This window comes from Paenarthrobacter sp. DKR-5, assembly GCF_018531425.1.
Taxonomy (GTDB): domain Bacteria; phylum Actinomycetota; class Actinomycetes; order Actinomycetales; family Micrococcaceae; genus DKR-5.
In genome coordinates this window covers 1-57,024 of record NZ_JAHBOI010000010.1, presented here as the reverse complement: position 1 = coordinate 57,024, position 57,024 = coordinate 1, and the positions used below count along the sequence as shown (strand labels likewise).

The following is a 57,024-nucleotide window of genomic DNA, read 5'->3' as shown; positions in this document are numbered from 1 at the left end:
GCCCGGGCTCTGCCCGTGCCATCAGTAAGGAAAGCATTGGGGACAGGCGGACAACCGGGATGCGGGCCGAAACCGAAGCATGGTTACATTGCTGAATGTGTGAGGACGAGCCCAGGGTACCCAACGTCCCGGTAGTCCTGCCCGGCGGCAAAGCCGAGGTCCGGACACGCCCGGACGGGATCACACACGTGGTCTGGGCCACTCCAGCAGACGTGGAGGCGGAGGACGCGCGCGAGGTTCTCGATGCCGTCCAGCGGATCACCGGCGGCACCGAGCGTCCGCTGCTGGTCGACATGCGTGAACGCCAGGGGCACAGTGCGGGTTCCCTGCGGGTGTTTTCGGGCCCGTATCCGGCATCCCGTGTCGCGCTGCTCGGGAACTCTCCCGTGGACGCGACCATAGCGAGCTTTTTCATCGGCGTGCGGAAGCCGCCCCGCCCGACCCGCTACTTCACCTCGGAAGCCGCTGCAGTTGCCTGGCTGCTGGGCGCGCCCGGGCCGAACCCCGGTTAGGCGGGTTCGAGTGCCCGGTCCGGGCCTTCGCCCTTGCGGTGCTCCCGGGGCAGTCCAGCGGCATCACCCGGGGCGGCCAGGCCCCGCAGCTGCATTCCGGTGCGGCTGATGACCTCGCCGGCGGTCATGCCGGCCGCGGATGCGACCCTGTCGAGGGCTATGCCTTCAAGCAGCGCTCGTCGCATTGCTTCCTCGAGCAGCTGGACGGCTTGGTCCATTTCCCATTGGACGGTCTCCAAGTCCGCGGCTGCCACCAGCACGGGGCGAAGGTTGTCGTTGAGCATTGGCCGGCCTTTCGGAAGAAGGACCACGCTGGCCGGACCCCGGACAAGGTGGGCGCGGGTGACGGGACCCACGCGCTCGTTATACACCCGCTGCGCTCGCGGCGGTAGTCAAACGAGAGAAGGGTCCCGGACCGTTGACCGGTCCGGGACCCTTCCCCTGATGTCGAAGCCGGCGCCGGGCCGGCCGCGGCTTAGTGGCGGTGGTTCAGCAGCGCCAGGTTCGCCTTCGCTGCGGTGATAGCGGCCTGCGCGGCGGCGTTGGCCTTCGCGGCTGCTGCCTGGGCTGCGGCGATGGAAGCCTTGGCCGAGTTGATGGCGGCGGTCAGCGCGTTCTGTGCGTCGGTCAGGGCGGCCTGGTCGGTAGCCAGCTGGGCCTTGGCGGCGTCCACAGCGGACTGGGCCTGAGCCTGGGTGGCGGTGTCAGCGGTCAGCTTGTCCTGCGCTGCGGTGAGGGTGGCCTGGTCAGTGGACAGGGTCGCCTGATCGGTGGCCAGCGTGGCCTGATCGGTGGCCAGCTTAGCGTTGGCGGCGTCCAGGTTCGCCTGGGCGGCGGACTGCTCGTCCGGGGTGGTGGCGGCGGCGAGCTGGGCCTGGGCGTCGGAGACTGCCTGGTTGTCGGCAGCCACGGCGGCCTGGTCGTTGGTGACCGCGGTCTGCGCGTTGGTCACAGCAGTCTGCGCATCGTTGACGGCGGTCTGGTCGGCCGCGACGGCAGCGGTAGCGGTGTCGAGCGCGGTCTGGGCAACGGCCACGACCGCGGTGTCAGTGTCCACCAGGGCCTGGGCGGCGTCGACCTTCTGCTGAGCAGCGGCGACGAGCTTCGCACCGGCTGCACGGGCAGCGGCGACCTGCTGGTTGCCGGCGGCCCGGACGCGGGCGGCGTTCACCTCGGCGGCGGACACGGCCTTTGCTGCTGCCTGCTTCGCGGCGGCGAGCTGCTTGGCGGTCACCGCGTGGGTGTTGGCGGTGTGGGAGTGGGAAGGGGCGGTGTGCCTGTGCACGGGGGCAGCTGCTTGGGCAGCGCCGGCACCGACGGTGGCCGCGGACGCGGCGATCGCGACGGCAGCGAGGATCTGGGAGGTTTTGCGCATGATGAAATTGACTCTCGGATAAGAGCGCCCGGCACCTGAGGGGTGTCCGGCGCCACCTGAATGCCCGGTGAGACCGGATGCCTTTTTGGCGGGGCAGTGCGGTGGCTCCGTCGCGGAAACCTTCGGACAGGGGAGAAACTGCCGCCGGTTACCGCTTGTTGAGACCAAGCCGAAGATTAGCTAACCAACACAGATTAGTCAAAACCGTGGAGGAAAGCCCCATCACGCTTTCTTCTCGCTCTCGTGTAAGGCTGCGTACGCGGCGCGCATGGCTGCCCGATAACCAGGGCTAGATCACGGCCCCGCGGTGGAAAGCAACGCCCCGGGGCGCGCGATGCGCCTCTCCTCGACGTTCACCGGCGGGTGCTACGGTGCTGGGAGTTTGCGCGGTGCATGCTTTTGCTCCGGCGCAAAGGTCTCATTTGTGTTAGGAAGCCATGTCTGCATCATTTTCCACCTGGGTCTCTCCGTTCCCGCTGACCGCTACTCGTCACGGCGGGACGCGGGGATGACAGGGGCTGAGGGTGAGCCCGGCGAGGGCAGCTTCCAGCGACTCGAAGGGTTCGCCGCAGGCACCGCGGGCGCTTTGATTGCGGAAGGCCGCCCGTACGATGTGCACCCGACCGCTCCTCCGGGAGTGTCCTCCCGTCACGGATTCCTCGGTCTTCGTCGGACCCGGACAAGGCAATTAAGGGATGCCTGGCGCCTGGACTCACTCCTCCTCTCGGAAACGAGCGTCAGTGCCAGCAAGGCTGGAGCGGAGGTGCTTGTCCATTATGAGCGTGCCGTTGACGAAGTGTGGCTCGGGGCCGACGGTGCGATGTTCATCGTCAGCTTCAGGTTTGAACGCAGCGACCCACCCGGCGAGCTTGCCTATTCCTGCCAAGCCCTGTCGAGGCTCACGGCCGCCCGGTACGACAGCCGTCCGGAATGGCGGCAGCGCCAGTTCGTGCGCGGCGGGGAGGTGGTGCGTGAGGGGTGGCTGGAAATGCTTGGTCGGCCCTGGTTCGCTGAACCGCTTGGCTCTGTGAGGACGATGTTGGAGGGCGTCATCCAGCGGCCGGTCGAATCCGGGCTGTTCGCCGGCTGTACGGCCTAGCGGGGGGCTCAGGCAGGCAATGCAGAGGCAAGGGATTGAGGGAATCCGTGCCTCGTCTTGGCGTGAAGTAAGTCCCAGTCCCTTTAACGGCGGGAACCCCGCGGCCTTGGGGGCGGCGCGGGGTTCCCGACGTGGACCTGGTCTCGATCCTAAGCGGCACCATGACATCTGTCAGGAGTCAGTCGTCGCGCCTTTGGCCGGCAGCGGGCCGAAGCCCGGTCTCAAGGGGCACCCCGCCCCGGCGACACACAGTCTCGCAGCCGATGCTTGAAGCTCGCTTTGAAAAGCAGCAAGAAAGCGTCAAGCTTCCGTGCGAGCCACCCTCTAAGGGGCGCGGGGCGACCGGGACAGTCTCGGGGGTTCCGGCCGCACCCGATTGGAGCGCGCAAACAGCCCTGTCTGAGGCCTCCCGTCGCAGCTGCCAGGGCCCCTGCTCTTTCGGAACAGGGGCCCTGGCAGCTTGAACGAAGTTCCTGCGGCTTAGCCGTCGGCGTCCGTGCCCGCGCGGGTCTTGGCGGGTGCCTTGGTGTTGCCGCCTGCGACTTCGGTGGGCGTGAGGATTTTGTCCTCACCGGGGTAGGGCCGGGAGTAGTTGTGGGCGGCGTACCAGTCAGCGTGGTTCAACTGGGCAGGGTTGGCGCGGTCCGGACCCTGCCAGTCCTGCTTGCTGGACCAGTCCTGCCACGCCTGCGCGGCGGGCTGCGCGGCGGCCGGGACTGCGGCCGCCGCCGTTCCGTTGAGCGTGTCGAGCGGAATCTGGTTGCGCACCGCCGTGTAAGGGGCCGCGTCGGCCTTATCAGTGAAAGCGTCGAACATCGGCTCGGCAGCCAGATCCATCTGGGTCATCGGGGGCAGTGCGAGGATCTGCTCGATAGTGCGCACGATGTTCAGCTGGGTGTAGTAGTCCTTTACGACGGCGCCCTTCTTCGCGTAGGGGCTCCACACCAAGGCCGGCTGACGGTGCCCGTCGACATGATCGACACCAGCCTGGCTGTCATCTTCCATCACGAACACAGCCGAGTCCTTGCCGTACTTCGAGTGCGAGATGCCGTCGATGATCCTGCCCACGGCAAGGTCATTGTCCGCGACCATCGCCGAAGGGGTCGGCTTGGACGGGTCCGTGCCTGCGGTGTGGTCAGTCGGAAGGGTGAGCAGGTTCAGCTCGGGGAGGTTGTTGTCCTTCTCCGCCTGCGTCAGGTCCTTCAGGAACGCGTCGGCACGGTACTGGTCCGGGACCTGAAGCTGGAAACCGGGGAACTGCGGGCGCAGGATCTTCGACAAGGAGGGTACGTCGGTGGAGGCGTGGTACTGGTCAGCCGGGATGGTGGCTGCCTGGCCCGCCTCCTGCGCCTTGGTGTTCTGGTACCACTGGGCCCACGAATGCGTGTCGTTGTTGCCGGCTGCGTCGGTCCACTTGTCGGTGTACTCACCCCAGTCTTTGGCGCTCACCCCGTGACGCGCGGCGTTATCCCAGAGGAAGCCGGTGGAGCCGTAGGCAAGGGCGTCGCCCCCGTTGTAGGGGTAGCTGCGGTCGTAGTTGCCGATCGAGCGGGTGAGATATTCGTCGACGGCGGCCTGGGTGAGCCATTGGTGACCGTCGGCGGACATGGTGCCGGAGGAGTAGATGTTATCCAGCAGAGGTCCGGCCGCGGAAGCCAGGGCGTGGGTGTTCGGAGTGGTCTTGCCGCCAAACTCGGCCAGAGCCGTATCCCCGTTGCCGCGGTTGTCGTCGCCGAGGATCTGGTCGTACGTGCGGTTTTCCTTCACGATCATGAACACATGCTTGATCGCCGAGGGATCACCGTCCCGTCGCGGGATCGCAACCGGTGCCTTGCCGCGGGACGGGTTCTTCTTCAGGTCCGCCAGCGCCTCGTCCCACTGGTTGTTCTGCCACACCCGCTTGGTGAGCTCAGGCAGCTGCTCCGGCTTCGGGGCAGGCACGGTGCTCACCAGGCCGAGGTCGGAGTAGACGGTGCGGCCACCGTTAGCGGCCGGGGCGCCGAGGGACCCGACGCCCTTCTGGGCGGCGACCACGAGCTGGCCGAGCGGCTTGTCGAACTGAACGGTTCCGGGGTACCAGCCGGTGGGTACCAGGCCCTGGAAGGTGGCCGGCGTCTGCTGGTTCTTGAACTCGTAGATGGCCACCGCGTTCGCTTGGCCGAGGCTGACGGCCAGATGCGTGTCATCGATCATGGTCAGTGAGTTCGGCGAGCTGCCGACCGGCGCACCGGGCAGCGGGTTCACGTTGATGGTTTGCCCGATCTTGCCGGCCCTGGCGTCGATGACCGAGACCGTGTCCGAGTTGGAGTTGGCGACGAACACATTGTCGCCGTGGACCAGCAGCGCCGAGGGAGCCAGGCCGGTCTCGTAACTGCGAACGAGGGCGCCTGTGGCGGGATCGACCTCGGAGACGGTGCCGGTAGACGGTGAACCGTTGGCATCGTTGGTGACGATGTGCGTCCCGTAGGAGTCGTTGGTCCTGTCTCCCGGCTGGGCAGGGCGTCCGCCCTGGTTGGCGATGAAGGCGTGGCCGTCGTTGACCACCACGTCGCGGGGCGCGTTGCCGACCGGGATCTGCCGGATGACGGCGCCCGTGTCCGCGCTCAGCACGGCGAGCATATTCGTGCCGTTGAGGGTGGCAAGGATCTGCTTCCCGCCCGGGGCGAAGACCAGGGCCGCCGGGATGGGGTCCTTTCCGTTCGCGCCGGGGAGTGGTACGGCTACCGGGTTGGACAGGCTGCCGTCGGAGCCGACGTCGAACTTCACCAGGCCTTTAGTGTGCGCGGCCCAGAGCGTCTTACCGTCGGGGGAGTAGAGCACTCCGCCGTAGGAGGTGGAGCCGCTGTCCGCGGCCGCCGGCGGTGAGAGCTGCTGCAGGACCTTGTGGTTGACCAGGTCCGTCACGGTGAACTGGCCTTTGCCGTCCCACGTCTGGCTGACTGCCGTCCTGCCGTCCGGGGAGACGCTCATCGCCAGGGGCCGGCCGGTCTGTTCGATGCTCGTTCCTGCTGGCGTGATTTTCTGGTTTGTTGCGGTCAGCACCGAGCCGTCCGTCTGGCGCCCGATCAGTGCGTCACCCCAGCCGTTCTCCACGGCGGCGTAGGCGGTGCCTCCGACGAGCACGACAGCAAGGGTGGCTGCGGGCACGGCGACCCTTTTGCCGAATCGCTTCTTGTCAAGCTTCTTGCCCATAACTGGATGTCTCCTTGAGTGGCCGCCACGCCTTCATCCACCTCTGGATAGGGCGCGGCAGCGTAGGTGAAGTGCCCGGATCACAGCCAGCCCGGCTCCCCCGGCAGAACCTTTTGTCAGGCGATTACACTCTCTGCTTCCGCCCCCAACGAGGGGTAAGCGGAACGTGAACAGACCTCGACAGATGCGGGGCCATCCCCTGAACCCGCACCGGTCACGGGGCGCCACGCGCTGCTCGGGCCGCCGGTTCAAGGAGGTCCGGGTTCCGGAGCGCGGCAATAGTAAGTAGACTGATCAAAAGTCAGTCCAGATGTGAAGGGGGTTGAGCGGCCGTGACGTCGAATCCGGATCCACTGAACGAAAAGATCACCGGTCTGGAGCCGGGTGGCGGCGTGCCGCCGGGTGAAACGCCGCCGGCCGAGGATCAGATGAGCGGGTCCATCGGGCATGAGGCGGAAAGGCGCGGCCCGCGGATTTCGCCTTGGGTATGGATTGCCGTGATCCTGGTCGTAGTGGCTCTCGTCGTGGTCCTGTTCCTCGTCTACGCCGGCCAGCTGGCGACAGGCAAGGCAGGCGCTGCTCCTGCAGACCCTGCCATCAGTCTTCGCGCTGCAGGTCAATTGCTGAGGATGCCAGCCTGAGCAGCTGAACTGCCGGCTGCATAGACTGGGGTCTTTCGGCTAATGCGCTACTGTCGGTCCATGCAACGCGAACGCAGGAGGCCGTCGATTCGTCCGGGAACATTCCTCGTCGCCGCCGGCGGGATACTCATACTGCTCACACTCCTTGCCACTCTCGGCGCCGGGGCTACGGGCCTTCCGCAGGACAGTACCCTCACTGCCGCAGGCCTCGTGCTCGGGGTCCTGCTGGTCATCTGGGGCTACGTGAAGATGCGTCGCGGCCGCCGCTAGGATTGCGGGGCGGCAAAAGAGGATGACCCTCCTCGAACCTAAGCATGCTTAGTTTTTCTGATTTTTCCATTACACTGGCGGCAGGGATTATGCCCGCTGTTCCGGAAAACCGGGACGGAAGCAAGCAGAAAGAGCAGAAAAAACATGAACTCCCTCCTCTGGATCATCCTGGCCATCGCCATTGTGTTCTTCATCATCGGTGGACTGGTCAAGGCTGTTGGATTTCTCCTGTGGATCGCACCCATCCTGCTTGTTGTCGCCATCGTGATGTTCTTCCTTAACCGCAGCCGCCGGGCCTAAGCCTGCCGCGACTTGAAGGGAGGGCACGGAGAATTCTCCGTGCCCTCCCTTTCATATCGGTCCTTAGGTGCCCGGCTCAGCTCTTGAACTGGTAAAGATCGCTTCCCGAGGTCGTGGCCCCCTGGAGTCCGTATTGGGCGGGCGGGACCAGCACGAAGTGCTTCGCGATCCAGGCCCGGATGGCCGCTGCATCCGGATACGCGGCGCCACGCGTGAAGCCGCTTCGTTGCGGCATGCCTCCGCCGTCCGCGGAAGATGCGCCCTGTAGGGGAGACGAGAGCAGGACGTATTTCAGCTGGCCGGAGGACGCCATCGATACGAACTTCTCGAGACTCAGCGAAGGTGCGGTTCCACTGAAGCCGCCAAAGGGCAGGACGTTCGCGCCGGACCCCATAATGAACCTCGACGCCGTGTTCCAGCTGTCAGTAGCGAAAGCGGGCTCTCCGGCCCCGACACGCGCCTGCGTGAAGCGCAGCAGGGCCTGGTCGGCAGCGGACAGACTCGCTGACGCGGTCTGGAAGCCGCCGGGCATTCCGCCGGCGCGGCGTCCCGGCAGTGCCTGTGAGGCAGAGAGCCCAGCCGGTGCACGGCCAATCCGGCCGAAGGCCGCATCCCGTTCTCCGGAGCCGGAGCGGCCGCCCGCGAAGGCCATGCCGAAACCGGCCCCGCCACTTGCCCGGGGCCCTGCATAGGCGTCCATGGCGCTCCCTGCGTACCCGGGCACGAGGACCGAGGCGGACCAGAACGCTGGTCCGAGCAGGAGAGCGGTCGCCGCGAGAGCGGCCACGGCAGGCATGGGCAGCGCCGCCGGGCGCCGTCCGACGGCGGCCAGGCTGAGACCCGCGGCGGAGAGGAGGCCTGCGGCCGCGATTGAAATCGGCAGCAACGGCTCCAGTAAGCCGGTTGCCGCGGCAACGAAGACGGCCCAGCCGGCCTCGACGGCGATCAGGGCCGGCAATAGGAACTTGGAGTGGCGCGAAGCGCCGGAGCGGTACTCGTTGACGGCGAGGTGGAGGCCAATGGCGCTCAGCGCCGCCAAGGGAAACGCGAGGATCGCGAGATAGGCGGTGTGGGGGATGCGCATGGCGCTCATCACCAACGCCGAAACCCCGAGCCACAGGGTGCTCACCCAAACCCCCGCGTGGAGGTTGCGGTCCAACGGGTTCCGCTTCGACCTTCGGAAGCCGAGCACCACGCCAGCCACGGCCAGGGGGTACAGCCAGCCGATCTGGCTCAGGTAGGTGGCGGACACGAGTTTGAACGGCGACGCAGCGGCACCGCCCGCCCCGAAGGCCGCCCCCTGGGCTCCGGCCCTGGCTGCTCCTTCGGTGCGGCCGCCGAACCCGGCATTGGCCCCCACCGGCTCCGCGCCCGGCGCCCCGGCACGGACCTGCGCGGCCATGTCCTTCACCGCGCCGGGCACGACGTCGGGAATGAACCGGTTGAAGCCGTTGTAGCCGAACACCATGGAATACATATTGTTGTTGGTGCTGCCGTCGACGTAGGGCCGGCTCTCCGCGGGAACGAGCTGTATTGCTGTCATCCAGGAAAGGGACACCGCCAGCGTGACCGCGCCGAATACCAGGACATGCCGCACGCGCTTGGCGACCGGGTGCGGAGCTGCCAGCAGGTACGCGACCCCGAGGGCCGGCACGACGAGCCACGCCTCCATCATCTTCGCCTGAAAACCGAGCCCGACCCACACAGCCGCCAACAGCAGCCACCGCAACCTGCCGGACCGGATGCTGTCCTGCCACGACATGACCGCCAGCACGCAGAACATGATCAGCATGCCGTCTTCCATCGAATGCCCGAACATTGACACCAGAAGCGGCGTAACCGAGAGAGCAGCGGCGGCGACCAGGCCCCCGACTGCACCGGTCCATTGCCGCACCGCCCGGTAACCGGCCAGCACGGTGATCATGCCTTCAATGACCTGGGGGAGTGTCACGGACACCTGGCTGAAACCGAAAAGGCGCGCCGACAGGGCCTGCGGAATGACGAAACCGGCGAGCTTGTCCAGCGTGATCGAAGCGCCCGGGTCGAAGGCACCGAAAAAGAACGCTCTCCAGCTCTCGGACATGCTCTTGGCTGCGGTCGCATAGAAGCTTGAAAGGCCACTGTCCCCGAGGTTCCACGCGTAAAGAGCACCCGCGAGGACCACCAGGCCAGCCAGCACCGGCCGGTGCCAAACGGGCAGACGCCTTGTCGCCGTGCCCTTGGTCAGCCCGTCATCGAGCACCGCTGTGTCCGTCATCCTCTACCTCCGACAACGAAACATAGGGCGCCAAGCTCAACGTTGACTGAAAAAGCCCGGGGAGGAGGCAGTGCGGCGTGCGAGGTCGCGCGCCATGCGGCAGACGGGGGCTGCCCTAGTCCCACATAGCGACAAGCCACAGCAGGCCGAGCGCCGTGAGGGCCGTTCCCCAGGTCCCGGGAAGCATATCGCCCGATGGCTGGGTGAGCAGGAGGCAGGCGACCCCGATGACGGCAATCAGGATTGCGGCGAGCCGGCGGACGGCGCGGATCACTGTGGTCCCCGCGGGGCAGGGCCGCCGCCGGCAACCGAGGTCAAGACGATGCTGGGCATGGCGGAAATTATCGCATCTCCAACACTGAGCCGCCTCGATGAAGCCCGCGCTGTGTCATTTTTTCGTCCCGCCAGTGCTTTTGGTGTGGGCACAGCCGTTCCATGGTCGTAGGATGGGCGCCAACCCTGCTTCCCGGTCCGGAAGCAGCGGGCCTCACGGGACAGCGCGAGGCAGGTGAGTCATCACCGGGCGCTGTGCGCCTGGTCGGTCTGTGGGGGGACAAATGAGCAGTACGCCGTCTGACGTGCCGGAAACCGGCGACCAGAACCAGTCTGATGGGCAGAAGGAGCAGGCGCGGGAAGCTCCGAAGCCGGCTGTCCCCCCCCGTGTTCAACCGGAAGCACTGGCCCTACTTATAGCGGCTTCTGTCCGGATCCCGTCCCGAGCAGAGCGCGGGCGTCCCGCTGGGCCTGCGCTTCGCGCTCGCCGAGGACCGTGCCCGGGGTATAACCGTGGGCGGCGATGATTGCCCGCAGCTCGGCCGGGGACCTTGCAGCGCCCGTGCCAATATGCGCCATGGCATGGCAGTTGGGACACAGCGGGACCAGGTCGGTGAGGGGGTCCAGCTGGTAGTTCCCGCCGAGCTCCGCCACGGGCACGATGTGGTGGACCTGCATGAAGTCGCGGCCGATGTCCCCGTACACCGTTTCGAAGCTGATCCCGCACCCTTGGCAGGCGGTGCCGAAGTGCGCGAGGCAGGCGCGCCGGGCCTCGGCGTCGCGTTCGTAGCGGTTGACCTCGACCCGGCGGAGCGCGCTGGCCGGGCAGCTCCCCGGAACCGGGACGGTTGGATCCTCCGCGGCCGCCACGGTGTGGCTTGCCCAGAGCCGCCGCAACTGCCTCTCCTCCGCCGGATTCAGCGAGTGGGCAGGGGCGCGGAGGCCTTCGAAGTCGAAGCCCGGCATCTGGGCTGCGAGCACTTCGAGGGAGACCGGCTCGTCAAGCGGCAGCAAAACGTCGACGTCGACCGCGCCGCAGCCTCCGTCGCCGCGTCCGTTCTGCGCCGGCTCAGGCTCAGCCACCACGGCGTGCCCGACGAGGCCCTGGTTTCCCGGACCCCGGAGAAGAAGCCAAGCTTCGGTGCCGGCGGCATCCCGGTGCGGCCCGAGATCCCACGGCTGCCGGTGCCTTCCCGAGGCGGAAATCGACGCCGCTGCGTCGTCGTAGGTCCGCCCGCTGCGCCGGTCGAGGTCCCACAGGAGGATGATTGCGGCCATGCCCCATGATGGCACTCATGGTGCCGGCCCGAAAGCAAGCCCCCAGGGGCCCTGTTCCGGCGAGAAAGCGCCTTGTTACGCTCCCGTCACGACGACTAGGGGAGGACCTGATGCTGGAGAGACTGTGGGGCCGACGGCGGGGCACGCCGCCAGCAACTCCCGGCGCCGCCCGGCCGGACATCAGCGATCCGGCGTACAAGGAGATGGCGCTGCAACTGACCTCGACCGCCGAGAACTCCACCCCCGACTGGACCGCTGCGTACGGCTACATCGAGGACATCGACGACGGCCGCGGCTATACCGGCGGACTGGTGGGCTGGTGCAGCGGGACCGGCGACATGCTGGAGCTGGTGCAGGCCTACACCGCGGCCGCCCCGGAGAACCCCCTGGCGCCGTACCTGCAGCCGCTCCGGCAGATCATGGAGGCGCCGTACAGGCGCCGACCGGCGGAAAGCCACCGCCTGCTGGACCCCTCGTTCGTACCCGCCTGGAAGACAGCGGCAGGCGACCCGGCGTTCCAGCGGGCCCAGCAGGAGGAGCGGGACCGCGTCTACTGGGGGCCTGCCTTGGCCGAGGCCCGCCGCGATGGTGTGGGCCCCTTGGGCCTGGCAATCTACTATGACGTCTCGGTGAACCACGGCCCTGGCGACGACGACGAATCGTTCGGCGGCATTCTTTCCGCGGCACGCCGGTCGCACCGCACGCCGGCCCAGGGTGGGGAGGAGGCAGCTTACCTCGTCGCCGTCATCAACGCCCGGGTGGCGGTGCTGAAATCCTGGGGCGACTATCAGCGGAAGGGCCGGCAGGGCATCCATCAAGAGCTGCTGGAGGCGGGCAACCTGGGCCTCGTGCCCCCTTACACCTGGTCGGTCTACGGAGATGAATTCACGATGGCGTCCTTTCCGGCCCCACGCTAGGAGCCGACAGGCTTCGCGGCGCGTCCGATGACGCCTTCCGCGCCGCGGCGGTCAGGTCAGGTACAACGGACCTTGAACGTGACACGACAGGGAAGGCGAGACCATGACAGCACCTGTGGAGCAGGAAGACCGAGGCGTGGAACCCGCCGGAGTGCCGTTTGCGCTCGCGGCCGGTTTCCTGGCATTGGTGCATGCCGCCACGGGCGCCGTCCTGCTGACCTTCGCCGTCGCATTGTTCAGCCCGCACGGCGTCCTCGAATACATCGTCGCGGCGTGCCTGGGCGCCGTGGCAGCGGCTTTCTTCTCGATCCGGGATTCGCGTCGCCGGGCGTTGACTTGAGCGAAAATTGAGCCAGCTCCCGGCTGTCTCCCAGAAAGTTCGTGCACGATTAATCGACCTGCCGCCCGTCCCACGGATTGCGGCGGACCCGTGATTGAACCCGCTGCCGGTGCTGCCCGTGCGCGTCGAGCTGCAGGAAGGCGATGTGGAGCAACTCCTCGCGCTGAACATTGTTCACAAGTCGATCTTGTACGCGTTCTACGCCGGCAGCCTCTTTGCCATTGCCTTTCTGGTGCTTCGCACGAAGCTGATCCCCCAACCGGTGCTGGCTGCAATGCCGTGGAGCGCGCGCATTGCTCCCGAGCGCTTCTCCCGCAGGGCGTGGATCATCATGGCTGGCTCGGCTCTTGCGACGGGAGCGGTGATCGGTGGGGTCACACTCTTTGTCTGCGAAGTCGTCCTCGATGTCTTCGGGGAACGGCTCGACGTTGACACACGGGCGTGGGCAATCGCCGCCTTCTCCGGCGTCTGCCTGGCGATCGTCAACCTCTGGCGCGCGTCGTGGCTCCGACGGATCGCCGCCGTCCTGTCGGCAGTGCTGTTCCTTGCCACCGCAGCGCTGGGTATCAATGCCGGCTACGGGCTCAATACGACGCTTGGTGAACTGCTCGACATCAGCAATTACCGCCATCTGACACTACCGAAGCTGATACCGAAAGGAGTGCGTCGGGACAGCGAAGCCTTGTGGAAGACCTGGCGCGCGCCCGCCGGCATGAGGTCGCAGGGTGACAGCGGCCTGGTGACCATCCCGGCGTCCGCCTCAGGGTTCAAGGCCCGGGACGCGTTTCTGTACCTGCCGCCGGCGGCGCTCGTGGCTGAGCCGCCCAACCTGCCGGTCCTCATTATGATGATGGGGCAGCCAGGGGGTCCCCAGCAGGCGAAGCTTGCCGTTCCACAGCTGGACGCCTACGCCCAGGCGCACCATGGCCTGGCACCAATCGTCCTCACCGTGGACCAGCTGGGGGACCCCTACAAGAATCCGCTCTGCATCGATTCGGCCCGCGGCCGGGTTTACACCTATGTGACAAGCGACGTCGTGAACTTCGTCCGCAGCCGCCTCAACGTCTCGTCCGACCGCAAGCAGTGGGCGGTCGGCGGATACTCGAACGGGGGCGAATGCTCGCTGGCGTTCGGTGCGAAACGCCCGGACCTGTTTGGGTCGATCCTGGATATGTCCGGCGAAATCGAACCGCGCGACGGCAGTGTGGTTAACACGCTCCGGGCCGGGTTCGGCGGGAACCAACGGAAGTTTGACGCTGAGAAGCCCGCGAACATCCTCCGCAAGCATCACTATCGTGACGAAGTCGCGGTGTTTACCAGCGGCGGCCTCGACAAGTACTACACCAAGGACGCCAACACGGCTGCCGCTGACGCTCGCGCGGTCGGGATGACCGTGTACCGCATGATCGGTGCGGGCGTGGACCACCGAAGCTCCGCCATCGTCTTCGGGGCCCAGGTCGGGCTGCCTCTCTTGGGTGACCGGTTCGGTCTTTCGCCCGTCGGGGGTCCGGGCTCACCGGGCCCCTTGATCCGAAAGCCCGTCTGACGGCGTTGTCCGGGGTCAAAGGTCGAATTTATGTCTGCCCGATACCCCTGGGGGTATAATCGTTGGTAGCTGAGCGAGAGGGGAGGCATCTGGTTGCCTCGCCGTTCCTTCAGTGGTTTAGGAAAGGCATAACAGGTGCTTGGTGGCAAAGGCCGGCCGCTTCGTGCGGAGGCAGGGCAGGGCGCCCGGTTGTCCGGTGCGCCGCAGGGGCCGAGCCGCCGGGCAGTCATCGGGGCGGCGCTGTCCGCACTGGCCCTCGCGGGCTGCTCCGCACCGGCGTCGTCGCCCCGCCCGGTGACCGCCCTTCCCCCGGACCTTCCCGGCCCTGCCATCGCGGTCAGGGCCAGCTCCGTTCCGTTCAGCTACCAGGCTGAGAACGCGTTGCCCGGCACCTCGCGCGCCCAAATGCCCGGGGGCTGGACCTCCAGCGCCCGCCTCGAGGGGTTCCTCGGCCAGCACGCATCAACGGCTGCCCGGCGCTCTGTCCAGCTTTACATCAACTCGACGTACGAGACGGTGAGAATCTACGCCTACCGAATCGGCGACTACGCCGGCATCGGGCAGCGGCTGGTGTGGAAATCGCCACTCGTGCGGGTGCAGCGCCAGCCCGGGGCCGTCGTCGACGAGGCAACCCGGATGGTCTCCTGCCCGTGGCGTCCGACCACCACGATAGACACCTCCGGATGGCCTGAGGGCTTTTACTACCTTGTCCTGACGGCTGGCCAACGGCATGCCCATATGATCCCGTTGGTGGTTGAATCAGCGTCCTTGGCGGGCAGGACCGTGCTCGTCTTCAACGACCTCACCATGCAGGCATACAACAGGTGGGGCGGGGCGTCGCTCTACCGCGGGCCGGACAATACTGCAGGGAGTCGTTCCTACAAAGTCTCGTTCGACCGCCCATACGCCTTGAGCGCGGAATTCGAGCAGCACAGCGTGCCGATGGTCCGGGCAGCGGAAAGCATCCCCGGCCGCGGTGTTGCCCTCGGGTATACGACAGAGGCTCGTCTGGCCAGCCGTCCGGAGATGCTCCGCAATGCCCGGACGGTAGCCTTCGGGAGCCATTCGGAATACTGGTCCCTGCAACTTCGCCGGGGAGTGGAAAGGGCACGTGACCGCGGCACCAACGTCGTCTTTTTCGGAGCCAACAATGTTTACTGGCGGGCCCGCACCGAGCGCAGTGCGCTAGGCGACGACCGGGTGCTGGTGTGCTACCGGGACGAAGCGCTCGACCCCCTGCGCTTCACGCACCCCGAGGAGGTGACCACACGGTGGCGGGACGGTCCGCGACCGGACCCGGAAAGCCTGCTCACGGGCGCTGCATACGGCGACCTCCGGGCACAGGGGCTGTTCACCGTCTCGGACCCGTCCTTCCTGGGCTTCACCGGGACCGGAGTCCGCCGCGGCGACACCTTCCCGGGGCTGACGGGCGGCGAGACAGACACGGTGTACCGCGCAGGAGCGCGCCCCGGGATGAGCTACCCGCCTGGCCTGCGCATCGTGGCGCGTTCACCGGAGGAGGGTGGCAACACCCGGCACGGGATAGCCACGACGACGGTCTACACGGCTCCGTCGGGAGCGCAGGTCGTGAACATGGCCTCGCTTGACTGGCTGCCCGCACAAATTGACCCGTCGGTGCCCCTCCGCTCACGCGAGTTCGCCCGCAGGGTGACCCAGAACGTGCTGCGGGAACTGGCCGCGCGCCCGGCCGCGGTGCGCGTGGCCTGAGTGTGAGCCTGCGCGGGTTCAGAAGTTGAATCCGGCCACCGGCCCGGCGTCCTCGGCGGGCGAGTCCTCGCGCTTGACCGGAACCGTGCGCCGTCCCTCGCGGGCCTCCTCCGGTACCGGGATGCGCACCTCAAGCACGCCGTCACGGTAGGTGGCCTGGATACTGTCGGCACTGACGCCTTCCGGCAACGCGAAGCTGCGGTTGAAGGAGCCGTACCGGAACTCGGACCGGTAGCTGCGCCAGCGCCGGCGCTCGGCCCGTTCGGTCCGCCGGCCCGCAACGGTGAGCACGCCGTCGTCCACGGTGATGTCGATGTCGTTGTCGGGGTCGACGCCGGGGAGTTCGGCCCGCACGACGAGGTCACTCCCGTCCTGGTACTGCTCGACCCGCAGCCAGCTGCCTCCCTCCATGAGGCGGCGGACCGCCACGGGGAAATCTGCGGCACCGGGAATGATGTTGCTCATGGTGGCTCCTCGTCCGGGGATGATGCGGGCAAACTACGCCCCTCGCAGCACCCGGCACAGGGCCATTGGTCAGCGGTCCGGCAAAAGCCCCGAGAGAAGTCGGTGCGCCGCCTCGTCGGGCCGCTCCCGCCAGGTCGTGAAGCGCGCTTGGAACTGGTCAGGGGTCATCAGGAGCCCCGGACCCGGCGCGGGAATGCCGTTCTCAACCTGCTGCACCCGGTACAGCCCGCGCAATGGCACCGTGAGGATGCCGCCGTCGTCTGCGCGCATCCGGATATTGCCGTCCTCGTCGGGGGTCACACCGTCGTCCAAGTGGTACCAAAGAAGGTCTTCGCCGTTATCCAGCACCGTCACCCGGTACTCGACTGGGCGGCAGGCCATGAATGTGCCGGGGAGAGTTGTCATGAGATTCAGGTGCGGCGGCGTGGCCGCTGTCCTTCCCGTCGTCGTGCGCCCCGAGAGGCCGGTGCAACTGGGTAATCGCCGGGGAGGGCCGGAAAGTTACGCTCACGCGCGGACTGTTTCGGGCCGGATGCGGAAATGACGCGGTCTCCCGTTCATGACGCGCCGGAAAGCGTGTCACAGACGGGAGACCGCGTCATTTCCGCCGCAGGTTCAGGAGTCCGAGCGGCGGCTGCTCGGATCCCAGCTGGCCGGATCGAGCCTGCCTCCGTACATGGGCAGCTCCAGCGGTCTGTCATCCTCGCGGAACTGCGACCACATCCGGTTCAGGGCCGCCGTCCCGAAACGGCGCACCCGCTCGACGTGCCCGAGGTCGAGCACGTCCGTTAGGACCGCAGCGTTCTCGCTCGTCGCCTCGACCCTGACTGTGCCCTCCGGATCGACGAGCAGGCTTTTGCCCTGACCGACCGGCCCGGCACAGTTGACGCTGAGCACGAACGTCTGGTTCACGATGGCGTTGGCCCTGGCCAGCACGAGCTCCTGCCGTCGGTCGACGGTGGTCGTCTTGACGAGGTTGAGGATGACGTCGGCGCCCATCCAGGCCAGCTGCCGGCTGTGCTCCGGGAACCAGGCGTCGTAGCAGATCGAAAGGCCGAAGCGTCCGGCGCCCTCGATGTCGAAGGTGACGAAGCGGTCCCCGGGCACGTACGGCTCGAACGGGCGCCACGGGAAAATCTTCCGGTAGCTCGCCACCAGCTCCCCTGCGGGGGAGAGGGCGAGCGCGGTGTTGAACAGCTCGCCGGACTCCGAGCGCTCGCAAATGCTCCCGGGAACCAGCCAGACACCAAGATCCCCGGCAAGCTGCTTCAGTTCCTGCACGAGCGGCCCGTCGATGGGCTGTGCCGCATCGTGCAGCGCCGCCGTCCGTTCCCTGGCGGGCAGCTCGTCCCCGAACAGGTGCAGCTCGGGGTAGACGACCAGCCGGGTCTCGGGGTGGTCGTCGAGCAGCTCCGCCACCTCGGTGGCAAACCCGTCCAGGGGTTCGCCCATGAGCCTGGGTGCGGACTGCATGGCCGCTACCGGAAGGGCGCCCTTCACAGCGCGCCCTTCCGCGGAGCCAGCCGGCCCTTAGGCGTGCGCTTCATCGAGGTGCATCTCCGGCGGAGCCTTGCGGAAGCCGCGGGTCAGGAAGGCCAGGTAGAGGACGCCAAGCACCAGCCAGGCCACGCCGAGCATGACAGCGTTGCTGTCGAGGCTGACCAGCAGGTACCCGCAGACGAGGGCGCCGAGGGCCGGCAGCACGACGTAGCCCAGCAGGGGAAGGCGTTCGCCTGCCCTGCGCTGGCGCAGGAAGTGAGCAATGGTTGAGACGTTCACCATGGTGAAGGCGATGAAGGCGCCGAAGTTGATGAACGATGTCGACGTGCTCACGTCCAGGAACAAGGCGATCAGGCCGACGGCGGCGGTGAGCAGGATGTTCAGCGCGGGAGTGCGGTACTTTTCGTGGACGAAGCCGAAGAACCGCCGCGGCAGCACGCCGTCGCGGCCCATGGCGTAGAGGAGGCGTGCGGCGCTGGACTGCGCGGCGATGCCGGAGGCGAACTGGGTCACGACCAGCCCCGCCAGGAAGACGGCGCTGAAGAGGCTGCCGCCGATCTGGCCCGCGATTTCAAAGGCGGCCGAGTCCGGATCGTTGAAGGTGCTGCCCGGGTGCACCAGCTGCGTGACGTAGCTGATGACCACGAAGACCGCGCCGCCGATGAGGGCGACCAGCATGATCGCCTTCGGCAGGGTGCGGCTGGGGTTCTTCGTCTCCTCCGCCAGAGTGGTGACGGCATCGAAGCCCAGGAAGGAGTAGGCGGCGATGGCCGCTCCGGCGGAAATGAGGCTGAGGTTGGTGGCCGGGTTGGCAAACGGGGTGACGGAGAAGAGCCCGCCTCCGCCCTGCCGGGAGAGGATGGAGCCGATGGACAGCGCCACGAAGATGACGATGACGAGGACCTGGAAGGCCATCAGCAGCAAGGTGGCGCGCTCGGCGACGACGATGCCCAGCACGTTCAGGACGGTGGTTGCGACGATGAATCCGAGGATCCACACCCAGATGGGAACGGAGGGGAACTGCGCCTGCAGGAAGGAGGCGCCGATCAGCCAGATGACCATGGGCAGGAAGAAGTAGTCGAGCATCGATGCCCAGCCGACCAGGAAACCGGCACGCGAGTCGATGGTGCGGCGCACGTAGGTGTAGGCGGAGCCGGAGACCGGGAAGGCCTTGGCCATTCGGCCGTAGCTCTGCGCCGTGAACAGCATGGCCACCAAGGCCAGCAGGTAGGCCGCGGGGACGGCGCCCCCGCTGGCCACGGCGATAATGCCGAAGGTGCCGAGCACGATGAGGGGAGCCATGTAGGCGACACCGAAGAGCACGACCGAGCCGAGGCCCAGCGTGCGGTTCAGGGTGGCGTCGTCAGCCTGCGAGCGGGTGGCAGACGCGACGGAGGGTTGTCCGATCATTGAAGAGTCCTTCTATTGCGTGGATTCGGATGCCTGCTCACCGTCGAGCGGGTCCTTCCGAAAGGTGACATTCCCGGGACCCGGAAACATGCTGTGAGCCACGTTACGAAGAGTCCACACCGGGCGGCATGGGCCTTTGCACAATTCGAACAGAAAAGTGATGGGCATTCATTTTATTTGGTGACTGGCATGCACCTTATGTAGCCCCACCTGCATCTTCTGTTCCGCCGTCGGACCCTGCTGCGGGCTCGCGACGGTTCTCCAGCATCGCCGTTAAGCGTGCGACCTGCGCGGTCAGTCGTGCAACTTCACGCTGCAGCGGGGCCTCGGCCTCGTCGACCTCGGCGGCGGTTTCCTCGGCGACCGTCTCGACCAGCCAGGAAGCGACCGCGGCCGTGACGACGCCGAGGACGGCGATGCCGCCGACCATCAGCCCGACAGCGACAAAGCGGCCCAGGACGGTGATGGGATAGTGGTCCCTGTACCCAACGGTGGTGATCGTCGTCATCGCCCACCACAACGCGTCGCCGAAAGATGTGAGGTTCGAACCGGGCGTGTTTTCCTCGGCGTCCAGGACAGCGAGGGCTCCCGCGTAAGTGAGCAACGCCGCCGCTCCCAGCACGTACGCCAGCAGGCGGCCGCGCAGGGCGTTGCCGCCGACCCGGTGGAGGACCTGCAGCAGCGTGATCAGGCGCAGCAAACGCAACGGGCGCAGCGCGGGCAGCATCACGATGGCGAGTTCGTGCAGGTTGCGAATGAACCACCGGCCCCGTCGCGGGGCGAGGGCGAGGTTGACCGCGTAGTCCACGACAAAGGCCGCCCACGTCACCCAGATGAGGATCTCGACCATGACGGATTCGGAGTTGGAGATCACCTGGACGGAATAGGCGGCCAGGAAGACGAGGGCAGCGGCCGTGAGCGGAATCTCCGAGCGCTTGCGCCATGATTCTTGCGTCATGGCAGCCATGCTAGGCGCGCCGCACGCCCCGCGGCACCGTAGGAGCCCTGGCGGCATGCAAGGGGCCCCGGACCGATCGCCGGTCCGGGGCCCTCGAAGCAGTAAGTCTTTACCTGCCGTGCTTGCCGGCGGCTGCCTGCCGGGCCGGAACCGCCGGAACGGCCTTCGCGGTGCCGTAGCCGGGCTGAGCCGGCGTCGCGGCGTGGGCGTTACGGTGCTCAGCCGCGATGGCCAGCCCTGCAGCCCGGTGTGCCGCAGCATTCTCATGCGCGGACGCCGCATCGGAGGGAACCGTGATGGGCTTGGTCGATTCCGTCGGTTCCGGCGATGCAGTTTCCGTCGGTTCGGAGCTTTCGGTCGGTTCGGGCGAAGCCGTCTCAGTCGGTTCGGAAGTTTCCGTAGGTTCGGAGGTCCCCGAGGGGTCCGGCGAAGAGGTTTCGGTCGGCTCGTCCGTCGCGGTGGCGGTCGGGGTTGCCGAGTCAGTGGGATCCGCGGTGGCGGTGTCGGTCGGGGATGACGTGACGGTCGTGTCCGACGGGGTGGCGTTGGTGGCTGCCACTGCGGCGCCGGCGCCGGCCGTCGCTACAACAGCCGCTACAACAGTTGCTTTTCCAGCGGTGCCCAGCGCACCGATCCAGGAGAAGATGCCTGCCATGATTGTTTCCTTTCAGGGGGTGTGAGACCGCTGCCCGCAAAGCGGGCAGCCGAGCGTCATGATAGCCGATCAAGACAAACGCCGTCCGGCGTCCGGCTGCGGCATGAGGCGGAGCCTCAGGCGTTGTCGGCGACGACGACGGTGCTCCGTCCCGCCTCCTTCGCGCGGTACAGGGCCCGGTCCGCGGCAACGAGCAGTTCGCGGAGGGGCGGCGCGTCGGCGCCGGTGGTGGCCACGCCGAAACTGGCGGTAGGGGCCGGCATGCCGGAAACGGGCAGGGCCTGGCGGGCCAGGCAGGCATTGACCAGCTCGGCAACGTACGACGCGCCTTCCGCATCGGCGCCGGGGAGGAAGATCACGAACTCCTCCCCGCCGTAGCGGCAGATCAAATCCGTGTGCCGGACACATTCCCGGCACGCCTTGGCGAAAGCGCGGATGACTGCATCACCGGCATCGTGGCCGTACTCGTCATTGATTGCCTTGAACCGGTCGAGGTCGGCCATGATCAGAGTCCCTGATCCCCCGTCGGTGCCATAACGGTGCAGGAGGGCCTGCACCCGGCGACTGAATTCCGTGCGGGTGAGCAGCCCGGTGAGGTCGTCGTGCGCCGCCAGATGCCTCAGGACATCGGCCACCTGCTGCCTGCTCAATGAACTCATGGTGAAGGACACTCCCACCAGCAGTGCCATCATGAGCAGCGTGGTGCAAACCGTGCCGCCCACCGTTGAGAAGAGGAAGCTCCGTTCGCCGGCGAGAACCAGTGCGGCCGCCCGGAACACGTAGAAGGCCGCGCAAACGACGGCCGCGACGATCATCCAGCGCGGCACCCGCGCCCCCGTGGAGCGGTACCGTCCCAGTTCGATCGCCGAGACTCCGAGCAGCAGGCCCATCAGCAGCAGGTATACCGTTCCGCCGGCCCACACGTCGGTTTCCGGATGCGCGCCGAATGATGCAGCGACCGCCAGGACCGCCGGCCCGATCAGCACGAACGGGCGTCCCGGCTTGCCGGACAAGGTCCGCGTGGCCGTCCAGACCGCCGTCGTGCCGAACACAAGGCAGCCGTTGCCGGTCGGGTTCGCCCACCACTGGCTGGTCCCGGAGCCGATGAAATAGGCGACCGACCCAGCAAGGAACGATCCGAGCGCCAAGCACCACCAGGCGCTGTACGAGGCCCTGGTCGGTCGGTATACCTCCACATAGAACAGGACCAGTAAGGTGAAAACCACGAAAGAGAACGCGACTGAGATCGTGGTCGAGTCCAAGGTCCTTCTTCCGGTTGCGCCCGTCGTCGTCGGCGGTGAAACGGGGGCCTGACCTGGCCGCCGCCTTTCAATACCGCGCCCAGCATATAAGGGCACCGGATGTGACACGACCATCCGTCCCGCAAGGAGAACCACTGATGCCCCGGAATGCCGACCCGTCCCCATCCGCCCCCGCGGTCCCGCCGTCCTCCGCCGTGGCTGCCCTCTGGGCCGACGGGCTCGGCCGTGCCGGCATTCGTTCGCTTCAGCTGCTGGCGGTGGCCGCCGTGGTGTGGCTGGCGCTCTGGATGCTCACCAGGGTCCCCCTCGTGCTTATTCCGCTGGTTGTCGCCCTCATCCTGGCCTCGGCGATCTCCCCGCTGGTTCGCTGGTTGACCACGGGCGGCTGGCCGCGGGCGCTCGCCGTCCTCGCCTCATTCTTACTGATTCTGGCGGTGTTCGGCGGGGTGGTGACCGGGGTGGTACTGCTGATCCGGCACCAGTGGAAGGAACTGTCGGATCGGGCGCTCGCGGGGGTCGATGACCTGCACGGCTTCCTGAATAACGGCCCCGTACCGGTGAGCGATGCCCAGATTGAAAGCACCCGGCAGTCCATCCAGAACTTCTTCACCAGCTCCGCCTTCGGCAGCGAGGCCTTGACGGGCGTCCGGACGGCGGGGGAGATCCTGGCCGGCATCGTGCTGATGGTGGTCATCCTGTTCTTCTTCCTCAAGGACGGCGAGAAGATCCGGGCCTTCCTGATCGGGTTCCTGCCCGCCGCGCACCGGACCAAGGCCTCGATCGCGGCCGAGCGCAGCACCGTCGTCCTCGGTGGCTACGTTCGCGGCACCGCCCTGGTGGCCGCGGTCGACGGGCTGGTCGTCGGCATAGCCCTGGCCATCATGCAGGTGCCGCTCGCGCTGCCGCTGGGGGTCTTCATCTTCATCGGCGGTTTCATCCCGATCGTGGGCGCCACCGCCGCTGGCACGCTGGCCGTGGCTGTGGCCCTGGTCTCCAACGGGCCGGTCCCGGCGCTGATCGTGCTCGCCGTCGTTATCGGGGCGAACCAGCTCGAGCACCATTTCCTGCAGCCGGTGCTGATGGGGAAGGTGCTGAGCATTCACGGCCTGGCCATCCTGCTGTCGCTGGCGGCCGGGACGATGCTCGCCGGTATTGCGGGGGCACTGCTGGCGGTTCCGGTCACCGCCGTCGGCTGGACGGTGTTCAAGACCCTCACCGGGCCAGACAGCCCCGGTCCGGCGCCCCTTGACGGCGAGTCAGGCGCCGGGGAAACCGGCGCCTGACCGGAGGCGCCGTTGTCCGGCGTCTCCGGAAGCGGCGTCAGTGCCCCTCATGCTCCTGCACGTACTCGTCGGGATCCTCGTTCTCCAGCGGAATGCCCCCGGCGTGCGCCGCTTCGAACACCGCGAAGTCCAGGCCCATGGCGTGGCGCAGCTCAAGGCTCGCGTGCCGCCGGAAATCCGCCAGGCCTTCCCGTTCCTCCTCGGCCATGTGGTCCCCGTTGGCCTCGTTGGCTTTGGCGACGGCGTCCCACCAGGCGTCGCTGCCGACCGGGTGCGCATCGACGTCCCGGATCGCATCGCGGATCTCGTTGTGGTCATGGATGGCGTCGGTGGTCTCCTCCTCCGGGGAATCCTTGCCGCCCTCGCCCTTTCCGAGTTCGAGCAGCTGCGGGTAGAACAGCAGTTCCTCGGCCTTGGCATGGACCTCCAGCAGCACCCGGAGCCGCTCCCACACCGGGGCCAGCCGGGCCGTGTCGTTGCGGTCAATTTGCTCGAGGATTGAGAACATGCGCCGCTGCTCATGATGGTCGGTGAGGATTACTTCGGTGATATCCACTGGATCCGCTCCTTAGGGTGTGCTTCCGGAAACTTCAGCCGCGCTAATGCACGAGTCCTGCCACAAGATTGATCGTAGTGGCCACCACGATCGCGCCCAGCAGGTAGGAGAGCAACGCCTGCCGCAGCACCGTCGTCCGGATGGCATCAGTCTTCAGATCCGTGTCCGAGACCTGGAAGGTCATGCCGACGGTGAAGGCGAGATAGGCGAAATCCATGTAACGCGGAAGTCCCTCCTCGTTGAAATCGATGCCCTCCTTGTCACGGTAGTAGATGGACGCGTAGCGCAGGGTGAACAAGGAATGCACCAGGAACCAGGACAGGGCGACGCTGCCGAGGGCGATGGCAATGATGGCAGCTTTGCCGGCTCCTTGGGCGCCGGAGGCGTCGAGCAGGATCAAGGCGACACCGGCGAAACTGGCCACCGTGGCCGCCAGGACCAGCACATCCGCTGACCGGCGTCCCGGGTCCTCCCGGCGGGCGTGTGCCGCCGTGGTCTGGGCGTTCATCCGGCCGATCACTGCCCACACCCACACAAGGTAGGTCAACGACGCGGCCGCCCAGCCCATGGCCGGGGCGTAGGCCCAGTTCTTCAGGGCCCCCACCAGCAGCCCGGTCGCCGCACCAACCAGGATCATGAGCAACAGGCGAACCCGGGACCGGTGTGCGGGCCCGTTGAAGGAGCCTCCGTGGCGCGTCGAAGTGTTCATGGGCGAACCGTGGCAGATTTCGCTGGAAATTGTCTGGGAAGCACCACGGCGGGGACCGCACCGTCCCGCACGGCGCTGTACGAAGGCGAGGTGTGAAGGCGCGGTGTGAAAGCGGGGCAGGAGGCCGGCTCGGTTGACACCGGGCAGGCCTCCCGCCGCGCCGTCGCCGTGCCGCCCCCCAAAGGTGCGGCGCGGAGTGCGCGGCAGCCGCGCCGGGAAGCTCGATGCGGGGGCCATGGTCCGTTCCGCGGGACGCAGGCAAGGTGGCATCGGATTCAGCATCCGCCCGCAGGGCCGCGCGTCGGAGAAATGCAGGGCGTGCGCGGGTACGTGAAGATCCCGGCGCCAACTGCTTGACTGATCCGCAATCCTATAGGCCTGTCCGGCACGCCGCAAGCACGCCTTATAAGGCCTAGAAGATGGCGTCGATTGCGTTCCAGCCATTCCCGATCTGCCTGCGGGGCAGCCAGCCGCCGGCGCCGTTTCCCGGATACAGCCACAGAAAGCCGTTTCCGTCGCGCGCGACGACGTCGGGGCTCCGGTCGCCGGTGAGGTCGCCGGGGCTCATGAGGGCCGGAAAAATGTTCCAGCCGTTGCCGACGCGGACGCGGGGGAGCCAGCCGCCGTTGCCGTTGCCGGGGTAGAGCCAGAGGTAGCCTGTGGCGGTCTCGCGGGCGAGGACATCGGGGTGTCCATCCCCGTTGAAGTCTCCGGGGCCGACGATGCTGTTGAAGATGTTCCAGCCGTTGCCGACGCGCACGCGGGGGAGCCAGCCGCCGTTGCCGTTGCCGGGGTAGAGCCAGAGGTAGCCCGTGGTGGTCTCGCCGGCCAGGGCTGCGCAGGCCGGGGCTCGACGTCTACCCACACCACCGGGGGCGCGAACCCGGCCCGGGCCAGGCTGGCTGCGGCGAAGCGGGCTTCGGCGTAGCCCACATTCGAGAGCTGTCCGGCCCGGGTGCCGGCCGACCAAGGGCCCTGGTTGCGGTAAGCGGCGAGTTGCGCGGAAGTCGGGAACGCGGCCATGGTGTAAGCCTGCGCCGGCTTGGCGTTTGCCTTCACCCAGGCCACCTGGCTGGCCAGGCACGGATTCTCGGTGAACGGCAGGCCCTTGGTCAGCCCTACGACAACGAACCCCGTGGACGCGGGAGGCAACGGTAGCCCGTAGCCGCCCGACGACGTCGGGCACTGGGGCCAGGAAATATCGTGGCCATAGAGCGTTGCCGCGTGGGCGCCGGAAGCGCCCAGCGGGACCAAGCCAGCGACCAGGACTGCGGCGGCCACCGCCGCCAGGATGATCCGCCGCAGCGAGTGCCCTCTCATCTGCACCGCCCCTTTTCGTGCCCACTTTCCTGACCCGAGTCCACACCCTCCGGGACCTCGGCGGTAGGGCCCAAGGGCCGGGTGGCGGGAGGCCGGCACGGCTGGCACACATCCGGCTCCCAAGCTTTTCCCAGCAAGAATCCCTACTGTGGCGCTCATGACGGGACTGAATATGCTCCCGATCGCAACCGGACCTGTGCCGTGGGTGGTCGGGCTGCTGGGGCTGACAGCCCTGGTCTGGTTGGCTTTCGGCAACCGCCGCCACCTCACGCACTGGGTGCCGGCCGCGGTAGGAATTGCGCTTCTCTTGGCCGGTGTCGTCTGGTTCCTGTCGGAGCGGGTGTGGAACCTTTGGGGATCGCCACTGCCCAAGCGCATCTACCTGTTCGCGGCCCTCGGCTTCCTCGCGGTGCTGCTGATCGTTCCCAAGATGCTGCAGCTGCGGCGCCTGACCGCGAAAATCGCCACCATCCCTGTCGCAGCCGTGCTGGTGCTCGCCTCGGCGTCGCTCATCAACCAGGAATTCGAGTATTACCCGACGTTCGGTTCCATCTTCGGCGACACCGGTGTGAAGATCGAGTCACTTCAGCAGTTCAGGGCACACGATCGAAATACCGCGATGCAGCCCACTGCCACCACCATGGCGGACTGGAAGCCGCCGGCAAACATGCCTGCCGAAGGGCAGGTGCTGCAGGTTGCGATCCCTGCGCCGATTTCTCACCAGATCTCATCCTCGGCCTACGTATACCTGCCACCGGCCTACCTTGGCTCACCCCGCGCGAACCTGCCGGTCCTGGTGCTGATCCACGGCGTCCCCGGCGGGACGCTGGATTGGCTGCGCGGCGGAATGATTGCCCAATTCATGAACGGGTACGCGCAGGCCCACAACGGCCTGGCGCCGGTCGTGGTCATGCCGGACGCGAGCGGACGCTGGGCGAAGTACCCGCCGGTGTGCGTCAACAGCAAGCAGGGCCAGTCTGCCACCTACCTGACCAAGGACGTGCCGAACTGGGTCAAGGAGACCTTCGGGGCGGGCACGCTGTCAGCGCGGCAGTGGGCCATCGGAGGCTTCTCCTACGGCGGCACCTGCGCGATGCAGCTGGCCACCAACTACCCGGACGTATATCCAACGTTCATCGACAGCTCGGGTGAGAACGAACCGACGATTTCCCAAGGCCACGAGGTGCTGCTACGCCAGTATTTCGGGGGCAGCCAGGCCGCCTTTGCCCGGCAGAACGCCATGGATGTGCTCAAAAAGCGCCGGTATCCCGGCTCCGCAGGAATCGTCACGGTGGGGCAGGCAGACTCGTTCTACCGTCCGCAGGGCCTGCAGGTCTTCCAAGCGATGAAGCAGGCCGGCATCGACGTGACGCTTCAGGAAGCCCCCGGAGGCCATGCGTGGCCGGCCTGGAAGTACGGGGTCGAGAACAACATGGACTGGCTGATGACCCGTCTCGGCGTGCTGCCCGGCTCCGGGCGGGCACCGGCGAATCCAGCCCCGACCTCCGACGCAGCGGGATCCTGACCTCTCCCTAGGAGAGCGCGGCCTCCAGCAGTGCTTCCATCTTCTGCTGCAGGTAGCGTTGTCCGTCCTCGCTCGGGTGGTCCCCGTCGGGGCCGATCAGGGTGTCGGCCTGGCCCATGATCCAGTGCTCGTCGATCGGGTCCACATACGCGTCCCCTGCCTCCTGGGCGGCCGCGCGGTCCTGGTCGCGGACTGTCAGCCGGGCCGGCTCGGGATCATTCGTGTAGGACGGGGGTCCGACGACGATGATTTTCGCGTCCGGTGCTTTCGCCCGTGCGGCGGCGAGGGTGTCCGCGGCCGCCTTCCTGAGCTGGTCCGCGTCCGCGCCCATGTCGTTCTCGGAGCCGAAAATCAGCACGACCTTCGCCGCCGGGCCGACGGCCTCATCAACTTCGGACATGAAGGTGGCGCCGCCGTCCCCGGCGGTGACGTAGCCGCTGCCGTTCACCGACGCGTTGACGATATCAACGGGGTGGTTGCCGAGTTTCGAATCGTTCTCCAGCAGCGTTGGCCACGCATCGTCGGCGCTGGTGCCGTAGCCCGTGCTGAGCGAATCCCCGATCACGACAACCTGGTCGCCAACGGCGCTCAGGGACGCGGGTGGTGCCGACGACGTCGCCCGGGCCGGGTGCGGGGCGCCGACGGCCCGGGTGGGCTGTGCGGAGGGCGCAGGGCTGCCCGAGGCGGGCGGCACGGCGGCCGGCGCCGCCGGGACAGCGCAGCCAGCGGCGGAGAGCAGCAGGGCAAGGACCGGCGCGGTCCGGACCATCATCCCGCGCGTGATCCGGACACCGGTGAGGTGCTTTGTCATGGCTGAGGTGCCTTCCTGGGACGCCGGCGCGGGCGCTGCACGATTTTCCTCGCCAACGCCAGCCGCTGCCGCAGGGAGACCTTCGGCAGGTAGGCGCGGGTGATCGCATTGCCGATGCTCGGCAGGGCCGCCGCATCCGGATAGACCATGTACAACGGCTGGTAGCGCGGCTGGAATTTTGCCTTGAACGCCAGCAGGGACCGGAACCCGTAAACCGGTTCCAACGTGGAGCCAAGCCAGTCCAATACCCGGTCCAGCGCGCCGGAAGCCTGGCTGGGGACGGCGAGGGCCGACGTAGGGCGCACCCGCGCCAGCGGAGCACCTGAAAGGCTGATGAAGTCGTAGCCTTCATCCTTCAGCGACAGGGCGGCGGAAGCAATGAGGAATTCCATGCTGGAGCGGAAACCGGAGCTGCGGCGACGCATATAGTCCAGCGTCCAGCCCCGGATCTCGCCGCCGCGGTAGACGGGAAGCCAGGAGGCGACGGCGTGCACGGTGCGCTGCGCGTCGATAGCCAGCAGGCACCTGACGTTGGGATCGTTGATTTCATCGATGCCCCCGAGAGTGAACCCCATCTCGGGCATCTCCTTGTCAGCCACCCATTCCTCGGAAATGGCGTGGATCTGGTCCACAATGGCCAGTGGCGCCCCGGGATAGGTGATCCATTCGGCCCGGATCCCTTCCTTTGCCGCCTTGTTCAAGGCCGTTCGGATGTCCTGGAAGCTTTTGCCGGCGAAGGCGATGGTACCGAGGTCGAGGACGGTTTCCTGGGCGACCTCCACGGAGCCCCATCCCAGCGAGCGGGCGGCCGCATCGACGTCGGAGGTCACTGAGTAGAAGCAGGGGGTCCAGCCGTTCACGGTGCAGAAATGGGCGAACTCTTCGATCTGCTCCAGCTGCTCCTCCTTCGGGCCCACGGGCCCTCCCAGGGTGAGGGCGATACCGGAAAGCACCCGGTAGGCGATGAATGCGTTGCCGGAATCGGAGAACCAGTAGCTGTTGCCTTCCCACGTTGTCATGTAGGACAGGTCGCTGCCGTCGTCTTTGACCAGCAGCCCGCGGGCCCGGTCCTTGTCAAGGGTGTGGCCGGTCTGAGCCGGACGGCGGAACGAGAGCAGCAGCAACCAGCCGGCGACGGCCCAGAAAACGACGCCGATGCCTTCGTAGAGCAGCACAGCGGGTGTGCTCTCCGGAAAGAAGGCGGGAGGGATGTCCACCGTGTAGCCCAGCGGCAGGAAGCGGTCGGGCACGTCCGCGACCAGCTGAGCCAGGCCCGGCGCGGGTGTGAAGCCGTCCGAAAGCAGCAGGCCGCCTGCCACATAGGCCACCGCCAGCGCGGCGCCGGAGACGACGAGCACGAGTCCAAGCTTTCGGTACGTACCGCTCGGCGCCGGAACGGTGAACAGCCGGCGCGTCCCGAGCAGCGCGCCGAAAAGCACGAGCGGTAGCAGCAGAGGAAGCACCAGGCTCATTGGGTGGTGGAACCGGGTCAGGTCAAGACCGCCCATGATCTCGGCGGAGGCCGCCCCTGGGCCGCGCGGCAGCAGGAAACGCACGATGAAGGTCCCGGCGAGCACTGCGACGACACCCTGCAGTACCAGGGCCAGCCGCCAGGCGAAGCGGCGTCCCCGCCGGAGTCCGTCAGCGGCGAGCAGCAGGAGGAAGGATGGCAGGATCGACATGAAGATGCCCCCCGCGCCGGCGCGCAACTGCAGGTGCGCCGCGGAGCAGTCCCTGGCCTGCGCCGGGTCAGAACACACCGCTTGGAGTGTCTGCGGGTCCACCGGCTGGATGTTGGTGAACAGGAACCGCAGCACCGACAGCGGTCCGACCGCGTGCGGCAACAGCCCGGCCAGGACCGGTCCCACCGCCGAGGCAGCGAGCACAATCGCGACCAGGACGCGCGCCTCGCGCCGGGAGCTGACCGGCAAGGCGGGGCGCGGACGGCGGTCGAAGAACAGTGGTCCGAGCACGAGGCCGGCTGAGGCCGCCCCTATCCGCACCACATCCGGAAAGGAACCGCTGTAGAGCGCCAGCAGGACCAGCAGTGCCATGGCGAAGAGCCGCAGGCGCCGTCTCCACAGCGTGCCCATGGAGGCAGTTGCCACCATTCCCGCGCCGAACAGGAAGGCGCTCGGCCCAAGGTAGGCGTGCGTGAGCAGGGTCTCGGACCAGCTGCCCATCAGACCGCGGAAGGACCAGGAAAATGCAATGGCGCCGATGATGCCCAGCACCTGCGTGGAGGCCGCGGCAGCCCCGAACCGCAGGGTGCCCAGGCGGCGCTCCAGCGGCAGGCCGATAATCAGCACCATGGCTGAGGTGGCAGCGTAAGCGCCGGGTGTCGCGGACCAGAAGGCGGAGGCGACCAGCGACCACCAGTGGCTAAGCCAGGTGCCCGCGGACACAGCATAGAGGGACTCGATGTTGCGCGGGCCGAACACTGCGCGGCCACCGGTCAGCACACCCGAGGAGAAGATGCCCAGCGCCCAGTAAGCCGCAAGGAAGGACCACGTCAGGGGGGCGCGCAGCGTCGCCCGCCAGCGCCCGCGGAGCAGGCGCTTGACCAGGCCGGCAGGCTGGCGCGTGCCGGGGGAGGCCTCTGTGGTCACAGGCGCGGCCCGGCCACGGACGCAGGGTTCCGGTGGATCATGGGGCCGATTTTACAGATGCCACCTGATGATTGTTCCAAGCCGGGGCCTAGCCCGCGCCCGCGCCTTTGACGAGCTCGTTGCCGTACCCGACGTCGCAGGTGCCGTCGTGGAAGACTCCTTTGCCCGGCGCCACTGCGAAGTCCCGGGCCGGGTTGAAGACCGCCGTGTGCATTGTGCCTTTGGGCCCGGTGACCCGGCTCGCGCACCGGCGGGCCTCGCGGGCAGTGCCGCCCTCGCCGCCGATCCACACGTCGAGCCAGATCGTGGAACCGGAACCGTCGGCATTCCGGCCCTGGTGGCACGGGCCGTCCTCGGGCTTCGGACCGTCACCGCAGCTGTCCTCGACCATGAAGTAACGGCGGACGTCGGGCAGGTAGATCCGGGTGCCGGGGCTGAAGTCCGGCACGTCCTTGCCGCTGGCTTTCGAGTGGCCCACCGCCACGGTGACAGGGTCGCCGTAGGTGCCGGTGCCTCCCGCGGTCCGGTGCAGGACAGGGTAGGAGATGGAGCTGGAGCCGGGCGGCGTGTTGTCGAACCAGGTGTATGCGGTGGTGTACACGGTGGTTACCACAATCCCGTCCGCCGTCGAGACGGTAGGCGAAGGACGGCTGGGGGTCGGGGGCTCAGGCGGCGGCGACCCGCTGCAGGCGGTGAGGGCGGCGAGCAGCAGCACGACGGCTGTTGAACCCACCGACTGCCGGGAGCGGCCGGACACGCGGGACTACTGCCCGGCGAGGGCTGCCGCACCCTCGCGCACGGTGACCGCCTCGAGCGGGCTGCTGTCGATCTCGCGCATCTGCGCCTCGAACACGGCGGTATCGCTGTGGTAGATGTCGCCGCCGAGGGAGGCGCCGATCTCGTGGTAGACGAGGATCAGCCATGACTTGCTGGACTCGGCCCGGGCCGCCCAGCCCCGGACCGTGGCCGCGCTCGTGTGGGCGTCGATGTTCTGCACGAGCAGGTTGGAGGGGTTGTAGCCGGCGGCGGTGTTGTACCCGGTGTCGGTGGACCGCTGGGTGGCATAGTACTTCCGGATGGCTTTGAGGGTCGCGTCGTTGTACTCCCCGTAGGGGGAGGCGAAATCCACGGCGGCGGACGCACCGAACAGGCGCCGCAGATCCGCCTGGCCCTGCCGCAGCTCCGCGTCCAGCCGTGCCGCGCTGAGCTGCGTCAGGTGCGGGTGGGTGACGGTGTGCGCGGCAATCTCGTCGCCGCGCGCAGCGAAGGCCTTCACCTGGGACGCCGTCATGTAGGACGGGGAATCGCCGATGGAGCCGGAGATCAGGTAGAGCGTGGCGGGAATGCCGTACCGCTCCAGCACCGGCAGGGCGTGCTGGAACTGGCTGGCCCAGCCGTCGTCGAAGGTGACGCTGACCATGCCGTGCCGGCCGCCGCCGGTGCCTCCCGGCGGCCGCGCATCCGCCGCAGGAATGCCGCAGGCGAGGGTCGACAGCAACAGCGCGGCCAGCGCCGCTCCCGCCCGCCATAAAGGTTTCATTCGCAGGCTCCTTGCCCCTTGGTGCTGCGAAAGTCCGCATTAGAGGCCACACGGTAGACCCAGCACCAACCGTCGTCAAGGGTGCCCCGGCCGGCTTCGCGGCCCGGCGCCGGGGGTGCTAAGCGGGGAGAGTGAACGTCATGGTCGTGCCGCGGCCGGATTCGCTCCGGCAGCTGATCCGTCCTCCGTGGTCCTCGACAATGCCCTTGGCAATCGAAAGGCCAAGCCCGATCCCGGGAATGGCGGCCTTGCGTGCGCCGGCGCCGCGGAAGAACCGGGTGAAGACGTCCGAGGCCTCATCATCGGTCATCCCCATGCCCTCGTCCGAGACGCTGCAGACAAGCAACGGTCCCGAGCGCTCGGCGCTGACAGTGACCGTGCCGCCGCCGGGGGAGTACTTGACGGCGTTGGAGAGCAGGTTATCCAGCACCTGCCCGATACGTTCGGCGTCGAAGCGCCCCGGCAGCGGGTCGTCGAGCCGGGTGCGCAGGACGACGCCGTTGCGCTCGGCCGCCGGCTCCGCAGCGGCCGCGCTGATCCGTACCGACTCCGCGAGGTCCGCGGGCGCCGGGCGGATGCCCGTCGGCGGGACGACGGCGGTGAGCAGGTCATTGACGAGGACCAGCAGCCGTTCGGAGTTGCGCGCGATCACCTTCAGCCCCTCGCCGACCTGAGGATCCAGGGCCTCATCCATCGACAGCAGCTCCACGTACCCCAGGATGGACGTGAGCGGGGTCCGGAGTTCATGCGTCACGTTGGCCACGAAATCATCCTTGGCGTTGCGCGCCTTCACCAGCTCGGTGACGTCGTTGTAGGTGACGACGGCCCCCTCGCGGCCGCCGTGTGAATCCGTCAGCGGGCGCGCGGAGGTGGACAGGACCCGGCGGCTGCCCTCGGGGCCGATCCAGACGAGGTAGTCGGAAAAGGACTCGCCCCGCATCGCCCTGGCGCGCGGCCGGCGCTCCGGCGGCACCGGCGTGAGCCCGTCGCTGCCGACGACGAGCCAGTCCTGGTCCGGTGGATACGAGGCGCCGGCCGGCCGGGCGATGCGGTCGAATTCGCGCTGCTTCCGGTTGGCCAGCACATCGGAGCCGGCCGAGTCCACCGCGACGACGCCGACGTCGACCGCCTCGACCACGGCGTCCAGCAGCCGTTCCCGGCGTCCGCTGGCGAGGAGCAGGTCCTGCAGGCGCGCTCCCTGTGACTGGACCATGGCCTGCTGGGTCAGCAGGCGGTGGGTCATCGCGCTGACCGTGACGCCGATCGCCAGGGCCATGAACGGCAGCAGCAGCGGCCGCGAGAGGCTCTTCGCGCTGATCCCGCCGCCCGCGGCGAAGACGGGGGCCCAAGCCATCACCAGGGTAGCCAGCGTGGCGACGGCGATGGAGGCTCGCCGGTAGAGGCCCGAGGCGGCCAGCCAGATCACCGGGAAGATGGCAAGCAGACCCAGTCCCTGCAGGTCGTTGTCCGCGCCGAAGCGGATCAGCCCGACGGGAACGAAATCAAGCACCGGAATGAGAAGGAAGGAGGGGAAGGGCAGCTTCTCCCACGGCACTGCCGCGCAGACCAGCAGCAGGACCACGGTGAGCAGGATTCCGGTGATGAAGTGCGGGTTGCCGAGCAGATGCTCGTGGAACAGTGCTGCACCCGCTGCCAGGAGCAGCGCAGTGACGCAGAGCGGAAGCTGGCTGAGCACGACGCGCCCGCGCAACGACAGCTCGCGGGCAAGTGAGGTGCGGATCGGGAAAAGGCTGGTCAGCGCGTCCACGGCGTCGGCAGCTCCAAATGTGTGGTCCGGTTCCTGTCCCGCCGGCGGCGGGCGGAGGGCCATCCGCGCCCCCGGCACCTACCATAGCGCCCCCGCGGGCGGGCGCCCGGGATGACAAACCGCTTGGCGTCGGGGTTAAGTAGTGGCATGCCTGACAAGCCGATTCGCCGCGCCGTTGTCATTGAGGACGATCCGGACATCCGGGGCCTGCTGGTCAAGATCCTCTCGCTGCAAGGATTCGAGGTGGCGGAGGCCGGCAACGGCGAAGCGGGCCTGGAGGCCGTGCGAAGCTCGGGTGCGGACCTGGTCACCCTTGACCTGAACCTGCCGGATCACGACGGCGTCGACGTGTGCCGGCAGCTGAGGCTCTTCTCGGACGCCTACGTCATCATGATCACTGCGCGGGCGGACGAAATCGACCGGCTTATCGGGCTGGAAACAGGGGCCGACGACTATGTCAGCAAGCCGTTCAGCCCCCGGGAGATCCAGGCGAGAATCAATGCGCTTTTCCGCCGGCCGCGCGCCGCGCCCGCGCCCGCCCCCGCCGTGGACGGTGACCTGGAGCGTGCTGCCGAGGTGCAGCGGAGCCTGCTGCCGCGGGAGGCTCCCCAGCTGGCCGGTTATGAGATTGCCGGCCGCATGCAGCCGTCCCGCAGCGTCGGCGGCGATTTCTTCGACTGGTACCCGACCCCCGAGGGCGTGCAGCTGACGGTGGCAGACGCGATGGGCAAGGGCATGGGGGCCGCGCTGATCGCTGCCACGGTGCGGGCGGTGATGCGCTCGGCCGGCAAGCGGCCCGACGTCGAATCCGCGTTCCGCTCCGCGGGCCGCACCCTCGAAGCCGATCTTGAGCACTCGGAATCCTTTGTCACCTTGTTCCACGCCCGGCTCGATGCAGTCTCCGGGGCGGTGAGCTACGTGGATGCCGGGCACGGGCTGGCCTTCCACGTCGCGGCCGGCGGTGCCGTCCGCCGCCTCGCCTCGAGCGGGCCGCCGGTGGGCGCGTGGCCGGACCACGAATGGTCCGCGGCCGGGGTGCAGCTCGACGACGGCGATGCGCTCGCCGTCGTCAGCGACGGTGTCCTCGACGTATACGACACCGTTGAGGAGCTGGTCGAAGCGCTCGGAGCCGCCGTCGCCGGCAGCACCGGGGCAGAGGAAGCCTGCGACGCCATTCTGCGGCTTGTCGCTCCGGCGGAGGTCTCCGATGATGTGACCGTCGTCGTCCTGCGCCGTCCTGCGGAGGTCAGCGCGCTGCTGCCGGGCTGACACCCTGCGGGGCACCCGCGCGCCGTGGTCAGCCCGCGGGAAAGCTTACGGTGACAGTGGTGCCGCCCCCGGCGGTTTCGCCGATATCGAGCGAGCCGCCGTGGGCTTCGGCGATCCGGGCGCACGTGGCCAGGCCAAGACCCGAGCCGCTGCCGTCTCCGTCGCGATGCAGGCGGACCAACGGCTCCTGGACGCGGCGGCGCTCGTGGGCGGGGATGCCCTTGCCGCGGTCGATGACGCGCAGAACAGTCCCGGAGCTCCCGGCAGTGCCGGTGACATGGACCGTCGGCGCCGCTCCGGGCCGGCCGTAGCTCAGCGCGTTGGCGATGAGGTTCTGAAGAAGGGTGCGCGTCTGGCCCGCATCTGCCACGAAGGCCAGGTCATTGCAGGTCAGGCTGCCTCCGGCGCCCCGGATGGCCGGGTGCAGGTCCTGCCGGATGTCCTCCACCAGCGCGGCGAGGGAGAGCTCCGTCCGCTGAAGGGTGCCGCCCACCCGTGAGAAGCCCAGGACATCGTCCAGCACGGTGAGCATGCGGCGGCCGATGCCGGCAACCGTCCGGAGGTAGCCCGAGGCTGCACCGTGGGCGGGGACGTCGGGGTCCTGCTCGCTGAGCTCCACATAGCCGAGGATGGCGGCCAGCGGGTTGCGCAGGTCGTGGCTCACACGACCGGCGAACGCTGCGAGACTGTCGTTGCTGCGCTGCAGCTCCCGCAGCGTTGCCTTCAACTGCCGGGTGCGGTGCTGCAGCTCGAGGATGTCCATGGCCTGGGCGGCGAGAGTCTCCAGCTGCCGCTGCCGGGTGCCGTCCAAGGCCCCGGCTTCCTCGGCGAAGACGCAGAGCGTGCCAAGTGCGTGGCCCGACGGTGTCACCAAGGGGACGGACGCATAAAAGCGGACCTGTCCGAGGGCCCCGGTCACGAACGGGTTGTCCGTGAAGCGCGGATCCGTGCTCGCGTCGGGCACCACGGTGGTGCGCCCGGAGAGGAAAACCCGGGCGCACATGGAGTCCTCGCGCGAGCAGATGCCCGGATCGATTCCAGCCGCGGCGACCTGGTGCTGGTGGTCCTCCGTGATGATGTTGAGGACACCGTACGGGGCCCCGCAGAGCTCGGCCGCGAGCCCCACCAGCCGGCTCAGGTCCCTGGCGGTGCCGTCTTCGGGGGCCGCGACGCCGTGCGCCGCGCGGCCGTTGAAGGGCAGGCCGTACTCGCGCAGGACGGCGGCGCGGGCGCGCTCCTCCGCCCGGCTCAACTCCACGCTGCGCATGCCCGGCCGGACCTTTCATTTTCCCAAGTTCACTGGACCGCAGCGCCCGTCCTCTGCACGTCCCCTGGGCTGGCTGCATTCGGATTCTAACCGAGCGATCCGCTCAGCGGCGGCGTCCGGCGCGCGCGCCCCAGCCGCCAAGCAGCGGGGAGCCGGCGCCGGCCAGGAACCCGAAGTCGTACCAGCCGCCTGTGCGGGAGACGTTGTAGACCGGGAACTCCTTCCAGGCCCCGAACAGGTGCACGATGAGCACAATCCAGCCGGTCAGGCCGTTCCAGAACCCCAGCAGCACGTCCTGCCACCACAGCATCGCCTGTCTCCCTCCGCCGTCTCCGCCGGTCTCCGCGCCGATCGGCTCGGCGCCAGCTTCCCGGACGGAGCACCGTTTTCCTAGAGTCGAAGGGCACCCGCGGCTTTCCCGGCTTCCCCGGCCGCCCCGGCGGACTGGGCCGCGCCGGCTGGCGCCGGGGTGAGGTCGATCCGGCGCAGCAGCTGCGCATTCAGTGCCACCACGATGGTGGACAGCGACATCAGGATGGCGGCGACGGCGGGGGACATGACGACGCCGGCGAAGGCGAACACGCCGGCAGCGACCGGGACGGCGACGATGTTGTAGCCGGTGGCCCAGACGAGGTTCTGGATCATCTTGCGGTAGCTGGCACGGGACAGGTCGATCATTGACAGAACGGAGCGCGGGTCATTGCCGGCCAGGACAACCCCGGCGGATTCCACCGCCACGTCGGTTCCGGCGCCGATGGCGATCCCGACGTCGGAGCGTGCAAGGGCGGGGGAGTCGTTGACGCCGTCCCCGACCATGGCCACTTTCCGGCCGCGTGCCTGGAGCTCGGCCACTTTCTTGTCCTTGTCCTGCGGGAGGACGTCCGCGAAAACCTCGTCGATCCCCAGCTCGCGTGCCACCGCAGCAGCCACCGGCGCGGCATCGCCGGTGATCATGGCGACAGTAACCCCGCGGGCCTGCAGCTCCCGCACAGCGCTGCGGGACTCGTCCCGGACCCGGTCCGCGAGGGCCAGTGCCCCGATGATTTTCCCGTCGCGCACCACGTGCAGCAGCGTAGCGCCCTGCGCGGCCCATGGTGCGGTGCGCAGGACCAGCTCCTCCGGAGGCTGAAGGCCCAGCCCGGCGAGCATGTTCGGGCCGCCGACGGCGACTTCCGCACCGCCGACGAGGGCCCGGACTCCCCGGCCGGTCAATGAACTGAAACCGGTGCCGGACAGGCGGCGGGTGCGGACCTGGGCATCGTCGGCCGCGGCGCGGACGATGGCACGGGCGACCGGGTGCTCGCTGTCAGCTTCCACGGCCGCCGCGAGGGCCAGCAGCTCAGGTTCCGGCAGGCCTTCGACGGCGGCGAGCCCGGTCAGTGCGGGTTTGCCTTCGGTGAGGGTTCCGGTCTTGTCGAAGAGGACGACATCGATGGTGCGCATCTGCTCAAGTGCCATCCGGTTGCGGATCAGGACGCCGGCGCGGGCAGCGCGTTCGGTCGAAATGGCGATGACCAGCGGAATGGCCAGCCCCAGCGCGTGCGGGCAGGCGATGACCAGCACCGTCACCGTGCGTACCACTGCTTCGTCCACGCTGCCGAGGAGGGTCCAGGCCAGGAAGGTGAGGATGCCGGCCCCGAGGGCGAAGTAGAAGAGTAGCGCAGCAGCGCGGTCTGCGAGGGCCTGCGCCCGCGAGGAGGACTCCTGCGCCTCTGCGACCAGGCGTTGGATGCCAGCCAGCGCGGTATCCGGCCCGACGGCGTCCACCCGGACCCGGACGGCATTGTCGGTGGCCACAGTGCCGGCGACGACTCTGGATCCCGCGGCACGGCCGACTGTCCGTGACTCTCCGGTGATCATGGACTCGTCAAATTCGGCCTCCCCTTCGACCACGGTGCCGTCCGCGGGTACCCGGCCGCCGGACCGCACCAGGACCAGGTCTCCCACGGTGATGTCCGCCAGTGGCACCGACCTGACTTCGCCGTCGACGATTTTGTCCGCTTGATCCGGCAGCAGGGCCGCCAGCGCGTCGAGGGCGCCCTGGGCGGAGCCGAGCGCTCGCATCTCCATCCAGTGCCCCAGCAGCATGATGACGATCAACAGCGCCAGTTCCCACCAGAAGTCGAGGTCGAACCCGCCCAGATGCAGCGTGGTGGCCCAGGAGGCGCCGAAGGCGACGGTGATGGCCATGGCGATCAGCAGCATCATGCCCGGCCGGCGAGAGGTCAGTTCGCCCCAGCCGCCCTTGAGGAACGGAGCGCCGCCGTAGACGAAAATCACTGTGCCCAGCAGCGGGGGAATCCATGAGATGCCGGGAAAGTCCGGGAGCGGGTAGCCGAGCAGCCGCGAAAACATCGCGCTGAACGCGACGACCGGGAGTGCCAGCACCAGGCTCAGCCAGAACCTGTTCCTGAACATCGCAGTGCTGTGGCCGGTGTGCTGGCCGTGGGGATGGACCGCATGGTTATCGGCGGCGGTGTGGGGCATGGCGTGCGGGGAAACAGGGTGTTCCATGGGTCTTCCTTTGCGCTCAGGGGCAATGGTGGACCTTCAATGCGTGCGGGCCAAGGGCCGGACGACGGCTTCCGGTAAGAGAGAACTTATACCCGTAGGGGGTATGCGTCAATCCCTGCCCGGGTGCCGCGTCTTCCCGTCTTGCACATTTTGTCCTTGAGCACCAGATTCCTCAGCACCCTTGTCAATGGCTGGCTGGTGTAGTGGGATGAACCCTATCCTCCGCCACACCACGGACACCCCCGTGTGTCTGGCGCTGGGCCTGGTCAGCCGGAGCGGCTGACACATCCAGAAAGGTACGACATGACAGGGAACAGAGCAGTTGCCTACAAGGGGCCGGGCAAGGTCGAGGTCATCGACATTGACTACCCGACGTTCGAACTCAAGGACGGCCCGGGCGTCAACCCGGCCAATGTGGGGCGCAAGGTGCCCCACGGCGCGATCCTGAAGACCGTCGCCACCAACATCTGCGGATCCGACCAGCACATGGTCCGGGGCCGCACTACTGCGCCGAAGGACCTCGTCCTGGGCCACGAGATCACCGGCGAGGTGGTCGAAGTCGGGCCCGGCGTCGAATTCATCAAGGTGGGGGACATTTGTTCCGTGCCGTTCAACATCTCCTGCGGCCGCTGCCGGAACTGCAAGGAACGCAAGACCGGCATCTGCCTGAACGTGAACCCGGACCGCCCGGGCAGCGCTTACGGGTACGTGGACATGGGCGGCTGGGTCGGCGGCCAGGCGGAATACGTCCTGGTGCCCTACGCGGATTGGAACCTGCTGAAGTTCCCCGACCGGGACCAGGCCCTGGAGAAAATCATGGACCTGACCATGCTCTCGGACATCTTCCCCACGGGCTTCCACGGAGCCGTCTCGGCCGGCGTCGGGGTCGGTTCGACCGTCTACATCGCCGGCGCGGGCCCGGTCGGGCTGGCGGCGGCGACGGGTGCCCAGCTTCTCGGCGCGGCCGTGGTCATCGTCGGCGATATGAACGCGGACCGGCTCGAGCGGGCCCGCAGCTTCGGCTGCGAGACGGTCGACCTGACCAAGGGCGGTCCGGCCGAGCAGATCGAGCAGATCCTCGGCGTCCCGGAGGTGGACTGCGGCGTGGACGCCGTCGGCTTCGAGGCCAAGGGCCACGGCGCAGGGGCAGGGGAGGCGCCAGCGACGGTGCTGAACTCGCTGATGGAAATCACCGCTGCGGGCGGTGCGCTTGGCATCCCGGGCCTGTACGTCACAGGGGATCCGGGCGGCATTGACGAGGCGGCCAAGAAGGGCTCCCTGTCGCTGAGCCTGGGCACCGGCTGGGCGAAGTCGCTCTCCTTCACCACGGGGCAGTGTCCGGTGATGAAGTACAACCGGCAGCTGATGATGGCGATCCTGCATGACAAGGTGAGCATCGCAAAGAACGTGAACGCGAAGCCCATTCCGTTGGAGGACGCTCCGCGCGGCTACGCGGAGTTCGACGCCGGGGCGGCAACGAAGTATGTGCTGAACCCGAACAACTACATCAAGAACTAGCCCTTAACCCGTGCGAAGACCGGGCGCCCCGCCGCCCGGTCTTCGCCGTGTCCGGGGGCACCCGCTCAGCGTCGCGGCGGCTCGTCCGCGGCACTGCGGACGAGCCCCTTGGGCAGATTGTGGCGGCGCAGCACGCCCAGGCGCAGGGAGACGTAGGCCGCGCTGCCGAGCGGAATAGGCAGCCAGAATTGGACGAGCCGCCAGCCGATCACCCCGAGGACCGCGGTCGCGTGCGGGACACCGAAGCCCACGAGCGTGGGAATGAGCAGGCCCTCCACGATGCCGAGGCCGCCCGGAGTGAGCGGGAGCATCATCAGGAGGCTGGCAAGGCCGAACGCCACGAGCAGCTCGCCGGCGCCCAGGCTGTGGCCGAACGCGGCGACGAAAATCCACAGCGCGGCGGCATCGAACAGCCAGTTCAGGGCTGCCAGCAGGACCGCGAGCACCAGGGACCGGCGGTCCGTCCGGAAGACCTCCATCTGCCTGCCCATCCGCCGCACGAAGTCCTCGGCTGAGTCCTCGTGGATGAAACGGACCAGACGGGCCGACCCGCGGGCGAAGCGGACGGCGGCATCGAGGTGGCGGCGCAGCGCCACCACCGCCGTGACGGCGCAGATCAGGATCACGAACACGACGGCGGCCGCCAGCAGGTAGTAGACGTTCGCCTCAAGCACTGGCAGTGCCAGCAACAAGCCAACGGCGAAGATCCCGCCGAGCACGAGGTTGGAGCCGATGATCTCCACGGTGGCGGCGCTCAGGGCGTTCTCCGGCCACGTGCCGGCGAGGGTGAGCAGCCGGTACCGGATCGCCGCCGCGGTGGTGCCGCCGCCGGGCAGCACATGATTGGCCCCGAAGTCGCACAGATCGATCCGCAGCACGGTGAAGTACCCCGGCCGGTCGTCCGGCGGGAGCAGCAGCAGCGTCAGCCCGCTGTACACGAGCCACGCCAGCAGTTCCAGCACGACGGCGGCCCCCACCATGACCGGGGAGGCGCGGCCGAGGACCTCCAGTGACGCGGAGGCGTCGACCAGCTGCGGGAGCACCAGGTACTCGAGCACCAGGATGAACACCAGCACAAGCACCAGTCGGCGCACTGTGGTCCGTACTCTGCGGGTGGGTGACATCCATTCAGCTTTTCGTCCGGCCGTGCCTCTTACGAAGGTAGCTACATTCTGCCCTCTGCCGCCCCCGCGCGTCTGCCGCGCCTAGGGCCTTCCGGCCCTCGCCCGCCACCGCGTGCCGGTCCTAGCCTGAGGGCACGCCCCGCCACAGGGGAAGACCGAATGGAGGCGCTGACATGTCCGTCTACAGCATGGGACTGTGGCTGGTGCACCCCGGCCGCGAAAACGACTTCGTGCAGGCCTGGCGCGACCTGGTGAGGAGGGCCCAGGAAAACTATCCGCACACCACCTTTGTCCTCATGCACGACCGCGAGGTTCCGGACCGCTTCATCAGTACCGAGGCATGGGAATCGCTGGAGCAGATTGAGCAGTGGCTGGCGTCAGCGGACTTCAGCGCGGGGATGGAGGCAGTGCGGCCCTCGATTGAGCATTTTGAGCCGCACACCCTGGACGAGGCTGCCGCCGTCTGACCGTGGGCTGCGGAGGCGGAGCATGGCCGCGGAATCTTCCCCGGGGCGATCAGCGCCGCGAACCAGCCCACGCGGCCGAACCGAATCCTGCGGCGCGGGGATCGCGCTGATTGCCCCGGGGAAGGGCGGGCCGGACCGGGACGCCGTCCCTTGCGGGAGGCTGCTCGCCGCGTCGGCCTGCCATTCAGGTTGCTCCCGCCGGCTCAAGCGACCGTCGAGCTTTCCTCAAGATTTGCTCAAGATCGTGGCGGCGGGCGGCGACAGGCAGTTTGACGGAACCATCAGTGGCGGAGGACGGAGGTGATCATGGACGGTGCGGAGCCAGGCCGGAGGCTCTCCATCCCGTTGGTGGCGGATCTCCGTTCGCTCCCGGAGCACAGCCTCGCCGCGGCCGGTGGCAAGGCCGTCAATCTGGGAGTGCTCCTGGCCGGAGGTTTCCCCGCGCCGCCCGGTTTCTGCGTGACCACTGAGGCGTACCGCGTTGCCTCCGAAGCGGCCGGTCTCGACGCGGCGCTCGCCGGCGTCGACACGGCCGGCGATGACCGTGAGGCGCTCGCCGCCATAGCCGCGCGGGCTCGGGACGCGCTGCTGTCCGCCCCGGTCCCCGAACCAGTTGCCGAGGCGGTCCGGGACGCTCTCACCCGGCTGGGGACGGGAACCACGGTGGCCGTCAGGTCCTCCGCAACCGCCGAGGACCTGCCCGCAGCCAGCTTCGCCGGCCAACAGGACACTTTCCTGGACGTCGCGGGCCCGGAGGAGGTGCTGGCGGCCCTCCGCAGCTGCTGGGCCTCTCTGTGGACCGAACGGGCGGTTGTCTACCGGGCCGCGCACGGTGTCGGCCAGCGCTCCGTTTCGGCCGCCGTCGTCGTCCAGGCAATGGTGCACAGCGTGGCTGCGGGCGTACTGTTCACGGCGAACCCGCTGACCGGCCGCCGCCGAGAGGCCGTGATCGACGCCAGCGCCGGGCTGGGCGAGGCAGTCGTCTCCGGCAGCGTCAACCCCGACCATTTCGTGGTGGACGTCCACAGCGGCCGGATCACCGAACGCCGCTCCGCCGCCGGCGAACCGTGCGTCACCGACTCCCAGGTCCTGGCCATCGCTCGTCTGGGCGCGGCCGTCGAGGAGGCGTTCGGCGCGCCGCAGGACCTCGAGTGGGCCATCGACGGCGACGGCGCGCTCTGGCTGACGCAAAGCAGGCCCATCACCACGCTCTACCCGGTGCCCGAGGACCTGGTGGACCTGCCCCGGCCGCGGGTGCTGATCTGCGCCAGCCTGCTGCAGGGGCTGACCCGGCCGCTGACGCCGATGGGGCTGGCCGCTTTCCACCTGATCTCCCTGGGCCGCTCGGGCCTGCTGGAGCTGATCGGCGCAGGCAGGGAGGAGTCGCAGGCCCTCTACCTGGACCTTGGCGGCCGGTTGTATGTGGACCTCACCGCGCTTCTGCAAAGTCCCGGGGGCCGCCGGTTCATCCGGGTCTTCAAGGTCTCCGACGCCCGCTCCGCAGCCGCCTTGGAGTCCCTGCTCGGCGATCCGCGCTTTCCGCTGGTGAAGGCCCCGCGCCGCAAGGTGCTGCGCGGCCTGCTCACCGTTGCCCAGGTCCTGCACCCGGCGGACATCGTGCGGCAGACGCTGAAGCCGGCGGCCGCCGGTCCCGCCGTCGACCGGGCGGCAGCCAGGCTCTCGGCCGCGCTCGCGTTCCCCTCCGACGCCACGGCCGCTGCGAGGCTCGACGGCGTCGAACGTGTCCTGGGCAAAGAGATCGTCACGGCCATTTGGGACATGATTGCGCCGATGGAGGCAGGCTTTGCGTGCCTGGGCCTTGTGCAGCTGCTCCTCAAAGGCAAGCTCCAGCGCGGGGACCTGGAGACGGTGCTGCGCGGACTGCCGCACAACGTGACCACCGAGATGGACCTCGAGCTGTGGGCCGTCGCGGTCCGGCTCCGGGAGGACGCGGCCTCTGCCGCGGACGTCCTCCGCCGCGATCCCGCCGACCTGGCGCGGGCTTACACCGCCGGAACCCTCCCGGCGGTTGCGCAGGCCGCCGTCCGCGGCTTCCTGGACCGCTACGGGCACCGCGCCGTCGCCGAGATCGATCTCGGCGTGCAGCGCTGGTCTGAGGACCCTTCGCATCTGTTCGGCGTACTGGCCAACTACCTGCGCCTCGAGGACCCGCAGTTGGCACCTGACCTGCAGTTCGCGCGGGCGGCGGAGCAAGCGGAGGCCAAGGTGGCGGACCTGACGGCGCGGGCTGCCTCCCGGAGCAGGCTGCGCGGGAAGGTGGTGGCCCTGGCCCTGCGCCGGACCAGGGAGCTGGCCGGGATGCGGGAACTGCCCAAGTTCCATCTCATCGTCGCGTTCGCGGCACTGCGGCGGCAACTGGACCTGGTCGGGGCCGAACTGGCGGCAGCGGGACGCATCGCGGCACCCCAGGACATCTACTTCCTTGATCTCGCCGAGGCAAGGGTGGGCTTGCGCGGAGCCGGTCTGGCGGAGATGGTGGCCGCGCGCCGCCGGGAATACGACCAGGAAATGCGCCGGCGGTACATTCCGCGCGTTCTGCTGACCGACGGCACGGACCTGGAAGCTGCCCTCCCGCGGCCGGCCGGCGCGTCCGGGGACCTCGCGGGCACGCCGGCCTCGGCGGGGACCGTGACGGGCCGGGCCAAGGTGGTTTTCGATCCGGTGGGGGCGCATCTGGAACCTGGCGAAATCCTCGTTGTGCCGTCCGCGGATCCGGGCTGGACGCCGCTGTTCCTCACCGCCGGAGGATTGGTGATGGAAATGGGCGGGTCCGTGTCGCATGCTTCCGTGATCGCCCGCGAGTACGGCATACCCGCAGTGGTCAGTGTGCGGGACGCGACGACGCGGATCGCCACCGGCAGCACGATCACCGTGGACGGCTCGGCCGGAACGGTCCGGCTGGAGAGCTGAACCCGGGGGCTATTTGGCGATCAGCATGGTTGGTGGAAAGCTGGGGTCCCGTGCCAGACCAACGCCAGCCGCTGCTGCATGACCTCGTCACCGTCCTGTCCGCTCCCGTCCAGGCATGGAGCGGCCGCGACGGCCAGATCCGCCGGCACGGCATCCAGGGCGTGTACCTGGGGGACGTCCGCGTCCTCTCCAGTGCCGTGCTGTCGGTCAACGGCGAAGAACCCGAACCGCTGGCCCTGGAGATTCACAGCGCCCATGCCGGCGTCGAGCTGGGCCTGACCGCTTCTTACGTGGTCCGCTCCGCCGGGATCCCCGGGGACGACCCGCTGCTGCTGCTCCGGCGCGCCCGGAGCGCCCGCGCGGACGGCATGAGCGAGACCTTGACCTTTGCGTCCAGCCACGATGAGCCGCTCCTGCTCGACGTCGTGCTGGACCTCGAAGCGGACCTGGCCGGCATGGAGACCGTGAAGTCCGGGGTGCCTGCCGCCCCGGCGGCGCCCGCGTTCGCCGCCGGGGCCTGGGGATGGACGGAGGAAACCGGCGCCCGCGTCGCCATCGAGGCGCCGGACGCCGAGATCGGAACCTTCGGGGGAGGCCTGCGGCTGCAGTGGACCGTCAAGGTGCCAGCCGCCGGGGAACACCAGGTGGAATGGGCGCTGCGCGGCGGGGACATCTCCGCCCCCATGGCCGCAGCAGCCCAAATCGACGGCGGGGTCGAGTGGTCCCTGCCGTCCGTCGCTACGGAGGACCGGCGCGTCGGACGGCTGCTGCAGCAGTCCCTCTCGGACCTTGCCGGACTCCGGATGGCCTCCGCCTCGCACCCGGGGGATACCTTCCTGGCTGCCGGAGCGCCTTGGTTCTTCACGCTGTTCGGCCGTGACTCGCTGCTCGCCGCCCGCATGATGCTCCCCCTGGGTACCGAGCTGGCGGCTGGAACCCTGCGCTCCCTGGCGGCCCGGCAGGGCCGCGCGGTGGACGCGGCCACAGCCGAACAGCCCGGCAAGATCCTGCACGAGGTCCGCCGCTCGGCCTTCGTCCTCGAGGGGGCCGGGCTGAGCCTTCCGCCGGTCTACTTCGGCACCATCGACGCCACCCCGCTCTGGATCTGCCTGCTGCACGACGCCTGGCGGTGGGGGATGCCCGAGGCGGAAGTGGAGGCGCTGCTGGACTCCTGCGAAGCGGCCCTGGCCTGGATGCGCGACTACGGCGACTCGGACGGTGACGGCTTCCTGGAATACCTGGACGAATCCGGCATCGCTCTGGCCAACCAGGGCTGGAAGGACTCCCCGGACTCGGTGCGCTGGCGCGACGGCTCGGTCGCGGAGGGACCTATCGCGCTCTGCGAGGTCCATGCCTATGCCTATGAGGCGGCCGTGAGCGGGGCCGCCCTGCTCGAGGCTTTCGGCAGGCCGGGCGCCGAAGAGTGGCGCGCCTGGGCCGCCGCGCTCGCCGACAGGTTCCGCGCTGCCTTCTGGGTCCAGGATGACCTGGGCCCCTACCCGGCCATCGCCCTGGATGCGCACAAGCGCCCGGTCGACGGAGTGAGCAGCAACATGGGCCACCTGCTCGGCACCGGGATGCTCAACGCCGAGGAAAGCGCGGCCGTCGCGGACCGCCTGATGCACCCGACGCTGTTTTCCGGGTACGGCATCAGGACCCTTTCCACGGACAACGGTGCCTACTCGCCGCTGCGCTACCACTGCGGGGCGGTCTGGACCCACGACAGCGCCATCATCCTGGCCGGGCTTGCCCGCGACGGACACCACGGACACGCCGCCCGGCTCTCCCGCGCCCTCCTCGACGCAGCCGAGGGCTTCGATTTCCGCCTGCCGGAGCTCTTCTCCGGCCACGACGCCGGCGACGTCGCCGCGCCGCTCCCCTATCCGGCGTCCTGCCGCCCGCAGGCCTGGGCGGCGTCATCGGCGGTGCCGGTCGTCGTCGCCGCGCTGGGCATGGTCCCCGATGCCCGCCACCGCTCGATCCGCCTCGCCGGCATCGAGGAGCATCCCTTCGGCAACCTCCGGATCGACGGCCTGAGGCTGGGCGCGGAGCCGTTCACCGTCACTGTCGACGACGGCGAGACCAGGTGCGCGTCCGCGTCGGGCCTGCGCTTCTACCGCCGGTAAGGACCGGCGCGGAGGACAGCTAAACTTGGCAGTGCCTAACCGGCCGGAGGCTCCGGCGCGCTCAACGAACGGGGAAGACTTGCGAGAATTTACCGCCCGCTTCGCGTCTGCGGAGGAAATCGCCGACTGGGACCGCCACGTCACGGCCAACCCGAACGGCGGCAACCTCCTCCAGTCCGAGGCGTTCGCGCAGGTCAAGGGCCAGTACGGCTGGAAGCCGCTGCACCTGGTGTACGAGACGGCCGATTACAGCAGCTACAACCTGGTGCTGGAAAAGAGCTTCCCGCTGCTGGGCAAGCTCTGGTACATGATCAAGGGCCCCGACGTCGCCGGCGCCGAGGACATCCCGGGAATCGCCGCTGCCAACCGGGAGTTCGTCAGCCGCGCCAAGCTCGGCGTCTTCGCCGTCAAGGTCGAGCCCGACATTGTGGACTCCCCGGAGGCCCGCGCCGAATTCGGCCGGGCGGGGCTGGTCAAGACCTTCAACCTGCAGCCCAACGACAGCACCGCGCTGCTGGACGTGACCCCGGACGAGAAGCAGCTGCTGCGCACCCTGCACTCGCGCGGGCGCAACGCCGTCCGGCGTGCCCTCCGCGAAGGGGTTGAGGTCCGCAACGTCGAAGGCACCGAAGAGAACTTCAGGGCTATGTACGCCCTGATGACGAACACCGTCGAGGCCAAAGCCAACGTCCAGGTGCGCGAGTACGACTACTACCGGCAGTTCTGGACGGCCTTCATTTCCCGGGGCCAGGGCCGCCTCTTGTTCGTGTACGAGGACGGGGTGCCGTCGGTGGGTGCCTTCGTGATCAACTACGGGCGCAAGGGCACCTACAAAGACGGCGGGTCGCTGCAGCGGCGCAATCAGTACGGCGACTCGCACCTGGTGCAATGGACGGCGATCAACCAGCTCAAGGAGTTGGGCATCACCGAGTACGACTTCTGCGGCACCCCGCCGAGCGACCGCCTGAAGGACACTTCCCACCCCCATCACGGTCTTGGCCTGTTCAAGACCAGCTTCAGCAAGACGGTGACGGACTTCGTCGGCTGCTACGACCAGGTCCTCAGCCCGGTCCGGTACAAGGCGTGGACCCTGGCAGGGGAAAAGGTGTTCCGGCAGCTGTACTGGCGCAGACACCGTCAGCAGTTCTACTAAAAACCGCGCAAGGGCGGTCGATCGGGGGAAGGAGATTCCGGCCAATGGTGGACAAGCCGAGGGGACCGGCCCGCAAACCGCGGGAAGCGCCCAGCCCGACGAAGGCCATTCCTTCTGTCGGCCAGCGCCGTGACGAACAGGCGCGCAGGGTGCTGCGCCGGCTGATGCAGGGCGATTCCCCGCCCACAGCGCCGATGAGCATCGTGGAGCGGCTTGCCGGCAGCCCCTATGCCAACCCGATGATCCAGGTCGGCGGCCTGGACGACTCTGCCCGCCGGACGCTGGACTTTGCCCTGAACCTGGCCGAAACCATGTTCCGCTACGGCGCCGGCGCGCTGGAGGCGGAAACGAGCATCATCGCTGTCACCGCCGCGTTCGGCCTGCGCAACGTCGACGTCGACATCACCAACCAGTCGATCATCATCAACTACGCGCTCAAGGACATGACTCCCGTGACCCTGCTGCGCGTGGTGCGGTCCTGGACCAACAACTACGCCGGCCTGGCCATGGTGCACCAGCTGGTCACCGACATCGTGGACGGGGGCGTGGGGCGCGACGAAGCCGCCAAGCGGCTCCAGGAGATCGTACGCCGGCCCAAGCCGTTTCCCCGGCCGATGGTCACGCTCGCTGAAGGCCTTTTCGCGCTTGTCATCGTCGGGGTGATCGGCGGCGGCCCGCTCGCCTCCCTGGTGGGTTTCCTCAGCAACATCCTCGTCGGCCTGCTCACACGGCAGCTCGGCAAGTGGCGGGTACCGGACTTCTTCACAACTGCCGCCGGCTCGTTCGCCGTGACCTTCATCGCGCTGCTGTTCTGGTGGATGAACCTGCCCATCTCGCCGGCAATCGTGATCGCAGGCGGAATCCTGCTGCTGCTGCCCTCGGGGCGGCTCGTCTCAGCAGTGCAGGACGCGATCAACGGCTTCCCGGTGACCGCCGCGGGGCGTCTGCTCTCCGCGTTCCTCACCTTCGGCGCCGTCGTGTCCGGGATCGCCGTCGGGCTGGTGCTCGGCGCGTTCTCCGGAACCGGCCGGCTGGACCCCACATCCATGCCGGGGGACGCCTATCCTGTCTGGGCCCGGGCCCTGCTGGTGGTGATCGCGGTGCTGACGATCGGCATCGTGGAGCAGACGCGGCCGCGTCTGCTGCTGCCGACCGGTGCCGCCGGACTGGCCGGCTACCTCGTGCTCGTCGGGGCGACCGCGGCGGGGCTGGGCGACCGCCTGGCCCCGGCCGTGAGCGCCGTGGCGCTGGGCATGGTCGCCCGCATGGTGGCCCTGAGGATGGGGGCACCGCAGCTCGTGGTCGCGGTGCCCGCCGTGCTCTTCCTGCTGCCCGGGCTCTCGATCTTCCGGGCCATGTACACCTGGACGGTGGACCCGAACGCCGCGCTCGACGGCGCCGTCGGCATTTTCAACGCGCTCACCGTGATTCTCGCCGTGGCGGGCGGAACCGTGCTGGGAGACAACCTCGCCCGGCCCTTCACCCGCAAGCTGGGCAGCAACGAAAAGCGCCGCAACCGCCGACGTTGAGGGGGTCGGGACCGCCGGGATCAGACCTTCCCGAGGGGTGTCTTCTTCTCGGCCTGGAAGCTGTCCTCGTTCCGCCCGTACGCCCAGTAGCCCGACAGGGAGACGCGGGAGCGCGGGAGCTGGCGCTGCTTGAAGAGGACTTCCCGCAGGGCCTTCATGGCCTCGCGCTCGCCGTGGGCGAAGACCTGCGGGTCGCCCGCGCGCCACGGCATTCCGGCGACGGCCTCCACCAGAAGGGAACCGGGAACCGCCGACGTGCCGTCCCGCACCAGCCATTCGAGCGTGATCCCGCCGGGGGCAGCGACCGGGAGCGCATCATCCTCGGCCCCGACTTCCAGGAAGGCGTGCCCGACGGCTCCGGCCGGCAGCGCCTCAAGCGCCGCCGAGATGGCCGGGACGGCCGATTCGTCGCCGGCAAAGAGATACCAGTCAGCGGACGGATCGGGGGCGTAGGCCCCGCCGGGACCGCTGACGATCAGACGGTCACCGGGCTTCGCCGCGGCCGCCCAAGGGCCGGCAAGGCCTTCGTCGCCGTGGATGACGAAGTCGATCGCCAGTTCACGGGCTTTCGTGTTGACCCAGCGCACAGTGTACGTGCGCGTTGCCGGCCAGTCCTCGCGCGGCATGAATTCACGCAGACCGAAGACGTCGACGGGTTCGGGATAGCGCACACCGGGCCGCAGGAAATGGATTTTGACGTACATGTCCGTGAACCCGTTGGGCTCGAAGGCGGTAAACCCCGGCCCGCCAGCGACGATGCGCACGAAGTGCTCCGAGAGCCGCTCCGCCCGGAGCACGTCAAGCGTGGCCTGCGGGCGGGGTTTGACGACGGGGGCGACGGTCATGGGGTCCTCCTGGTGGGCAGCCGGGCTGTTCCAGCCTATGCCAGTGTCCCGCCGGGCTCCGCGCCGGTCGCTCCCGCGGCAGTCACTGCCCCGGAAGCGACCAGTCGACACCGGCGGCCCCTTGTGCCGCCAGCAGTTCGTTGGCGCGGCTGAAGGGCCGGGAACCGAAGAAGCCCCGGCGTGCGGACAGCGGACTGGGATGCGCCGAGGAGATGAGCGGGACACCGGCCAGCAGCGGTGCGACCGTGCCGGCGTCGTTGCCCCATAGGATCGCGACGAGCGGCCCGCCACGGGCAGCGAGCGCGGCGATGGCCGCAGAGGTAACCTCTTCCCAGCCCTTGCGGCGGTGCGAACCGGCGGCGCCCGGGGCGACGGTGAGCACCCTGTTCAGCAGCAGCACTCCCTGGGCGGTCCACGCGCTCAGATCCCCGTGGGGCGCCGGCGGCAGGCCCAGGTCCGTCTGCAGCTCCTGGTAGATGTTGGCCAGGCTCCGTGGCAGCGGGCGGACCGAGCCGTCCACGGCGAAGGCGAGTCCGATGGCGTGCCCCGGCGTCGGGTAGGGATCCTGCCCGACGATCAGGACCTTGACGTCGCTGAGCGGGCTGGTGAACGCCCGCAGGACGTTGTGCGCCGCCGGGAGGATGGCGGGCTGCGCGGCCGCGAACCGGCCGGCGGCGCGCAGCCTGTCCTCCACCGGCGCGAGCGCCTCGGCCCAGTCGGGGGCCATCAGGCTCAGTGGATCCTCGGCGAGGGCGGCGCGGGCGCTGGTGTCCTCTTCGGCGGCGGGGGGCTGTGCCTGCAGGTCGAAGAGCGCCTCGGTCCGTCCGGCTGTGCCTGTTTGCTTCATGCGTCCATTCTGCCGTCAGCGGCCCGGATACGCCGGACTGGAGCGCGCTGCGAATGACAGAGGTGTCATTCGCCTCTATCATGGGGTGAGTCCCGTGCGCAGAACGTCTGAATGGAGTGTGTCGTGGCCGGATCCGAAGCCCCGCTGACCCTGGCCGACCTCTCCGTCGACGCGGCGGAGGAGTCGCCCCTGAGCGAACGCGACCGCCAAATGCTGGCACTGGAGCGGCAGTGGTGGAAGTACGCCGGCGCCAAGGAGCAAGCCATCCGGGACCTGTTCGGCATGTCGGCCACGCACTACTACCAGATCCTCAACGCACTGATCGATACCGAGGATGCTCTCGCGCACGATCCGATGCTGGTGAAGAGATTGCGTAGACTACGTACGACGCGTCAGCGGGCCCGCACGGCCCGCCGCCTGGGATCTGACGCCTAAAAGTACGCTCTACACAAGGACCCTTCCGCATCATGACCAATTTTCCTCGGGATGAATTCGACAAGGTCCCGGAGACATCCTCGCGCCAAGGTGTCCACCGTACCCGCACCGAACTGCCCGGCCACGGCCTGACCCCGGTGCTGATCGCCGGCGCCGTCGCCCTCGTCGTCGGGCTTGCATCCTTCTTCCTGCTTCCCCGCCTGGGCTTCGGAGCTGCCAGCACCGGCAGCACCGCCTCGGCGGCGACGTCCACGACGTCGGCGTCACACTCGGCCCCGACGCCGAGCGCGGCCAGGACCAGTGCACCGGCCTCCGCCAAGGCGCCGGCTCAGGCAGCCGCTCCAACCCCGACCCCGAGCGCCAGCGCGGCGGTCGACAAGACCACCTCGGTCACGGTCCTGAATGCCAGCGGCGTGGCCGGGCTCGGGGCGAAGGTCGCCGGACAGGTCCAGTCCGCGGGGTGGCCGGTCGGCAGCGTGGCGAACTGGCAGGGTCAGCCGCAGCCAAGCTCGGTCATCTTCTACAACGGCGCAGCGCAGGAGGGCAATGCCAAGGCCCTCGGCGCCTTGCTGAACATCACCCGTCTGGTCGACACCGCGGAGATCGGGGTTCCCCTCGCCGTGGTGATCGGCCCCGGTTTCAGCTGATTCCGGTCACGCCTCCATAACATTCCCGCCGCCACGGACGGCACCGCGGACCCGCCCGGCGGCCGTCGTTAGAGTGGCAACGAACGGAGCCGCACGCCCGCGTGCGGCCACAACGAGCGGAACGGGGAACAGATGACGCACGGGACCGCGACTGGACTCCGCCCGCTTCGCCGCTCCGGGGCCGCCGCCCGCACTCTTTCCGCAGTGCTGGCCCTCGGTGCCGTGCTGGCCGTTGCCGGCTGCGGCACCGCCGGAGCGAACGCCCGGACTGCGAATGCCGACGCCAGCGGCGACGGTGTGCTGAAGATCGGCGTCATTCTGGACAACACCGGAGGCCAGGACTTCCTCAATGAGTCCGAACTCGCCGCGGTCAAGCTGGCGGTCCAGCAGGCCAACGACGCGGGCGGGCTGAAGGGCAAGCCCGTGGAACTGCTGCCCGCGCAGGCGGGAGAAGACAGCGCAGCGCAGGCGAAGGCCCTCGCCGCCCACCACGTGGACGCGGTGATCGGCCCGACGGACTCCAGCCACGCGCCGGCGGCCATCGACATCCTCTCCCGCTCCCAGGCGGTCCTGATTTCCCCGGCCAATACGGCCGCGGGCCTGAGCACCTACCGAAGCGGAGGGTATTACTTCCGCACGGCCCCCTCGGAGACGGCACAGGCGACGGCGCTGGTGAACCTGGCCAAGGACAGCGGACGCCGCACCGTCGCGGTGCTGCACGAGGAAGGCCCGTACGGGCAGCAGGTCGGGCAGGCAGTGCGCGAGGCGATCGCCGCGGCGGCCCTGACGGCGGGCGCCGACGTCGAAGTCAAGGCCGGTGCTGCGCAGGCGGCGGCCGGCCAGGCCGCGGGGGCCGATGCCGTCGTCGTCGTCGCCAGGGACGGAGCAGCGGCGCTGCTGTCGGCTCTCAACGGAGCAGGCGTCCCGGGGGAGAAGATCCTGCTCAGCGACGGCGCCGTGGCGCCCTACGGACCCGCGCTGGCGCAGGGAGCACTCAGCGCCGCGCGCGGTGTGCTGCCCGGGCGGTTCCCCTCGCCGGCGTTCACTGCCAGGCTCCTCGCCGTCGACCCGAAATTGAAGGACCTCAGTTTCGCAGCGGAGTCCTTTGACGCCACGCTGCTGGCCATCCTCGCCGCGGACGCCGCCGACGACGACGGCGGTGCCTCGATCGCGGCAAACCTGATTGCGGTATCCGGCGGCGGTTCGCCCAACGGGCAGCCGGTGAAGTGCTCGAACTTCATCGCGTGCACCGGCGCCCTCAAGCAGGGCAAGGCCATCGATTACGAGGGGGAGTCGGGCACGGTGAACTTCAACCGCAACGGGGATATCACTGTCGCGAACTACGAGGTCTACAGCTACGGGGACGACAACAAACCGAAGCTGACCGGCACGCAGACCGCGGTGCGCGCGGGCAGCTGAACCGGCGGTCCGCGTCCGCACGCGCACGGGCCGTCCACTGCAGGCGTAAAGGCAGCTCCTTCGCTTGCACTCTCAGTGGGCGAGTGCTAATTATTGAGTTAGCACTCTCATGCTTCGACTGCCAGCCCTTCGGGCTCCGGTCCGGGGCTGGGTGAAGAGAAAAAAACCTTGCCGGGTGAGGGCACGAGCCGGGGCGTAAAGAGATCGCCGCGGAATCGGTCCGTCCGTCGCGGGCGCTTCGGCAGGGCACCTGAACTCTTACCGACTGTCCAGGAGGGACAAGCCGTTATGGCCAAGATGATTGCATTTGATGAAGAGGCCCGCCGCGGTCTCGAGCGGGGCCTGAACACCCTCGCTGACGCCGTCAAGGTCACCCTCGGCCCGCGTGGCCGCAACGTGGTCCTCGAAAAGAAGTGGGGCGCGCCCACGATCACCAACGACGGTGTTTCCATCGCCAAGGAGATCGAGCTGGACGATCCTTACGAGAAGATCGGTGCCGAGCTCGTCAAGGAAGTTGCCAAGAAGACTGACGACGTCGCTGGCGACGGCACCACCACCGCCACCGTCCTCGCCCAGGCGCTGGTCAAGGAAGGCCTGCGCAACGTTGCCGCCGGCGCCGACCCGCTCGCGCTCAAGCGCGGCATCGAGAAGGCCGTCGAAGCCGTCACCAACGAGCTGCTCGAATCCGCCAAGGAAATCGAGACCAAGGAAGAGATCGCAGCGACCGCTTCCATCTCCGCCGGTGACACCCAGATCGGCGACCTGATCGCCGAGGCCTTGGACAAGGTGGGCAAGGAAGGCGTCATCACCGTCGAGGAGTCCAACACCTTCGGCCTCGAGCTTGAGCTCACCGAGGGCATGCGCTTCGACAAGGGCTACATCTCGGCCTACTTCGTCACCGACGCCGAGCGCCAGGAGACGGTCCTCGAGGACCCGTACATCCTGATCGTCAACTCCAAGATCTCCAACGTGAAGGATCTCGTTGCGGTTCTGGAGAAGGTCATGCAGTCCAACAAGCCGCTGCTGATCATCGCCGAGGACGTCGAGGGCGAGGCTCTGGCCACCCTGATCGTCAACAAGATCCGTGGCACCTTCAAGTCCGTCGCCGTCAAGGCTCCGGGCTTCGGTGACCGCCGCAAGGCACAGCTGGCCGACATCGCCATCCTGACCGGCGGCCAAGTCATCGCCGAAGAGGTCGGCCTCAAGCTTGAGAACACCACCCTCGAACTGCTGGGCAAGGCCCGCAAGGTGGTCGTGACCAAGGACGAGACGACCATCGTCGAAGGTGCCGGCGACGCCGACCAGATCGCCGGCCGCGTGGCCCAGATCCGTGCCGAGATCGAGAACTCCGACTCCGACTACGACCGCGAGAAGCTGCAGGAGCGCCTGGCTAAGCTGGCCGGCGGTGTCGCAGTGATCAAGGCCGGTGCCGCCACGGAGGTCGAGCTCAAGGAGCGCAAGCACCGCATCGAAGACGCCGTCCGCAACGCCAAGGCTGCTGTGGAAGAGGGCATCGTCCCCGGCGGTGGCGTGGCCCTGATCCAGGCCGGCGTCAAGGCGTTCGCCAACCTGCAGCTCACGGGTGACGAGGCCACCGGCGCCAACATCGTCAAGGTTGCGATCGACGCTCCGCTGAAGCAGATCGCCTTCAACGCGGGCATGGAGCCCGGCGTCGTCGTCGACAAGGTCCGCGGCCTGCCCGTTGGCCACGGCCTCAACGCTGCCACCGGCGTGTACGAGGACCTGCTTGCTGCCGGCGTCAATGACCCGGTCAAGGTGACCCGCTCTGCCCTGCAGAACGCGGCCTCCATCGCCGGTCTGTTCCTGACCACCGAGGCAGTCGTCGCCGACAAGCCCGAAAAGGCCGCTCCGGCCGGCCCGGGTGCCGACGAGATGGGCGGCATGGGCGGCTTCTAAGCCACAGCCCAAGCGCCTTAGCTGCTGACAAGGGCGGCATCCTTCGCGGATGCCGCCCTTGTTGCGTTCCGGGGAGTTTGCGTCCCGGGGGAGTTGCGTCCGGGGAGCGGCGTCCGGGGAGCGGGCACGATCAGCCCGCGAACAGCCGCATATTTGCCTCCTCGGCCTGCGCATACTGCAGGGCCGCGTTGCCGAGGGCGCTGTTGATGCTCTCCAGGGAGGCCTCGACCCTTGCTTGGGTGGAGCGCCAGTCCACCACCAGGCTCTGGAAGGAGGCTGAGGCCTGGCCGGTCCACGTGCCCTGAAGCTCCTGCAGGCCGTGCTGCATGGTGTCCACTTCCGCGCGGATGCGCTCGATCGAGCCGCGCACGGCCGCGCTCCGGGCGCTCAGCGCATCGCTGTCGACATGGAACTGTGTCATGGTGATCCTCCCGGACGAGTGCTGTTGGTGGTCCGAGGCTAGCCCTGCTGCCGGGCCCGGCGGAGTTCCTCACCGGCCACGTGCACGTCCCGGCCGCTGGGCGGTGCTGTGGAGGAGAAAGAGGGGGCGGCTGTCAGCTTACGGGCGTTAGCATTTCGGACACCCGCGTGAGCAACCCGGACAGGGGATAGGGGGATTCCGCTAACGCCGGTCCGGGTCGCTAACGCCGGTCCGGGTCGCTAACGCCGGTCCGGGTCGCTAACGCCGGAAGCAGCTGTTCCGGCGCCCAGCCGAGCGGTCAGCGGGTCTCGTCGACGAAGGATTCCGCCGGTTCGGACTCATCCCGGATGCCGTCGTCGTCCAGATAAGGGGCTCTTCGTAATTAAGGGTGTAGCCGGGGCGACGGGGGCCGGCGCGGCGAAGGCGGGATAGAGGTCGAGGCCTTCCGATGATGGAAGTTCCTACGCTCGCCATCCGAAAGACCTCGACGTGCTCA

General features: G+C 68.3%; 50 protein-coding genes. 22 read left to right on the top strand and 28 right to left on the bottom strand.

Translation table 11 applies throughout. The annotated features are described in order from the left end of the window. The first annotated feature begins 95 nt into the window (after positions 1-95). A complete protein-coding gene (locus KIH31_RS17485) occupies positions 96-512 on the top strand; it encodes an STAS/SEC14 domain-containing protein (protein WP_214428429.1) in 417 nt (138 codons plus the stop codon). On the opposite strand, the gene KIH31_RS17480 is transcribed toward KIH31_RS17485, so the two are convergent. Further along, a complete protein-coding gene (locus KIH31_RS17480) occupies positions 509-796 on the bottom strand; it encodes a hypothetical protein (protein WP_214428428.1) in 288 nt (95 codons plus the stop codon). The genes KIH31_RS17485 and KIH31_RS17480 overlap by 4 nt on opposite strands. A 191-nt stretch (positions 797-987) precedes the next feature. Continuing rightward, positions 988-1,887, bottom strand: a complete 900-nt coding sequence (locus tag KIH31_RS17475) for a hypothetical protein (protein WP_214428427.1) — start codon at positions 1,885-1,887, stop codon at positions 988-990. 763 nt (positions 1,888-2,650) lie between these two features. On the opposite strand from KIH31_RS17475, the gene KIH31_RS17470 reads away from it, so the two are divergent. Further along, positions 2,651-2,986: a hypothetical protein gene (locus KIH31_RS17470; RefSeq protein ID WP_214428426.1), complete on the top strand. Its 336-nt coding sequence runs from the start codon at positions 2,651-2,653 to the stop codon at positions 2,984-2,986. A gap of 480 nt (positions 2,987-3,466) precedes the next feature. Here the strand turns inward: KIH31_RS17470 and KIH31_RS17465 are convergent, their stop codons facing one another. Further along, positions 3,467-6,178: a bifunctional YncE family protein/alkaline phosphatase family protein gene (locus KIH31_RS17465; protein ID WP_214428425.1), complete on the bottom strand. Its 2,712-nt coding sequence runs from the start codon at positions 6,176-6,178 to the stop codon at positions 3,467-3,469. Between the two features lie 332 nt (positions 6,179-6,510). Between KIH31_RS17465 and KIH31_RS18255 the strand changes: the two genes are divergently transcribed. The 3 genes from KIH31_RS18255 (at position 6,511) to KIH31_RS17450 (ending at position 7,389) form a co-directional block, all read left to right on the top strand. Beyond that, complete coding sequence (locus KIH31_RS18255) at positions 6,511-6,819, top strand: DUF6480 family protein (RefSeq protein WP_214428441.1); 309 nt, start codon at positions 6,511-6,513, stop codon at positions 6,817-6,819. Positions 6,820-6,879: 60 nt separating this feature from the next. After that, complete coding sequence (locus KIH31_RS17455; protein ID WP_214428424.1) at positions 6,880-7,089, top strand: hypothetical protein; 210 nt, start codon at positions 6,880-6,882, stop codon at positions 7,087-7,089. A 144-nt stretch (positions 7,090-7,233) separates the two neighbouring features. Then, the gene (locus tag KIH31_RS17450; protein WP_214428423.1) at positions 7,234-7,389 is read left to right on the top strand and encodes a hypothetical protein; all 156 of its coding nucleotides are present in this window, start codon (positions 7,234-7,236) and stop codon (positions 7,387-7,389) included. 76 nt (positions 7,390-7,465) lie between these two features. On the opposite strand, the gene KIH31_RS17445 is transcribed toward KIH31_RS17450, so the two are convergent. From KIH31_RS17445 to KIH31_RS17435, 3 genes are all read right to left on the bottom strand, one after another. After that, positions 7,466-9,646 (bottom strand): glycosyltransferase family 39 protein, encoded by a 2,181-nt coding sequence (locus KIH31_RS17445; RefSeq protein WP_214428422.1) that lies wholly within the window; start codon positions 9,644-9,646, stop codon positions 7,466-7,468. Between the two features lie 115 nt (positions 9,647-9,761). Continuing rightward, positions 9,762-9,920 (bottom strand): hypothetical protein, encoded by a 159-nt coding sequence (locus KIH31_RS17440; RefSeq protein WP_214428421.1) that lies wholly within the window; start codon positions 9,918-9,920, stop codon positions 9,762-9,764. A gap of 413 nt (positions 9,921-10,333) precedes the next feature. Further along, complete coding sequence (locus KIH31_RS17435) at positions 10,334-11,197, bottom strand: HNH endonuclease (RefSeq protein WP_214428420.1); 864 nt, start codon at positions 11,195-11,197, stop codon at positions 10,334-10,336. Between the two features lie 110 nt (positions 11,198-11,307). Between KIH31_RS17435 and KIH31_RS17430 the strand changes: the two genes are divergently transcribed. The 4 genes from KIH31_RS17430 to KIH31_RS17415 all read left to right on the top strand — a co-directional run bounded on the left by KIH31_RS17430 (position 11,308) and on the right by KIH31_RS17415 (position 15,728). After that, a complete protein-coding gene (locus KIH31_RS17430; protein ID WP_214428419.1) occupies positions 11,308-12,114 on the top strand; it encodes a chitosanase in 807 nt (268 codons plus the stop codon). 103 nt (positions 12,115-12,217) lie between these two features. Continuing rightward, on the top strand, positions 12,218-12,454 hold the full coding sequence (locus tag KIH31_RS17425; protein ID WP_214428418.1) for a hypothetical protein: 237 nt from the start codon (positions 12,218-12,220) through the stop codon (positions 12,452-12,454). A gap of 94 nt (positions 12,455-12,548) precedes the next feature. After that, the gene (locus tag KIH31_RS17420; protein WP_214428417.1) at positions 12,549-14,000 is read left to right on the top strand and encodes an alpha/beta hydrolase-fold protein; all 1,452 of its coding nucleotides are present in this window, start codon (positions 12,549-12,551) and stop codon (positions 13,998-14,000) included. Positions 14,001-14,135: 135 nt separating this feature from the next. Continuing rightward, a complete protein-coding gene (locus tag KIH31_RS17415) occupies positions 14,136-15,728 on the top strand; it encodes a N,N-dimethylformamidase beta subunit family domain-containing protein (protein WP_214428416.1) in 1,593 nt (530 codons plus the stop codon). A gap of 18 nt (positions 15,729-15,746) precedes the next feature. Here KIH31_RS17415 and KIH31_RS17410 read toward each other — a convergent pair whose 3' ends face one another. The 7 genes from KIH31_RS17410 to KIH31_RS18445 form a co-directional block, all read right to left on the bottom strand. After that, positions 15,747-16,193: an Hsp20/alpha crystallin family protein gene (locus KIH31_RS17410; protein WP_214428415.1), complete on the bottom strand. Its 447-nt coding sequence runs from the start codon at positions 16,191-16,193 to the stop codon at positions 15,747-15,749. A 69-nt stretch (positions 16,194-16,262) separates the two neighbouring features. Then, a complete protein-coding gene (locus tag KIH31_RS17405; protein ID WP_214428414.1) occupies positions 16,263-16,598 on the bottom strand; it encodes a hypothetical protein in 336 nt (111 codons plus the stop codon). 210 nt (positions 16,599-16,808) lie between these two features. After that, complete coding sequence (locus tag KIH31_RS17400; protein WP_214428413.1) at positions 16,809-17,693, bottom strand: carbon-nitrogen hydrolase family protein; 885 nt, start codon at positions 17,691-17,693, stop codon at positions 16,809-16,811. A 30-nt stretch (positions 17,694-17,723) separates the two neighbouring features. Beyond that, positions 17,724-19,103, bottom strand: coding sequence for an APC family permease (locus KIH31_RS17395; protein WP_214428412.1), 1,380 nt, complete (start codon positions 19,101-19,103; stop codon positions 17,724-17,726). A gap of 196 nt (positions 19,104-19,299) precedes the next feature. Then, positions 19,300-20,061, bottom strand: coding sequence for a potassium channel family protein (locus KIH31_RS17390; protein WP_214428411.1), 762 nt, complete (start codon positions 20,059-20,061; stop codon positions 19,300-19,302). A gap of 109 nt (positions 20,062-20,170) precedes the next feature. Continuing rightward, positions 20,171-20,716: a hypothetical protein gene (locus KIH31_RS17385; RefSeq protein ID WP_214428410.1), complete on the bottom strand. Its 546-nt coding sequence runs from the start codon at positions 20,714-20,716 to the stop codon at positions 20,171-20,173. A 116-nt stretch (positions 20,717-20,832) separates the two neighbouring features. Beyond that, on the bottom strand, positions 20,833-21,942 hold the full coding sequence (locus tag KIH31_RS18445; RefSeq protein ID WP_214428409.1) for a GGDEF domain-containing protein: 1,110 nt from the start codon (positions 21,940-21,942) through the stop codon (positions 20,833-20,835). A 173-nt stretch (positions 21,943-22,115) separates the two neighbouring features. On the opposite strand from KIH31_RS18445, the gene KIH31_RS17375 reads away from it, so the two are divergent. Beyond that, positions 22,116-23,261 (top strand): AI-2E family transporter, encoded by a 1,146-nt coding sequence (locus tag KIH31_RS17375; RefSeq protein ID WP_214428408.1) that lies wholly within the window; start codon positions 22,116-22,118, stop codon positions 23,259-23,261. A gap of 37 nt (positions 23,262-23,298) precedes the next feature. Here the strand turns inward: KIH31_RS17375 and KIH31_RS17370 are convergent, their stop codons facing one another. The 3 genes from KIH31_RS17370 to KIH31_RS18440 all read right to left on the bottom strand — a co-directional run bounded on the left by KIH31_RS17370 (position 23,299) and on the right by KIH31_RS18440 (position 25,391). Beyond that, positions 23,299-23,817: a hemerythrin domain-containing protein gene (locus KIH31_RS17370; protein ID WP_214428407.1), complete on the bottom strand. Its 519-nt coding sequence runs from the start codon at positions 23,815-23,817 to the stop codon at positions 23,299-23,301. Positions 23,818-23,860: 43 nt separating this feature from the next. Then, on the bottom strand, positions 23,861-24,526 hold the full coding sequence (locus tag KIH31_RS17365) for a DUF1345 domain-containing protein (RefSeq protein WP_214428406.1): 666 nt from the start codon (positions 24,524-24,526) through the stop codon (positions 23,861-23,863). Positions 24,527-24,938: 412 nt separating this feature from the next. Beyond that, positions 24,939-25,391, bottom strand: a complete 453-nt coding sequence (locus KIH31_RS18440) for a VCBS repeat-containing protein (protein ID WP_307857695.1) — start codon at positions 25,389-25,391, stop codon at positions 24,939-24,941. A 612-nt stretch (positions 25,392-26,003) separates the two neighbouring features. On the opposite strand from KIH31_RS18440, the gene KIH31_RS17355 reads away from it, so the two are divergent. After that, positions 26,004-27,371 carry an alpha/beta hydrolase-fold protein gene (locus KIH31_RS17355; RefSeq protein ID WP_250546186.1) on the top strand — a complete coding sequence of 456 codons (1,368 nt, stop codon included), beginning with the start codon at positions 26,004-26,006 and terminating at the stop codon, positions 27,369-27,371. Between the two features lie 7 nt (positions 27,372-27,378). Here the strand turns inward: KIH31_RS17355 and KIH31_RS17350 are convergent, their stop codons facing one another. From KIH31_RS17350 to KIH31_RS17330, 5 genes are all read right to left on the bottom strand, one after another. After that, positions 27,379-28,182, bottom strand: a complete 804-nt coding sequence (locus tag KIH31_RS17350; RefSeq protein WP_214428404.1) for an SGNH/GDSL hydrolase family protein — start codon at positions 28,180-28,182, stop codon at positions 27,379-27,381. Then, on the bottom strand, positions 28,179-30,791 hold the full coding sequence (locus KIH31_RS17345) for a DUF2156 domain-containing protein (protein WP_307857694.1): 2,613 nt from the start codon (positions 30,789-30,791) through the stop codon (positions 28,179-28,181). Before KIH31_RS17345 ends, KIH31_RS17350 begins: the two co-directional genes overlap by 4 nt. A gap of 88 nt (positions 30,792-30,879) precedes the next feature. Further along, positions 30,880-31,524, bottom strand: coding sequence for a hypothetical protein (locus KIH31_RS17340; protein WP_214428403.1), 645 nt, complete (start codon positions 31,522-31,524; stop codon positions 30,880-30,882). Positions 31,525-31,554: 30 nt separating this feature from the next. Next, the gene (locus tag KIH31_RS17335) at positions 31,555-32,331 is read right to left on the bottom strand and encodes a polysaccharide deacetylase family protein (protein ID WP_214428402.1); all 777 of its coding nucleotides are present in this window, start codon (positions 32,329-32,331) and stop codon (positions 31,555-31,557) included. A 118-nt stretch (positions 32,332-32,449) separates the two neighbouring features. After that, a complete protein-coding gene (locus KIH31_RS17330; protein WP_214428401.1) occupies positions 32,450-34,099 on the bottom strand; it encodes a cell wall metabolism sensor histidine kinase WalK in 1,650 nt (549 codons plus the stop codon). A 147-nt stretch (positions 34,100-34,246) separates the two neighbouring features. Here KIH31_RS17330 and KIH31_RS18355 point away from each other — a divergent pair, with 147 nt between their 5' ends. Further along, positions 34,247-35,368: a PP2C family protein-serine/threonine phosphatase gene (locus KIH31_RS18355; protein ID WP_214428400.1), complete on the top strand. Its 1,122-nt coding sequence runs from the start codon at positions 34,247-34,249 to the stop codon at positions 35,366-35,368. A 28-nt stretch (positions 35,369-35,396) separates the two neighbouring features. On the opposite strand, the gene KIH31_RS17320 is transcribed toward KIH31_RS18355, so the two are convergent. From KIH31_RS17320 to KIH31_RS17310, 3 genes are all read right to left on the bottom strand, one after another. Next, on the bottom strand, positions 35,397-36,635 hold the full coding sequence (locus tag KIH31_RS17320) for a GAF domain-containing sensor histidine kinase (RefSeq protein WP_214428399.1): 1,239 nt from the start codon (positions 36,633-36,635) through the stop codon (positions 35,397-35,399). Between the two features lie 103 nt (positions 36,636-36,738). Continuing rightward, positions 36,739-36,945, bottom strand: a complete 207-nt coding sequence (locus tag KIH31_RS17315) for a hypothetical protein (protein WP_250546185.1) — start codon at positions 36,943-36,945, stop codon at positions 36,739-36,741. An 80-nt stretch (positions 36,946-37,025) separates the two neighbouring features. Then, positions 37,026-39,176 (bottom strand): copper-translocating P-type ATPase, encoded by a 2,151-nt coding sequence (locus tag KIH31_RS17310; RefSeq protein ID WP_374224901.1) that lies wholly within the window; start codon positions 39,174-39,176, stop codon positions 37,026-37,028. 276 nt (positions 39,177-39,452) lie between these two features. On the opposite strand from KIH31_RS17310, the gene fdhA reads away from it, so the two are divergent. Beyond that, complete coding sequence (gene fdhA, locus KIH31_RS17305; RefSeq protein ID WP_214428397.1) at positions 39,453-40,667, top strand: formaldehyde dehydrogenase, glutathione-independent; 1,215 nt, start codon at positions 39,453-39,455, stop codon at positions 40,665-40,667. Between the two features lie 65 nt (positions 40,668-40,732). On the opposite strand, the gene KIH31_RS17300 is transcribed toward fdhA, so the two are convergent. Then, positions 40,733-41,791, bottom strand: coding sequence for a flippase-like domain-containing protein (locus KIH31_RS17300; protein WP_214428396.1), 1,059 nt, complete (start codon positions 41,789-41,791; stop codon positions 40,733-40,735). Between the two features lie 173 nt (positions 41,792-41,964). Here KIH31_RS17300 and KIH31_RS17295 point away from each other — a divergent pair, with 173 nt between their 5' ends. The 5 genes from KIH31_RS17295 (at position 41,965) to KIH31_RS17275 (ending at position 49,997) form a co-directional block, all read left to right on the top strand. Beyond that, the gene (locus tag KIH31_RS17295) at positions 41,965-42,258 is read left to right on the top strand and encodes an antibiotic biosynthesis monooxygenase family protein (RefSeq protein ID WP_214428395.1); all 294 of its coding nucleotides are present in this window, start codon (positions 41,965-41,967) and stop codon (positions 42,256-42,258) included. Positions 42,259-42,564: 306 nt separating this feature from the next. Next, complete coding sequence (locus KIH31_RS17290; protein ID WP_214428394.1) at positions 42,565-45,189, top strand: PEP/pyruvate-binding domain-containing protein; 2,625 nt, start codon at positions 42,565-42,567, stop codon at positions 45,187-45,189. Between the two features lie 50 nt (positions 45,190-45,239). Next, positions 45,240-47,315, top strand: a complete 2,076-nt coding sequence (locus KIH31_RS17285; protein WP_307857693.1) for a glycogen debranching N-terminal domain-containing protein — start codon at positions 45,240-45,242, stop codon at positions 47,313-47,315. Between the two features lie 79 nt (positions 47,316-47,394). Then, on the top strand, positions 47,395-48,468 hold the full coding sequence (locus KIH31_RS17280; RefSeq protein WP_214428392.1) for a peptidoglycan bridge formation glycyltransferase FemA/FemB family protein: 1,074 nt from the start codon (positions 47,395-47,397) through the stop codon (positions 48,466-48,468). A gap of 44 nt (positions 48,469-48,512) precedes the next feature. Next, positions 48,513-49,997 (top strand): threonine/serine exporter ThrE family protein, encoded by a 1,485-nt coding sequence (locus KIH31_RS17275; protein ID WP_214428391.1) that lies wholly within the window; start codon positions 48,513-48,515, stop codon positions 49,995-49,997. Positions 49,998-50,017: 20 nt separating this feature from the next. Here KIH31_RS17275 and KIH31_RS17270 read toward each other — a convergent pair whose 3' ends face one another. Together KIH31_RS17270 and KIH31_RS17265 are read right to left on the bottom strand one after the other, a co-directional pair. Beyond that, complete coding sequence (locus KIH31_RS17270) at positions 50,018-50,842, bottom strand: siderophore-interacting protein (protein ID WP_214428390.1); 825 nt, start codon at positions 50,840-50,842, stop codon at positions 50,018-50,020. Positions 50,843-50,924: 82 nt separating this feature from the next. Next, complete coding sequence (locus KIH31_RS17265) at positions 50,925-51,689, bottom strand: uracil-DNA glycosylase (protein ID WP_214428389.1); 765 nt, start codon at positions 51,687-51,689, stop codon at positions 50,925-50,927. A gap of 123 nt (positions 51,690-51,812) precedes the next feature. Here KIH31_RS17265 and KIH31_RS17260 point away from each other — a divergent pair, with 123 nt between their 5' ends. The 4 genes from KIH31_RS17260 (at position 51,813) to groL (ending at position 56,107) form a co-directional block, all read left to right on the top strand. Next, positions 51,813-52,124 (top strand): DUF3263 domain-containing protein, encoded by a 312-nt coding sequence (locus KIH31_RS17260; protein ID WP_214428388.1) that lies wholly within the window; start codon positions 51,813-51,815, stop codon positions 52,122-52,124. Positions 52,125-52,156: 32 nt separating this feature from the next. Continuing rightward, positions 52,157-52,771 (top strand): LytR C-terminal domain-containing protein, encoded by a 615-nt coding sequence (locus KIH31_RS17255; RefSeq protein WP_214428387.1) that lies wholly within the window; start codon positions 52,157-52,159, stop codon positions 52,769-52,771. A gap of 132 nt (positions 52,772-52,903) precedes the next feature. After that, positions 52,904-54,190: an ABC transporter substrate-binding protein gene (locus KIH31_RS17250; protein WP_214428386.1), complete on the top strand. Its 1,287-nt coding sequence runs from the start codon at positions 52,904-52,906 to the stop codon at positions 54,188-54,190. 288 nt (positions 54,191-54,478) lie between these two features. Further along, complete coding sequence (groL, locus tag KIH31_RS17245) at positions 54,479-56,107, top strand: chaperonin GroEL (RefSeq protein WP_214428385.1); 1,629 nt, start codon at positions 54,479-54,481, stop codon at positions 56,105-56,107. A gap of 130 nt (positions 56,108-56,237) precedes the next feature. Here the strand turns inward: groL and KIH31_RS17240 are convergent, their stop codons facing one another. After that, positions 56,238-56,528, bottom strand: a complete 291-nt coding sequence (locus tag KIH31_RS17240; RefSeq protein ID WP_214428384.1) for a WXG100 family type VII secretion target — start codon at positions 56,526-56,528, stop codon at positions 56,238-56,240. Positions 56,529-57,024: the final 496 nt, after the last annotated feature.

Bases quoted from the DNA above. Each gene is read 5' to 3' on its own strand.
- KIH31_RS17485 (WP_214428429.1), top strand. From the start codon at position 96: ATGTGTGAGGACGAGCCCAGGGTACCCAACGTCCCGGTAGTCCTGCCC.
- KIH31_RS17480 (WP_214428428.1), bottom strand. From the start codon at position 796: ATGCTCAACGACAACCTTCGCCCCGTGCTGGTGGCAGCCGCGGACTTG.
- KIH31_RS17475 (WP_214428427.1), bottom strand. From the start codon at position 1,887: ATGCGCAAAACCTCCCAGATCCTCGCTGCCGTCGCGATCGCCGCGTCC.
- KIH31_RS17465 (WP_214428425.1), bottom strand. From the start codon at position 6,178: ATGGGCAAGAAGCTTGACAAGAAGCGATTCGGCAAAAGGGTCGCCGTG.
- KIH31_RS17455 (WP_214428424.1), top strand. From the start codon at position 6,880: ATGCAACGCGAACGCAGGAGGCCGTCGATTCGTCCGGGAACATTCCTC.
- KIH31_RS17450 (WP_214428423.1), top strand. From the start codon at position 7,234: ATGAACTCCCTCCTCTGGATCATCCTGGCCATCGCCATTGTGTTCTTC.
- KIH31_RS17445 (WP_214428422.1), bottom strand. From the start codon at position 9,646: ATGACGGACACAGCGGTGCTCGATGACGGGCTGACCAAGGGCACGGCG.
- KIH31_RS17435 (WP_214428420.1), bottom strand. From the start codon at position 11,197: ATGGCCGCAATCATCCTCCTGTGGGACCTCGACCGGCGCAGCGGGCGG.
- KIH31_RS17430 (WP_214428419.1), top strand. From the start codon at position 11,308: ATGCTGGAGAGACTGTGGGGCCGACGGCGGGGCACGCCGCCAGCAACT.
- KIH31_RS17425 (WP_214428418.1), top strand. From the start codon at position 12,218: ATGACAGCACCTGTGGAGCAGGAAGACCGAGGCGTGGAACCCGCCGGA.
- KIH31_RS17410 (WP_214428415.1), bottom strand. From the start codon at position 16,193: ATGAGCAACATCATTCCCGGTGCCGCAGATTTCCCCGTGGCGGTCCGC.
- KIH31_RS17405 (WP_214428414.1), bottom strand. From the start codon at position 16,598: ATGACAACTCTCCCCGGCACATTCATGGCCTGCCGCCCAGTCGAGTAC.
- KIH31_RS17395 (WP_214428412.1), bottom strand. From the start codon at position 19,103: ATGATCGGACAACCCTCCGTCGCGTCTGCCACCCGCTCGCAGGCTGAC.
- KIH31_RS17390 (WP_214428411.1), bottom strand. From the start codon at position 20,061: ATGACGCAAGAATCATGGCGCAAGCGCTCGGAGATTCCGCTCACGGCC.
- KIH31_RS17385 (WP_214428410.1), bottom strand. From the start codon at position 20,716: ATGGCAGGCATCTTCTCCTGGATCGGTGCGCTGGGCACCGCTGGAAAA.
- KIH31_RS17375 (WP_214428408.1), top strand. From the start codon at position 22,116: ATGCCCCGGAATGCCGACCCGTCCCCATCCGCCCCCGCGGTCCCGCCG.
- KIH31_RS17365 (WP_214428406.1), bottom strand. From the start codon at position 24,526: ATGAACACTTCGACGCGCCACGGAGGCTCCTTCAACGGGCCCGCACAC.
- KIH31_RS17355 (WP_250546186.1), top strand. From the start codon at position 26,004: ATGACGGGACTGAATATGCTCCCGATCGCAACCGGACCTGTGCCGTGG.
- KIH31_RS17350 (WP_214428404.1), bottom strand. From the start codon at position 28,182: ATGACAAAGCACCTCACCGGTGTCCGGATCACGCGCGGGATGATGGTC.
- KIH31_RS17335 (WP_214428402.1), bottom strand. From the start codon at position 32,331: ATGAAACCTTTATGGCGGGCGGGAGCGGCGCTGGCCGCGCTGTTGCTG.
- KIH31_RS18355 (WP_214428400.1), top strand. From the start codon at position 34,247: ATGCCTGACAAGCCGATTCGCCGCGCCGTTGTCATTGAGGACGATCCG.
- KIH31_RS17320 (WP_214428399.1), bottom strand. From the start codon at position 36,635: ATGCGCAGCGTGGAGTTGAGCCGGGCGGAGGAGCGCGCCCGCGCCGCC.
- KIH31_RS17315 (WP_250546185.1), bottom strand. From the start codon at position 36,945: ATGCTGTGGTGGCAGGACGTGCTGCTGGGGTTCTGGAACGGCCTGACC.
- fdhA (WP_214428397.1), top strand. From the start codon at position 39,453: ATGACAGGGAACAGAGCAGTTGCCTACAAGGGGCCGGGCAAGGTCGAG.
- KIH31_RS17300 (WP_214428396.1), bottom strand. From the start codon at position 41,791: ATGTCACCCACCCGCAGAGTACGGACCACAGTGCGCCGACTGGTGCTT.
- KIH31_RS17295 (WP_214428395.1), top strand. From the start codon at position 41,965: ATGTCCGTCTACAGCATGGGACTGTGGCTGGTGCACCCCGGCCGCGAA.
- KIH31_RS17290 (WP_214428394.1), top strand. From the start codon at position 42,565: ATGGACGGTGCGGAGCCAGGCCGGAGGCTCTCCATCCCGTTGGTGGCG.
- KIH31_RS17275 (WP_214428391.1), top strand. From the start codon at position 48,513: ATGGTGGACAAGCCGAGGGGACCGGCCCGCAAACCGCGGGAAGCGCCC.
- KIH31_RS17270 (WP_214428390.1), bottom strand. From the start codon at position 50,842: ATGACCGTCGCCCCCGTCGTCAAACCCCGCCCGCAGGCCACGCTTGAC.
- KIH31_RS17265 (WP_214428389.1), bottom strand. From the start codon at position 51,689: ATGAAGCAAACAGGCACAGCCGGACGGACCGAGGCGCTCTTCGACCTG.
- KIH31_RS17255 (WP_214428387.1), top strand. From the start codon at position 52,157: ATGACCAATTTTCCTCGGGATGAATTCGACAAGGTCCCGGAGACATCC.
- KIH31_RS17250 (WP_214428386.1), top strand. From the start codon at position 52,904: ATGACGCACGGGACCGCGACTGGACTCCGCCCGCTTCGCCGCTCCGGG.
- groL (WP_214428385.1), top strand. From the start codon at position 54,479: ATGGCCAAGATGATTGCATTTGATGAAGAGGCCCGCCGCGGTCTCGAG.
- KIH31_RS17240 (WP_214428384.1), bottom strand. From the start codon at position 56,528: ATGACACAGTTCCATGTCGACAGCGATGCGCTGAGCGCCCGGAGCGCG.